General features: G+C 37.6%; 59 protein-coding genes, 2 pseudogenes and 1 riboswitch (1 of these 62 only partly in view). Of the genes and pseudogenes, 41 read left to right on the forward strand and 20 right to left on the reverse strand.

Translation table 11 applies throughout. The features are described from left to right. Positions 1 to 61 precede the first annotated feature (61 nt). From queC to queF, 4 genes are read left to right on the forward strand one after another with little or no spacing between them, the layout of a single operon-like run. Positions 62 to 727, forward strand: coding sequence for a 7-cyano-7-deazaguanine synthase QueC (gene queC, locus N0O92_RS10175; RefSeq protein ID WP_315614543.1), 666 nt, complete (start codon positions 62 to 64; stop codon positions 725 to 727). Then, positions 727 to 1,152: a 6-carboxytetrahydropterin synthase QueD gene (gene queD / locus N0O92_RS10180; RefSeq protein WP_315614626.1), complete on the forward strand. Its 426-nt coding sequence runs from the start codon at positions 727 to 729 to the stop codon at positions 1,150 to 1,152. Before queC ends, queD begins: the two co-directional genes overlap by 1 nt. Then, a complete protein-coding gene (gene queE / locus N0O92_RS10185) occupies positions 1,149 to 1,856 on the forward strand; it encodes a 7-carboxy-7-deazaguanine synthase QueE (RefSeq protein WP_315614544.1) in 708 nt (235 codons plus the stop codon). Before queD ends, queE begins: the two co-directional genes overlap by 4 nt. Before the next feature lie 15 nt (positions 1,857 to 1,871). Continuing rightward, positions 1,872 to 2,369 carry a preQ(1) synthase gene (gene queF / locus N0O92_RS10190; protein WP_315614545.1) on the forward strand — a complete coding sequence of 166 codons (498 nt, stop codon included), beginning with the start codon at positions 1,872 to 1,874 and terminating at the stop codon, positions 2,367 to 2,369. A 139-nt stretch (positions 2,370 to 2,508) separates the two neighbouring features. Here queF and N0O92_RS10195 read toward each other — a convergent pair whose 3' ends face one another. After that, complete coding sequence (locus tag N0O92_RS10195; RefSeq protein ID WP_315614546.1) at positions 2,509 to 3,330, reverse strand: UTP--glucose-1-phosphate uridylyltransferase; 822 nt, start codon at positions 3,328 to 3,330, stop codon at positions 2,509 to 2,511. A gap of 259 nt (positions 3,331 to 3,589) precedes the next feature. Between N0O92_RS10195 and N0O92_RS10200 the strand changes: the two genes are divergently transcribed. Both N0O92_RS10200 and N0O92_RS10205 read left to right on the forward strand, forming a co-directional pair. Then, on the forward strand, positions 3,590 to 4,870 hold the full coding sequence (locus N0O92_RS10200; protein WP_315614547.1) for a UDP-glucose dehydrogenase family protein: 1,281 nt from the start codon (positions 3,590 to 3,592) through the stop codon (positions 4,868 to 4,870). After that, positions 4,867 to 5,814, forward strand: coding sequence for an NAD-dependent epimerase/dehydratase family protein (locus N0O92_RS10205; RefSeq protein WP_315614548.1), 948 nt, complete (start codon positions 4,867 to 4,869; stop codon positions 5,812 to 5,814). The genes N0O92_RS10200 and N0O92_RS10205 overlap by 4 nt, the downstream gene beginning before the upstream one ends. Before the next feature lie 49 nt (positions 5,815 to 5,863). Here the strand turns inward: N0O92_RS10205 and N0O92_RS10210 are convergent, their stop codons facing one another. The 5 genes from N0O92_RS10210 to N0O92_RS10230 all read right to left on the reverse strand — a co-directional run bounded on the left by N0O92_RS10210 (position 5,864) and on the right by N0O92_RS10230 (position 11,960). Next, positions 5,864 to 7,894, reverse strand: coding sequence for a glycosyltransferase family 4 protein (locus N0O92_RS10210; RefSeq protein ID WP_315614549.1), 2,031 nt, complete (start codon positions 7,892 to 7,894; stop codon positions 5,864 to 5,866). Continuing rightward, entirely contained in the window at positions 7,891 to 8,988 is a 1,098-nt protein-coding gene (locus N0O92_RS10215) for a CotS family spore coat protein (RefSeq protein ID WP_315614550.1), read from the reverse strand. Before N0O92_RS10215 ends, N0O92_RS10210 begins: the two co-directional genes overlap by 4 nt. Before the next feature lie 251 nt (positions 8,989 to 9,239). Beyond that, positions 9,240 to 9,521, reverse strand: a complete 282-nt coding sequence (locus N0O92_RS10220) for a hypothetical protein (RefSeq protein ID WP_315614551.1) — start codon at positions 9,519 to 9,521, stop codon at positions 9,240 to 9,242. A gap of 1 nt (position 9,522) precedes the next feature. Beyond that, entirely contained in the window at positions 9,523 to 10,863 is a 1,341-nt protein-coding gene (locus tag N0O92_RS10225; protein ID WP_315614552.1) for a glycosyltransferase family 4 protein, read from the reverse strand. Further along, positions 10,860 to 11,960, reverse strand: coding sequence for a CotS family spore coat protein (locus N0O92_RS10230; protein ID WP_315614553.1), 1,101 nt, complete (start codon positions 11,958 to 11,960; stop codon positions 10,860 to 10,862). The genes N0O92_RS10225 and N0O92_RS10230 overlap by 4 nt, the downstream gene beginning before the upstream one ends. A gap of 294 nt (positions 11,961 to 12,254) precedes the next feature. On the opposite strand from N0O92_RS10230, the gene N0O92_RS10235 reads away from it, so the two are divergent. The 3 genes from N0O92_RS10235 (at position 12,255) to N0O92_RS10245 (ending at position 13,821) form a co-directional block, all read left to right on the forward strand. Continuing rightward, on the forward strand, positions 12,255 to 13,253 hold the full coding sequence (locus N0O92_RS10235; RefSeq protein ID WP_315614554.1) for an AimR family lysis-lysogeny pheromone receptor: 999 nt from the start codon (positions 12,255 to 12,257) through the stop codon (positions 13,251 to 13,253). A 4-nt stretch (positions 13,254 to 13,257) separates the two neighbouring features. Continuing rightward, positions 13,258 to 13,425, forward strand: a complete 168-nt coding sequence (locus N0O92_RS10240) for a hypothetical protein (protein ID WP_315614555.1) — start codon at positions 13,258 to 13,260, stop codon at positions 13,423 to 13,425. Between the two features lie 144 nt (positions 13,426 to 13,569). Then, the gene (locus tag N0O92_RS10245; protein ID WP_315614556.1) at positions 13,570 to 13,821 is read left to right on the forward strand and encodes a hypothetical protein; all 252 of its coding nucleotides are present in this window, start codon (positions 13,570 to 13,572) and stop codon (positions 13,819 to 13,821) included. A gap of 136 nt (positions 13,822 to 13,957) precedes the next feature. Here N0O92_RS10245 and N0O92_RS10250 read toward each other — a convergent pair whose 3' ends face one another. From N0O92_RS10250 to N0O92_RS10260, 3 genes are all read right to left on the reverse strand, one after another. After that, on the reverse strand, positions 13,958 to 15,259 hold the full coding sequence (locus N0O92_RS10250; protein WP_315614557.1) for an ATP-binding protein: 1,302 nt from the start codon (positions 15,257 to 15,259) through the stop codon (positions 13,958 to 13,960). 99 nt (positions 15,260 to 15,358) lie between these two features. Continuing rightward, a complete protein-coding gene (locus tag N0O92_RS10255; RefSeq protein ID WP_315614558.1) occupies positions 15,359 to 15,874 on the reverse strand; it encodes a manganese efflux pump in 516 nt (171 codons plus the stop codon). An 82-nt stretch (positions 15,875 to 15,956) separates the two neighbouring features. Continuing rightward, positions 15,957 to 16,187 carry a hypothetical protein gene (locus N0O92_RS10260; RefSeq protein WP_315614559.1) on the reverse strand — a complete coding sequence of 77 codons (231 nt, stop codon included), beginning with the start codon at positions 16,185 to 16,187 and terminating at the stop codon, positions 15,957 to 15,959. Positions 16,188 to 16,298: 111 nt separating this feature from the next. On the opposite strand from N0O92_RS10260, the gene N0O92_RS10265 reads away from it, so the two are divergent. Further along, positions 16,299 to 17,420, forward strand: coding sequence for a cysteine desulfurase family protein (locus N0O92_RS10265; RefSeq protein WP_315614560.1), 1,122 nt, complete (start codon positions 16,299 to 16,301; stop codon positions 17,418 to 17,420). A 34-nt stretch (positions 17,421 to 17,454) separates the two neighbouring features. Beyond that, entirely contained in the window at positions 17,455 to 17,748 is a 294-nt protein-coding gene (locus tag N0O92_RS10270; protein ID WP_315614561.1) for a hypothetical protein, read from the forward strand. A gap of 47 nt (positions 17,749 to 17,795) precedes the next feature. On the opposite strand, the gene N0O92_RS10275 is transcribed toward N0O92_RS10270, so the two are convergent. Continuing rightward, entirely contained in the window at positions 17,796 to 18,389 is a 594-nt protein-coding gene (locus tag N0O92_RS10275) for a hypothetical protein (protein WP_315614562.1), read from the reverse strand. 293 nt (positions 18,390 to 18,682) lie between these two features. Here N0O92_RS10275 and N0O92_RS10280 point away from each other — a divergent pair, with 293 nt between their 5' ends. From N0O92_RS10280 to N0O92_RS10295, 4 genes are all read left to right on the forward strand, one after another. Then, positions 18,683 to 21,526 carry a 2-oxoglutarate dehydrogenase E1 component gene (locus N0O92_RS10280; RefSeq protein WP_315614563.1) on the forward strand — a complete coding sequence of 948 codons (2,844 nt, stop codon included), beginning with the start codon at positions 18,683 to 18,685 and terminating at the stop codon, positions 21,524 to 21,526. A gap of 15 nt (positions 21,527 to 21,541) precedes the next feature. Then, positions 21,542 to 22,789: a 2-oxoglutarate dehydrogenase complex dihydrolipoyllysine-residue succinyltransferase gene (gene odhB, locus N0O92_RS10285; RefSeq protein ID WP_315614564.1), complete on the forward strand. Its 1,248-nt coding sequence runs from the start codon at positions 21,542 to 21,544 to the stop codon at positions 22,787 to 22,789. Between the two features lie 150 nt (positions 22,790 to 22,939). Continuing rightward, positions 22,940 to 23,140, forward strand: coding sequence for a DUF6501 family protein (locus tag N0O92_RS10290; RefSeq protein WP_315614565.1), 201 nt, complete (start codon positions 22,940 to 22,942; stop codon positions 23,138 to 23,140). 58 nt (positions 23,141 to 23,198) lie between these two features. After that, positions 23,199 to 23,801 carry a DedA family protein gene (locus N0O92_RS10295; protein ID WP_315614566.1) on the forward strand — a complete coding sequence of 201 codons (603 nt, stop codon included), beginning with the start codon at positions 23,199 to 23,201 and terminating at the stop codon, positions 23,799 to 23,801. A 208-nt stretch (positions 23,802 to 24,009) separates the two neighbouring features. Here the strand turns inward: N0O92_RS10295 and N0O92_RS10300 are convergent, their stop codons facing one another. Both N0O92_RS10300 and N0O92_RS10305 read right to left on the reverse strand, forming a co-directional pair. Beyond that, positions 24,010 to 25,602, reverse strand: a complete 1,593-nt coding sequence (locus N0O92_RS10300; RefSeq protein ID WP_315614567.1) for an ABC-F family ATP-binding cassette domain-containing protein — start codon at positions 25,600 to 25,602, stop codon at positions 24,010 to 24,012. A 151-nt stretch (positions 25,603 to 25,753) separates the two neighbouring features. Next, on the reverse strand, positions 25,754 to 26,011 hold the full coding sequence (locus N0O92_RS10305; RefSeq protein ID WP_315614568.1) for a hypothetical protein: 258 nt from the start codon (positions 26,009 to 26,011) through the stop codon (positions 25,754 to 25,756). A gap of 85 nt (positions 26,012 to 26,096) precedes the next feature. On the opposite strand from N0O92_RS10305, the gene recQ reads away from it, so the two are divergent. From recQ to N0O92_RS10320, 3 genes are all read left to right on the forward strand, one after another. Continuing rightward, positions 26,097 to 28,208, forward strand: coding sequence for a DNA helicase RecQ (gene recQ, locus N0O92_RS10310; protein ID WP_315614569.1), 2,112 nt, complete (start codon positions 26,097 to 26,099; stop codon positions 28,206 to 28,208). A 79-nt stretch (positions 28,209 to 28,287) separates the two neighbouring features. After that, complete coding sequence (locus tag N0O92_RS10315; protein WP_315614627.1) at positions 28,288 to 29,139, forward strand: DegV family protein; 852 nt, start codon at positions 28,288 to 28,290, stop codon at positions 29,137 to 29,139. A 292-nt stretch (positions 29,140 to 29,431) separates the two neighbouring features. Then, on the forward strand, positions 29,432 to 29,764 hold the full coding sequence (locus N0O92_RS10320) for an SCP2 sterol-binding domain-containing protein (protein ID WP_315614570.1): 333 nt from the start codon (positions 29,432 to 29,434) through the stop codon (positions 29,762 to 29,764). A 37-nt stretch (positions 29,765 to 29,801) separates the two neighbouring features. On the opposite strand, the gene N0O92_RS10325 is transcribed toward N0O92_RS10320, so the two are convergent. After that, positions 29,802 to 31,340, reverse strand: coding sequence for a hypothetical protein (locus N0O92_RS10325; RefSeq protein ID WP_315614571.1), 1,539 nt, complete (start codon positions 31,338 to 31,340; stop codon positions 29,802 to 29,804). A 165-nt stretch (positions 31,341 to 31,505) separates the two neighbouring features. On the opposite strand from N0O92_RS10325, the gene N0O92_RS10330 reads away from it, so the two are divergent. Further along, positions 31,506 to 32,402 (forward strand): DUF4349 domain-containing protein, encoded by an 897-nt coding sequence (locus tag N0O92_RS10330; protein ID WP_315614572.1) that lies wholly within the window; start codon positions 31,506 to 31,508, stop codon positions 32,400 to 32,402. A 76-nt stretch (positions 32,403 to 32,478) separates the two neighbouring features. Continuing rightward, positions 32,479 to 32,937, forward strand: a complete 459-nt coding sequence (locus tag N0O92_RS10335) for a divergent PAP2 family protein (RefSeq protein ID WP_315614573.1) — start codon at positions 32,479 to 32,481, stop codon at positions 32,935 to 32,937. 138 nt (positions 32,938 to 33,075) lie between these two features. On the opposite strand, the pseudogene N0O92_RS10340 reads toward N0O92_RS10335, so the two are convergent. The 3 genes and pseudogenes from N0O92_RS10340 to N0O92_RS10350 form a co-directional block, all read right to left on the reverse strand. Further along, a pseudogene (locus N0O92_RS10340) lies at positions 33,076 to 33,277 on the reverse strand (FAD-dependent oxidoreductase); the annotation flags it as partial. Between the two features lie 53 nt (positions 33,278 to 33,330). Next, positions 33,331 to 33,738, reverse strand: a complete 408-nt coding sequence (locus N0O92_RS10345; RefSeq protein WP_315614628.1) for a hypothetical protein — start codon at positions 33,736 to 33,738, stop codon at positions 33,331 to 33,333. 644 nt (positions 33,739 to 34,382) lie between these two features. Further along, a complete protein-coding gene (locus N0O92_RS10350; protein WP_315614629.1) occupies positions 34,383 to 35,078 on the reverse strand; it encodes a YitT family protein in 696 nt (231 codons plus the stop codon). 304 nt (positions 35,079 to 35,382) lie between these two features. Here N0O92_RS10350 and N0O92_RS10355 point away from each other — a divergent pair, with 304 nt between their 5' ends. The 4 genes and pseudogenes from N0O92_RS10355 (at position 35,383) to N0O92_RS10370 (ending at position 38,356) form a co-directional block, all read left to right on the forward strand. Further along, positions 35,383 to 35,613: a hypothetical protein gene (locus N0O92_RS10355; protein WP_315614574.1), complete on the forward strand. Its 231-nt coding sequence runs from the start codon at positions 35,383 to 35,385 to the stop codon at positions 35,611 to 35,613. A 304-nt stretch (positions 35,614 to 35,917) separates the two neighbouring features. Further along, positions 35,918 to 36,526 carry a winged helix-turn-helix domain-containing protein gene (locus N0O92_RS10360; protein WP_315614575.1) on the forward strand — a complete coding sequence of 203 codons (609 nt, stop codon included), beginning with the start codon at positions 35,918 to 35,920 and terminating at the stop codon, positions 36,524 to 36,526. Continuing rightward, on the forward strand, positions 36,523 to 36,942 hold the full coding sequence (locus tag N0O92_RS10365) for a restriction endonuclease (protein ID WP_315614576.1): 420 nt from the start codon (positions 36,523 to 36,525) through the stop codon (positions 36,940 to 36,942). The genes N0O92_RS10360 and N0O92_RS10365 overlap by 4 nt, the downstream gene beginning before the upstream one ends. 265 nt (positions 36,943 to 37,207) lie before the next feature. Beyond that, positions 37,208 to 38,356 (forward strand): annotated as a pseudogene (locus N0O92_RS10370) (glycosyltransferase family 2 protein). 48 nt (positions 38,357 to 38,404) lie between these two features. On the opposite strand, the gene N0O92_RS10375 reads toward N0O92_RS10370, so the two are convergent. From N0O92_RS10375 to N0O92_RS10385, 3 genes are all read right to left on the reverse strand, one after another. Next, a complete protein-coding gene (locus N0O92_RS10375; protein ID WP_315614577.1) occupies positions 38,405 to 38,926 on the reverse strand; it encodes a hypothetical protein in 522 nt (173 codons plus the stop codon). A gap of 533 nt (positions 38,927 to 39,459) precedes the next feature. Then, a complete protein-coding gene (gene bshB2, locus N0O92_RS10380; RefSeq protein WP_315614578.1) occupies positions 39,460 to 40,128 on the reverse strand; it encodes a bacillithiol biosynthesis deacetylase BshB2 in 669 nt (222 codons plus the stop codon). Between the two features lie 14 nt (positions 40,129 to 40,142). Further along, positions 40,143 to 40,490 carry a YojF family protein gene (locus N0O92_RS10385; RefSeq protein ID WP_315614579.1) on the reverse strand — a complete coding sequence of 116 codons (348 nt, stop codon included), beginning with the start codon at positions 40,488 to 40,490 and terminating at the stop codon, positions 40,143 to 40,145. Between the two features lie 175 nt (positions 40,491 to 40,665). On the opposite strand from N0O92_RS10385, the gene N0O92_RS10390 reads away from it, so the two are divergent. The 8 genes from N0O92_RS10390 to N0O92_RS10425 all read left to right on the forward strand — a co-directional run bounded on the left by N0O92_RS10390 (position 40,666) and on the right by N0O92_RS10425 (position 46,736). After that, positions 40,666 to 41,628: a 2-hydroxyacid dehydrogenase family protein gene (locus N0O92_RS10390; RefSeq protein ID WP_315614580.1), complete on the forward strand. Its 963-nt coding sequence runs from the start codon at positions 40,666 to 40,668 to the stop codon at positions 41,626 to 41,628. 47 nt (positions 41,629 to 41,675) lie between these two features. Further along, complete coding sequence (locus N0O92_RS10395) at positions 41,676 to 42,491, forward strand: S1C family serine protease (RefSeq protein WP_315614581.1); 816 nt, start codon at positions 41,676 to 41,678, stop codon at positions 42,489 to 42,491. Positions 42,492 to 42,601: 110 nt separating this feature from the next. Beyond that, positions 42,602 to 43,168: a hypothetical protein gene (locus N0O92_RS10400; RefSeq protein ID WP_315614582.1), complete on the forward strand. Its 567-nt coding sequence runs from the start codon at positions 42,602 to 42,604 to the stop codon at positions 43,166 to 43,168. Positions 43,169 to 43,237: 69 nt separating this feature from the next. Continuing rightward, positions 43,238 to 43,543: a metal-sensing transcriptional repressor gene (locus tag N0O92_RS10405; protein ID WP_250096358.1), complete on the forward strand. Its 306-nt coding sequence runs from the start codon at positions 43,238 to 43,240 to the stop codon at positions 43,541 to 43,543. A gap of 84 nt (positions 43,544 to 43,627) precedes the next feature. Continuing rightward, a complete protein-coding gene (gene copZ / locus N0O92_RS10410; RefSeq protein WP_315614583.1) occupies positions 43,628 to 43,834 on the forward strand; it encodes a copper chaperone CopZ in 207 nt (68 codons plus the stop codon). Positions 43,835 to 43,937: 103 nt separating this feature from the next. Next, positions 43,938 to 46,376 carry a heavy metal translocating P-type ATPase gene (locus N0O92_RS10415; protein ID WP_315614584.1) on the forward strand — a complete coding sequence of 813 codons (2,439 nt, stop codon included), beginning with the start codon at positions 43,938 to 43,940 and terminating at the stop codon, positions 46,374 to 46,376. Next, positions 46,373 to 46,528, forward strand: coding sequence for a hypothetical protein (locus N0O92_RS10420; RefSeq protein ID WP_315614585.1), 156 nt, complete (start codon positions 46,373 to 46,375; stop codon positions 46,526 to 46,528). Before N0O92_RS10415 ends, N0O92_RS10420 begins: the two co-directional genes overlap by 4 nt. A 1-nt stretch (position 46,529) precedes the next feature. Beyond that, positions 46,530 to 46,736: a YwbE family protein gene (locus tag N0O92_RS10425; RefSeq protein ID WP_315614586.1), complete on the forward strand. Its 207-nt coding sequence runs from the start codon at positions 46,530 to 46,532 to the stop codon at positions 46,734 to 46,736. Positions 46,737 to 46,763: 27 nt separating this feature from the next. Here N0O92_RS10425 and N0O92_RS10430 read toward each other — a convergent pair whose 3' ends face one another. Beyond that, positions 46,764 to 48,188: a hypothetical protein gene (locus N0O92_RS10430; RefSeq protein ID WP_315614587.1), complete on the reverse strand. Its 1,425-nt coding sequence runs from the start codon at positions 48,186 to 48,188 to the stop codon at positions 46,764 to 46,766. Positions 48,189 to 48,388: 200 nt separating this feature from the next. On the opposite strand from N0O92_RS10430, the gene N0O92_RS10435 reads away from it, so the two are divergent. From N0O92_RS10435 to N0O92_RS10475, 9 genes are all read left to right on the forward strand, one after another. Continuing rightward, positions 48,389 to 48,820, forward strand: coding sequence for a MarR family winged helix-turn-helix transcriptional regulator (locus N0O92_RS10435; protein WP_315614588.1), 432 nt, complete (start codon positions 48,389 to 48,391; stop codon positions 48,818 to 48,820). A gap of 17 nt (positions 48,821 to 48,837) precedes the next feature. Next, positions 48,838 to 50,229, forward strand: coding sequence for an MATE family efflux transporter (locus N0O92_RS10440; RefSeq protein ID WP_315614589.1), 1,392 nt, complete (start codon positions 48,838 to 48,840; stop codon positions 50,227 to 50,229). A 149-nt stretch (positions 50,230 to 50,378) separates the two neighbouring features. Beyond that, entirely contained in the window at positions 50,379 to 51,500 is a 1,122-nt protein-coding gene (locus tag N0O92_RS10445) for a DEAD/DEAH box helicase (RefSeq protein ID WP_315614590.1), read from the forward strand. A gap of 73 nt (positions 51,501 to 51,573) precedes the next feature. Further along, positions 51,574 to 51,674: riboswitch (purine riboswitch) on the forward strand. A 50-nt stretch (positions 51,675 to 51,724) separates the two neighbouring features. Beyond that, a complete protein-coding gene (locus N0O92_RS10450; RefSeq protein ID WP_315614591.1) occupies positions 51,725 to 53,062 on the forward strand; it encodes a 5'-deoxyadenosine deaminase in 1,338 nt (445 codons plus the stop codon). 28 nt (positions 53,063 to 53,090) lie between these two features. Further along, positions 53,091 to 53,483 carry a gamma-glutamylcyclotransferase family protein gene (locus tag N0O92_RS10455; RefSeq protein ID WP_315614592.1) on the forward strand — a complete coding sequence of 131 codons (393 nt, stop codon included), beginning with the start codon at positions 53,091 to 53,093 and terminating at the stop codon, positions 53,481 to 53,483. Positions 53,484 to 53,654: 171 nt separating this feature from the next. Further along, positions 53,655 to 55,154 (forward strand): spore germination protein, encoded by a 1,500-nt coding sequence (locus N0O92_RS10460; protein ID WP_315614593.1) that lies wholly within the window; start codon positions 53,655 to 53,657, stop codon positions 55,152 to 55,154. A gap of 6 nt (positions 55,155 to 55,160) precedes the next feature. Further along, positions 55,161 to 56,273 carry a GerAB/ArcD/ProY family transporter gene (locus N0O92_RS10465; RefSeq protein ID WP_315614594.1) on the forward strand — a complete coding sequence of 371 codons (1,113 nt, stop codon included), beginning with the start codon at positions 55,161 to 55,163 and terminating at the stop codon, positions 56,271 to 56,273. After that, positions 56,270 to 57,379, forward strand: coding sequence for a Ger(x)C family spore germination protein (locus N0O92_RS10470; RefSeq protein WP_315614595.1), 1,110 nt, complete (start codon positions 56,270 to 56,272; stop codon positions 57,377 to 57,379). Before N0O92_RS10465 ends, N0O92_RS10470 begins: the two co-directional genes overlap by 4 nt. Before the next feature lie 139 nt (positions 57,380 to 57,518). After that, positions 57,519 to 57,671, forward strand: the 5' portion of a protein-coding gene (locus N0O92_RS10475; protein ID WP_315614596.1) for a hypothetical protein. It continues 84 nt past the right edge of the window; the window shows 153 of its 237 coding nt (coding positions 1-153); its start codon is at positions 57,519 to 57,521; its stop codon lies beyond the right edge, outside the window.

Raw genomic sequence — 57,671 nt, forward strand, 5'->3', positions numbered from 1 at the left:
TAGAAGGTTCGTTGGATAGTTAGATATTTAATGAACGCTTTACGAAAAGGAGAAATGAGACATGAGAAATGAAAAAGCGGTCGTTGTTTTTAGTGGTGGTCAAGATAGTACAACTTGCTTGTTGTGGGCGCTTGATCAATTTAAAGAAGTAGCTACAGTAACGTTTGACTACGGACAGCGACACCGTGATGAAATTGAGTGTGCACGTGAAATTGCAGAAGAATTAGGAGTCTCCTTTCATGTGCTCGATATGACACTAATTAATCAACTATCAGCCAACGCATTAACAAGAAGTGATATTGAGGTGAAGGCTGGAGAGAACGGGGAACTTCCTTCTACATTTGTCCCTGGTCGAAATCATTTGTTCCTTTCGTTTGCTGCAGTTTATGCTCAAGCCATTGGAGCGCGTCATATTATTACCGGTGTTTGTGAAACAGATTTTAGTGGATATCCTGATTGCCGTGATAGTTTTGTAAAATCATTAAATGTTACATTAAACTTGGCAATGGATGAGCAATTTGTCATACACACACCACTTATGTGGCTGAATAAGGCTGAAACATGGAAGTTAGCTGATCAATTAGATGCTCTTGATTTTGTAAGAGAAAAAACATTAACTTGTTATCATGGGGTACGAGGAGATGGGTGTGGGGATTGTCCTGCATGTGATTTACGCAAAAAAGGATTGGATTCCTACCTAGCTGAAAAGCAAGGAGGGAGTGAATGATGATCCAACAATTTTACCCACAAGTTCAGCATTCGTATCGCTATGAATTAAATAAAGATATGCATGTAGCAGCAGCGCATTTTATTCCAGATGATGCAGCGGGTCCGTGTAAGAATATGCATGGCCATACGTATTTTATTAATATAACGATTGCTGGAGATGCTTTAGATGAATTAGGTTTCCTGATTAATTTTAAGCGAATCAAAGAAATCGTTCATAAAAGGTATGATCATTCAGTTTTAAATGATCATCCTGAATACAAAGGCGTTTTCCCGACAACGGAAAGAGTAGCTGAACAAATTTGGAAGGCTGTTCAAGCTGAATTACAAACACAGATGAACAAGCCAAATTGCTTGCAAGTTGTTGTTCGCGAAACACCTACTAGTTATGTCGTTTATCGTCCGAAACCGGAGGAGTTAGCATGAGAATTCCGGTAATGGAGGTATTTGGTCCAACGATTCAAGGTGAAGGAATGGTCATTGGACAGAAAACCATGTTTGTTAGAACAGGAGGATGTGATTACTCCTGTTCTTGGTGTGATTCAAGCTTTACGTGGGATGGGTCAGCTAGGAGTGAATTAATAGAAGCGAGTAGCATTGTGGCTCGGTTAAAAGAGATAGGGGGAGAAGCTTTTTCTCATGTGACCATTTCAGGTGGAAATCCTGCATTGCACAAAGGAATCGCTGAACTCATTGATCTTTGCCATGAAGAAGGCTGGAAAGTAGCAATCGAAACGCAAGGGTCCATTTGGCAAGAGTGGATGGAAAAAGTGGATGATGTAACGATCTCGCCTAAACCACCGAGCTCGAAGATGGAAACGGATTATGACAAACTTGATTATTATATAAACCAGTTAGAAGGTCGGAATGTAAGTTTGAAAGTAGTTGTCTTTGATGATGAGGACTTTCAATACGCTGAAATGATTCATAAGAGATATTCACATGTACCATTCTATTTACAAATTGGCAATGAAGAGGTTCATTCATCAGACGATGCGAAACTATTGTCAACCTTGTTAAGGCGGTATGAATGGTTAATTGAGAAAGCAACGAAATCCATTATTATGAATGATGCAAAAGTATTGCCGCAACTTCATACCCTTATTTGGGGGAACAAGCGCGGTGTGTAAGAAGGAGAGAAAACGATGAGTGGAAGAAAGAAAGAAGAACTAGAAGGTGTAACACTATTAGGAAACCAAGGTACAGCCTATGACTTTTCTTATAATCCTTCTGTACTAGAAGTATTCGAAAACAAGCACCAAAACCGTGATTACTTTGTAAAATTTAATTGCCCGGAGTTCACGTCGCTATGTCCAATGACAAATCAACCAGACTTCGCTACGATTTATATTAGCTATGTCCCAGACGTGAAAATGGTAGAAAGCAAGTCGTTGAAATTGTATTTGTTTAGTTTCAGAAATCATGGAGATTTCCACGAGGACTGTATGAATATTATTATGAATGACTTAATCGAACTAATGGATCCTCGTTATATTGAAGTATGGGGCAAATTCACGCCACGTGGCGGCATTAGTATCGATCCATATACGAACTACGGGAAGCCTGGCACGAAGTATGAAAAGATGGCTGAACACCGTATGATGAATCATGATATGTATCCGGAGACGGTTGATAACCGGTAATAAAGGTAGTTTGTAAAAAAGTAAAAAGAGACCCATTATTTAGGGAGGTGTCCAAAGGTGTAAAATAGCCTTTGGACACCTCCTTTTTACAACAGATAAGAAGCCGGTTCTGAGTCTACTATTAATGAAAAAATACAACTTAAGGTGAGTCGTGTCCGAATTTTTTATACATATACAGCAGCAAATTATAATAATCATCAGGGTTGCCAATATCATAACGTGTGCCAGAAAGATTTTGGGCAAAACATTTTTTGAGTTGCAGCATGTCTTTAAGTGCATCTGTTAATTGAATCTCACCACCGCTGCCTGGCTTAAGCTGCTCTAAGAAAGTGAAAATCGTAGGATCAAGCACATAACGACCCGTAACTGCCAAGTCCGATGGTGGTGCTGATTGCGGTTTTTCAATAAGATCTAACACCTCGAACAACTGGTCCTTCAAATGCATTTCTTTTATGACTCCGTAATTTTTAAGTTGGTTCTCAGGTACTTGTTGCACACCAATTACATTCGATTGAACTTCTTGATAGGCGGTAATTAATTGCCCAATAACTGGTTGTTCATCTAGAAATAGATCATCAGGAAGCATGACAGCGAACGGTTCATCATTGACAAAAGGTTTTCCAAGGCGAATGGCATCACCTAACCCTTTTGCAGTAGGTTGACGAACGAATTGAATATGGATATCTGGTACGGTAATGGACTTAATTAAATGTTGTTTATTGTTTCGCTCTAAAAATGTTTCAAGTTCGAGAGATCGATCGAAATAATCCATAATCATATTCTTATTTCTTGAAACGATAATCAATATTTCCTCAATTCCTGAAGAAATAGCTTCTTCTATTATATAGTCAATAGCTGGTCTCCCATTAATAGGAAACATTTCTTTCGGAACGACCTTTGTAATTGGGAGACTTCTTGTACCGTAACCGGCTGCTGGAATTATTGCTTTTCTCACTTTCATGAAATTCCCCCTTACGTCTACAGTTGTATCGTATTCGGTCAAGCAAATAATAGGAATTTGTCCGAATGAGAAAGCGTTAAAGAACAGCCTTTTTGGGTGTTGGACCAATCAAATGATAAATGATTCCCTACGAAAAAGACGATTCCAACTAGACAAACGTTTAATTTCTTTTAATTTACCTAACCAACTCACTAACACAGCCCTTTTTAAATAAGATATAAAAAATATATTTCATTTTTGTTAAAGAGGAGTCGACGTGATGAATGTTTGTGTTATTGGAGCAGGATATGTAGGATTGACAACCTCTACGGTACTAGCGAATTTTGGACATAAAGTAATCTGTGTAGAGCAGCTAGAAGAGAAGGTGAACATGCTCTCTCAAGGAGAAGTACCAATCTATGAACCTGGTCTAGAAGACATGCTTAAGGAAAATGTGAGGAAAGGAACATTAGAATTTACGACGAATTTATCAGAAGCTGTGAAACGAAGCTCTGTCATTTTTATTGCCGTTGGTACACCGCAAGATAAAGATGGAAAAACAGACCTCCGTTTCTTTCATGAAGTATCCAATGATTTGTCCCCCTTAATCGATACGCATAAAGTGATCATTACAAAAAGTACGGTACCGATTGGTACAAATGAAGAATTGAACCAGACGTTTCTGAAAAATGGAGTGTCTGAATCGTTATTTGATGTCGTCTCAAACCCTGAGTTTTTACGGGAAGGGACTGCCATACATGATATGTTATATCCAGATAAAATCGTTGTAGGATTGAAAAATCATCAAGCGGTAAAAGTGTTACAAAAGTTATATCACTTTATTGATGCCCCTTATGTGATCACGAACTTAAGTGGTGCAGAAATGATTAAGTATGCGTCCAATGCTTTTTTAGCAGTGAAAATTTCCTTTATAAATGAATTAGCACAATTAGCGGATGTTTGTGGTGTGGACATTACTGAAGTAGCTTTAGGGATTGGCATGGATCCTCGAATTGGTCACCACTTTTTGCAGGCGGGCTTAGGTTACGGAGGTTCCTGCTTACCAAAAGATTTGTCTTCGTTAGAACATCAGTCGATTACGAGAAACGTAACACCGCATATGTTGCAGGCGGCTCAAAGCGTAAACGATAGCATTATTGCTTATTATATGAAAAAAATCAAAAAAGAGTTTCCTGATTTCCAAAAAAAGAATATTACTATTTGGGGGGCTACGTTTAAGCCAAACACCGATGATATGCGTCATTCGCAAGCATTAAAGCTAGTCGATCAGTTTGTTAATGAAGGTTGTCACGTTCATTTATATGATCCGGTGGTTTCTCCCAAATTGAATCATGTAACCAACTATAAAGATATGTATGAGTCCATTCGTGAAGCTGATATGGTCATTATTGCAACAGAGTGGAAGCAGTTTATAGAAGCAGATTGGAAAGTAGTAAGAGAAAGAATGAGAGGAAACACCATTGTAGATTGTAGGAACGCTCTTCAACCCTATAAGATAAGAAGTCATGGTTTACGGTATGTGGGGGTGGCTAGACCATGAATATTCTAGTTACTGGTGCAGCTGGTTTTATCGGTTCACACCTATGTGAAAGACTATTAGAAGATAGTAAAAATCACGTGTTTGGAATAGATTCATATATTGGACCTACGCCACAAAAGATAAAAAAAGGAAATGTTACTTCGTTACTCAACCATCCGCGATTTACTTTTTATGAAGAAGATCTAGCTTCAATTAAGTGGGAATTTAGGTTGCAAAATATCGATTATGTGTTTCATCTAGCTGGTATGCCGGGAGTACGTTCAAGTTGGGGAACTGATTTTCGAGAGTATGTGAAAAATAATATAGAAGTAACACAAAACATGCTAGAGGCAAGCAAACATGTTCCTATTAAGAAATTTATTTATGCATCCACGTCTTCAGTTTATGGCGAGAAGAGTGGGAAGGTTTCAGAAGACGCAATTTTAGAGCCGATGTCGCCTTATGGGATAACGAAGCTTACGGGAGAGTATTTATGCCATGTCTATCGTGAAAGTTTTGGGGTTCCAACCGTCATTCTCCGATATTTTACTGTTTATGGGCCGAGACAACGGAGTGATATGGCGTTTCATCGTTTCATCAAAAGTGTTATAGAAGACAAACCAGTGACGATTTACGGAGACGGCACACAAACAAGAGATTTCACATTTGTTCGGGATTGCGCTAGAGCTACTGCCTCTGTCATGCATGCAGAACGAGTAATTGGAGAGACAATTAATATAGGTGGAAAAGAGAGGGCATCTGTCAATGAAGTGATCTCTCAGATAGAAAGGCTGCTTAATAAAAAAGCCAACATCCATTATGCGAAAGCAGCGATTGGAGAACCAAAGCATACGTGGGCTGATATAAGCAAAGCAGAGTCATTGCTAGCTTACAAACCGCAATACGAATTACAAGCCGGTTTAAAAGAAGAAATAGAGTATATAAAAAACATTTATAAGATGTAAAAAAGAAGTTGTTACTAATGATCCCACCTTAGTAACAACTCTTTTTTTGTTAACGTCTTCTCTTTTTGTTGCTCAGATTTCTTTTTGTTTGTAATTTATTGAAAAGCTTTGCGGTTGTAATATCATTAACCGTTTCAATCAATTCTTTTTTCTTGTCTGATTGAAGCTGTTGATTTTTTAATAAACTTTGTAAGTCTTTTATAACACTATTCACTGCCGTTTTTTCAGAGTCAGTACTTTGATTCCGTTTGCCCGTTTTTGTAGTTCGTTCTTGGACTTTGGAAAGAAGAATATCAAGTAAATCATCTTGAGACGAGAGTTCTGATAATAGTAATGTTCTTCGTTGTGATTGCCTCGACATTCGTTGTTTCAATCTATTCTTACTCAGACCTTTTAACCTAGAATCTTCAAGTTCTGAGGTTGGGGCACTGCGATCAGTTGATGACATCTGGTCATTTAGATCTTCAATTACCTCTTCAAGCGGCACACGTCCTTGAAGCCAATCATCTCCGCCTTCAGGCACTTGATGTTCATCTGTTTCGATTTGTTCATGTAAATCCTCTATGACATTCTCAAGAGGCACATGTTCCTCATCGGGAGTGGTTTCAGTTATAGAAGGCTTTCGAGTAAGAGACGTCTTCTTCCTTATAATGTTCTTTTTCTTTTTCTCCTGATGGAAATCTTCTGACTCGGTAGAGTGAAGTTGTTCATTAAGATCTTCTATGACGTCTTCAATAGGTTCAGAAGTAGGCTTTTGAACTTCTTCTTCTGACTCGGTAGATTGAAGTTGTTCATTGAGATCTTCAATCACATCTTCGATCGGATCTGTTTGTTTTCCTTCATTTACATTAACGGAATGTTCTTCCGACAGACTTTGATTCATTTCTTCTTCTTTCTCTACATCTAAAGAATCAAGCTGTATACCATTTTTAATTCGTTCTTCCACTTCGTTCCATACTTCGCGAATATCTTTAATAACGCGAGACCATGTGTAGTGTTCTTCGGCTAATTTCCTTCCGTAGTTTCCTAGTTTTTTACGAAGAGCGGGATCTGATAAAAGAGTGGTAAGGTGTTCTACAAAAGAAGATGGATTTTGTGGATCATCTATTACATAGCCATTTCGGTTTGGTTCAATGACTTCGGCATTTCCACCACGATTCGTTGTTATAATGGGTAACCCGGAAGCCATTGCCTCATAATGGACTCGTGCTAACGGCTCTTGCCATTGAGATGTACAAACAAACACATCGGAAGCGGCAAACCATTTTTGAATTTCTGTTGGATGAACAAACCCAGTATTGATGACAGGAATAGGTAATCTTGCAGCGAGAGCACGAACATAGGCAATATAATCCGTAACTTCGTCTACACTAAACCATTTGCTCCCAACAATAATTAAGGCGACATTTGGATGTTCTTTTGCTAACTCAGGCATGGCGCGAATCAGAACATCAACCCCTTTATTAGGGGAAAGTCTTCCTGTAAATAAGATGACTTTTTTTCCTTCAAGGTCATATTCTTTACGGATAGACTGGCGCATTTCTTTTGCTTGATCGGACTGAGGAGGTACAAAGCGTGAAATGTCTACACCAGAATAGATCGTTTTTAGCTTGGGTTTTGCTTTTGGAAATGGATCAGAGATTGTACGACCGATATAATCACTTACTGTAATAATTTTATCGAGCTCATCGATTACAGCTTCTGCTTCTTCTGGATCAATTTTTTCAGGTTTGAACATATCATTGTGCATACTTAGGATGATTCTGGCGTTAGGGGCACATTCTCTTACGGGTAAGACAAGACGTGGGCGATTAAAAATATGGATCACGTCAAACGTATTTTCTTGTAAAAATTTTTTAACCCCTTCACGGTAAACCTCAATCAGGCCACCTTGTGTTCGCACATATCGAATATGATCTTTTACTTCATCATCAGGTAAACTCGGATCACTTGTTCCTAATATGGTTAAGTCATGCTCTTTTTTTAGAGAAGCCGAGACTCCGTCAATATAGGTTTGGATGGCCCCTCCTCTTACCGCTGGAACCGGCAGCTTCTCGGTACAGATCATCAATATTTTCATGATGTTATAACTCCTTTCCATTCTTTCAGCTCTTCAAGTGCACGCCATTTCGAATGGTCAAGTTCGATGATGTCTTTTACGATTGACTCTACTTCTTCGTCTAGAAAAATGGTAGGATCATAGACCATATCCTTTACTTGTAAATAAAATTCATTTGGTAAGGACATATCAATGAGGAGAATGTCATAAAGTTCTTTATTTATTGGGTTTGCTTCATGATATGCTTCAATCATTCCTTTTATCCATGTTACATCCCATGTTCCCATATCTTCCATTTGATTTGTTATGAGCTTTCGTAAATCGCGAATAGGTAGGTCATAGGCTACTCCGTCTAAGTCAATGAGCCATACGCCCCCAGGACCTAATTGTCCATTCGCCCAACCGTAATCTTGGTGAACCAAACCCCATTCTTTATTGCCCTTTTTTACTAATTCATGGTAATTCGATGTTTCTAATTGAGATAAAGCATCTTTTGCCTGTTGTTCAAATCGATCAAGGTTGGAGAGAATGGTAGAACTAGCGGGCATTTCTGGATAAGCAGTCGTGATATCTCTAAACCATGACATTTTTTTAATCATTTTTTCGTATTTCCTGGGCCAGCGATACAGGCGAGAAGGCTTCTCAGAGCCATAAGGAGGTTCGTAACCTTGTGACAAACGATGAAATTCAGCTAGGCCAGTACAGAGTTGTTTGGCTCCATCTAAATCTTCTGAAGCTTCTTCAAGTGGTAGCCATTCTGCTACAAACCATAATTTTCCGCCCATTTCCACAAAATTTTGCCCGTCCTTTGTTTTATAAATAGGAGGAACTCTTGCTCCTTTTTCTTCTACTAAATAAGCCTGTGCTCCAAGACTGAAGAGGCTTCTTGTTGGTCTGCGATGCAGAACTTTTAAACTAAACGGACCTTTGTCTGTTTCAATTTTCCAAATAAGACCTCCTTTATCCGCTTTGGTCGCCATTACTAGAAACGAATGAACGGTAAGGTCATATTGTTCCATTACTTTTTGAGCCATATCTTCAATATAGGAAGGCACGTATGAATCGTCGTCTAACGTACCATCAAAATCCCAAGGTGTGATGAGTTCTTCGGACATCGTAATCCCTCCATTTTTCTTTGATCATTAGTAGGGTATTCATCCTTGGGAAATTCGTATAGATAAGCACCTACTTAAGACAAAAGAAGGAGGAACAAATTTTGGCACGTAGTCTTTATATCCTACTTTGTTTACTAGATCATTTAGCTTGCAACTTTGTAATCGTTTCATCATTTAGTGACTTAATGAGATTCTTGTAATCAAAATCAGAACTTTAACTTTCGGTACTAATATTGCACTTAGTTTTTGTCTCATTTTCTTGTGTAGCGTTTAGCTTTTAAATGCAAGTTACTAGGGTGAGAGGGTAAATCTATTATTTTGTTAGATAGATTTAGTGATTTTGTTTTTCTAGTTCTTTTTCTTTTTGGTTGACTTTGGGCGATCATTTCTTCATGTACAGCTGAACTATTACCTGAATCATCATGATCATATTCAGCTGGGGTATTCGCAAGTTCTTCTACTAGGTCGAGGACATTTTTAATATTGTCATTCGAATCAAGCTCTTCATCAATGTCATTTTCATGCTGTTCCATTTCAGTAGAAATCGCTTCTATTCATTTGTTCATTTCCTCTTTCTTGCAACTTATCTATTGTAAACAAATCCTCTTCACTTTTTCGATCTTGATTATTTGTAAGGTAATAAGAAACTTGCTCATTTGTATTTTCGTCGATGGTTTCCATGACTTGTACTGCTTCGGTGTTAGTAGGGAGGGGAACATGATCTTTATTGAATTCGATTTCATCCCAAACATCTAAAATATCAGAAATAACTCGATCCCAAGTGAATTTTTCTTCAACTAACTTTCTTCCATTTTGCCCTAATTTCTTAGAGAGGTTTGAATTGGAAAGGAGAGGAGCGATCAGGTCAGCGAATGCTCTTGGATCCTCAGGTTGTTCAACTACAAAACCATTTTTATTAGGAGTGATAACTTCTGGATTCCCACCACGAGCTGTGGTTATAACAGGTAGACCAGATGCCATCGCTTCATAATGGACTCTAGCTAATGGCTCTTGCCATTGAGATGGACAAACAAAAACATCCGCTGCTGCAAACCACTTTTGAATTTCAGTTGGTGCTACAAAGCCTGTATTAACCACGGGAATAGGCAATTTGGAAGCGAGAGCTCGAACATAAGCAACATAGTCACTCACTTCGTTTACACTAAACCATTTGCTTCCCACGATTATAAGGGCAATATCAGGATGTTTTTTAGCTAATTCTGGCATGGCTTGAACGAGGATGTCGGCCCCTTTATTTTTGGAAAGTCTACCGGCAAACAAGATGATCTTTTTTCCTTCAAGCCCGTATTCTTGTCTTATTTCTTGACGCATTTCTCGAGCTTTTTTTGAATGTGGGGGAGCAAAACGATTTATATCAACCCCGGAGTAGATTGTTTTTAATTTCGATGCAGCTTGAGGAAATAAGTCTGATATTGTTTTGCCGATATAATCACTAATTGTGATAATCTTATCAAGTTGGTCGATGGCCGCAGAAGCTTCTAATGGGTCGATCTTTTCACGTTTAAACATATCATTGTGCATACTTAATACGATTCGAGCGTTGGGAGCACATTCACGTACAGCTAAAACGAGTCGCGGACGATTAAAAATATGAATTAGATCAAATTCAGGTTCAGAAAGTAAAAATTGTTTGACACCATCACGGTAATCTTCGAGTAACCCCCCAGGAGTTCGGACGTAGCGAATGTTATTTATTATTTCATCAAGTGGCAAAGAGGGGTCTGTTGAACCTAATATAGTTAACTCATGTTTGGAACTTAAGGTTGGTGAGACGCCGTCAATATAGGTTTGGATGGCACCACCTCGTACAGCTGGGACTGGAAGTTTCTCTGTACAAATCATCAGTACCTTCATTTACTGCTAACTCCTTTCCACTGTCTCAACTCCTCGATAGCTGGCCATTTCGATTTGTCTGTTTCCGCAATCGTATGACAGAGCGTCTCTACTTCATGATCTAGGAAGACGGTCGGTTCATACACCATCTCTTTCACATTCTTATAGAATTCATTTGGCAATGACATATCTATTAAGAGAATCTCAAAAAGCTTGTCATCAATTGGATTGGCTTCATGGTATGCTTCAATCATTTCTTTCATCCAAGTCACATCCCAATAACCCATATCGTCCATTTGTCCTGTAATCAGCTTGCGTAAATCTCTAATTGGTAAATCATAGGCGACGCCATCTAAGTCTATAATCCACATACCGTTAGGGCCCATTTGTCCGTTCGACCATCCATAATCCTGATGAACGAGACCCCAATGTGTGTTTCCAAGCGCAGCTAATTCATGGTAAGGAGATTGAAGTAAGAGAGAATGGGCTTTACGTGCTTGTTCCTCAAACATGTCAATGTGAGTAAGAATCGCACTACTTGCCGGCATCTCTGGATAGGTAGTAGCGATATTTCGGAACCAATCCATTTTCTTTACGACTTTTTCATAGGATTTTGGCCATCTATAGAGGCGAGAAGGATTCTCAGATCCTTTTGGAGGCACATACCCTTTTGATAGTCGATGGAACTCACCTAGTGCATGACTAAGTAATTTTGCTCCTTCTAAATCGTTTCCAACTTGGTAAAGTGGCTCAATCCATTTAGCGACAAACCAAAGCTTGCCTCCCATCTCTACGTAATTTTCGCCATCCTTCGTTTGAAATAAAGGGGGGACATTAGCGTTTTTTTCCTTTACTAAAAACTCTTGAGCCCCAAGGCTGAATTTACTTCTGCCAGGTCTTCTGTGTAAGATCTTCAAACTATAGGGACCTTGATCTGTATCCATTTTCCAAATGAGTCCACCTTTATCAGCTTTCGTTGTTATCACTTCAAGGTTTTGGACCTTTAATTCATAATGTGTTAATACGACTTGAGCCATATCCCAAATATAATCGGGTACAAAAAAATCATCCTCGAGAGTCCCATCTATGTCCCAAGGTATAATGAGTTGTTCTTCCATAATAATCCCTCCATTTTCAAGTGAGCCTATAGTTACTTTATTCAGTAAAAAACAAACGGGCTACACCAAGCACCTATAAGATGAACTTTTTTTCTGATGGGGAAGAATGTATGTAATTTCGTGGGAAGAAAAACACTAGACTAGAATCAAAAATAGGGATAAAATGTAAAAAAACTCATAAAAAAGCTCTAAATTTTCTAAGAAAATAATTTTTTTTACTAGTCTAATTGACGTAACTAGTAAATGTATCATATATTTTTAGTAATAAATATGATGATAAGGGTATGATAGCTAATGACTATAAAAGAGATATCAGCAGAAACTTTTAGTGCGATTGAAAACCTAGAAGAGTTTGTGAACAACGTAGACCCCGAATCTGATTTAGCTAGAGTATCATTGGAGTACTTGGTCATTAATAGCAAATCAACATTAGTTGAAGCATTAATTACTAGATTGCTTGAATCGTCTAGTGTTGAAAGCAAAGAGTGGGCCGAGGTATATAAAATTGATCACCTTGTTTACAAACAGGAAATGGATTTAATTGATGCAATCAAAGAATTAACGTATAAAATGGTAAAAGCACCTGAACTCTCAACATTAATTAAAATCTTTCAGCTGTATAATTACTCAAGTCAAAAAGAGTTTGAAATGATTGCTTCCTTAAGTGAATTAGTGAATGTAGAAATTAACATGTTGGAAGAGGGGTTTATGAAAACCTCGTTGCAGTGTAGGTATTTAGTTACAATGCAAAGTGTTCACTTACATTTAAATGATGTGGAAAATTCTAGAATTTGTGGGACGGATATAATTAATAATGCATTGACACCTACTATGCGAGCTGTTGCGTTAACAGGAATGGGCAATTCATTTATTATTTCAGATAAAGTTAAGGCAGTAGAGTGTTTTAATAAATCATTAAATATATCTAAAGAAATTAAACATGAGATGTTAGTGAAGGAGGCTCAGAAGAGTTTAAACTTTACTTATTGTTTTTGGGGAGAACCAGAAAAGGTATGTTTGAATAAATCATCCACAACCTTAGACGATAAATATGAATATATCTTTTATCTAATAAAAAGTAATCAAAAGGAAAAAGCATTACAGTTATTAAATCAAATTGAGATAAAAATAGAGAATGACTATATTAAGGCATTCGACCAGTATTATAGGGGATTAATAATGGAGGATAGAGAATTATTTAATAAGTCATCAATTTACTTCGAAAGAGCAGGAGATCAATATTATAGACAATTACCAATAAATGAGCTAATAAAATCTTCAAAAAGGAGGTGATTTAATGAAAAAGCTAGTATTTGGAATGCTTGTATTAACGGTTTTATTATTCGGAGGTTCTCTAAGTAGTCTATCCATCCCAAGCGATAATATTAGAATAAATAGTGAACCAGTAGAGCTTTCAATTCCCAGTGATAATATTAGAATTAATTCTAATACTTCAACTTACTAATTAGCATTACATAAAGTGACATGAATCTATCTATATATTATAGATGGATTCTTTTTTGTTATTTATTCTTATAATTCAATTCTTGATTCATCCACTCCAAACCATTATGATTATAGTAAATTAGTATGGAAGAAGGTAAGGGCGATGAATATTCCTAAATATCCTATGGATTTTAATGATAGCATCAGAAGCAAAAAAACGAGCGAGGAAGATCTTAATCATAAGATAAATGTTGAGGTTGAAAATATGATTCGTTTTATGAGTGAGAATAATACGAACAACCATTCTGTTGCGTTTGAGGATGTTTTAATTATTATTGATCGAATTTATGAAGATGATGATAGTTATTTTGAAATTTCAGTTGCTAAACAGCATAGTAGGGGATTGGTAAGATAATAAAAAGGATAACTATAGAGACGTTACTATAGTTATCCTTTTTTGATTGTAAATGTAGCAGTCTGACTTTACTATTTCCTAGGCAAGCGCAAAAATTGCTAATAATTTACAGAATACTCAGTTTTTCAATATTTAACTAGATTTGTTCATTGGTCTTATGTAATGGGAGGTCCACTATAAATGTAGTTCCTGTCCCTACTTTGCTTTCGATTGATAAATAGCCATTATGAGATTCAATGATTTTTTGGCATACAAGTAAACCTAATCCTGTCCCTTTGGGTTTCGTTGTATAAAACGGTTCTCCTATTTTTTGTAATTCTTCTTTCGATATTCCTGGACCCTCATCTTTAATAGATAAAATAACACGAGACTGGACCTCTTCTGTTTTTATCGTTATCGTTCCATATTCCATGACTTCAATTGCGTTCTTAATGATATTTATCAGAACTTGTTTGATTTTCGTATCCTCACAGTAAATGAATAATGGGTCCGCATTGAATGCAGTTATAATGGAAATGTTTTTTATTATTGCTTGAGTTTCAAGTAACATTTTTACATCATTAATAAGAGTCTTGACCTCAAATGGATGCCGAACTTCAGAATGGGGCTTAGCCAACAGGAGCATTTCACTTGAAACTTGCTCAATTTTAGTTAATTCTTCTTCAATGATATTGTAATAATGCTCTTTGTCGTTTGATTCTTTTATCAGTTGAAAGAACCCTTTAATAGAAGTTAAGGGATTTCTAATTTCATGTGCAATTCCTGCAGCCAATTGTCCTGCCATAGATAATTTTTCTGAACGTATCATAAAGTCTTCTGTATCTTTTTCACGCTTAACTTGTTCAGAGATGGAAGGAAACATGACTTTCTTTTGAGAACGATAATAGAGATTGGATGGAACTAAAGAAGTGTCAGTCATGTAATATTCATGATAATGGAGCATCTCTCCTAGAAATGCCGCAGATATCTTTTGACCATCATAAGCACACACCATGAGTGAATGATGTTTTTCTATAAAACATTGACATGTTTGTTCATGAGCCTTTAAATTTTCAAGCATGGTATAAGGAGCATCGATCTGATTAAATCCCCAAATTCGAGTAGGTTTTGTTGGAGGTAAGTGTGGCTTAATCATCTGTCGGAAATTAATAACGATTTGTTGGTGACCGTTTTGAAATTGATAATATTGTTCAGAATCAACAAAAAGAACTTGTTCTGATATAGAGTTAAAGCCGTATTTAGACTCTACAATCGGTGTAATTTGTTCAAGATGATTTTTAGAATCGATAAAAACGACAAAATGGTCTTTATCCATTCCTTCACTAATGAAACTGACGGCATTTTTTACATAGGCATCTATATGGCTATAGCTATATAACACATGGCAACCAGAAGATAAACGTAAGTGTGAAGTGAAATCAAATTCTTTTGATGACATTATATAGTAGTTTCCTTTCCCTATACTCTTTATTTTAATAGTAAATGTAAGTAAGAGAATTGTCTAATAAATTCTGGTAAAGGAAACTAGTATTTTTCACTAAAATAGAAGCTTGCTGAATCCTAATAATAGAAAAAGGATACTAGGGATAACACTCATATAACGAAGAATAAAACGGCTTTTTGTTTCGTGTCCTTGTATCACTCCTATTATAAAAGCACCAAAAATGATGATTCCTGCCAAAGGGGCAAACCAAAATGATCGTTCGGCTAAGCCAGCTTGGATGCCATACCCAAAACTATCAACATTCATCAATAAAGCAATCATGACGAAATAGGAACGTCGATAAAGGGGAAGGTCATATATGAGATTAAAGATACCAATTCCTATTAAAAGGATACCAGCACCTGTTTGAATCACGTTAGTTGGCACGAAATCCCCAATAAATCGGCCGATGCCCATAGAAAAGAAAACAACAAATGCCGAGAAAAGCGCAATCATTGCAACTACAATTAACGGGATTCGTATTTTTTTTAATCCAAATAGAAAACCGATTGCAAATGCGTCGATACTAACTAGCATAGAAAGAAGAAGAAGCAAAATAAAAGCAAGCATATACTCACTCCAAACGTTGTTGTTCTATCTAGTAAGTATATGCGAGCTTGTCTGAAGTAGAAGAGGGGAAACAAGAGACCCTTTATGATTGTTTCATTTCTGTTGTAATGGCGTGTATGAGGTCTTGGTATTCTGTAGGGTTTTGGAATTGAACAGGCTCCCAATTTCTCTTTATCCACGCAAGTAACTCGTGTCCGTTTGCAAAAGATCGTTTACTAGTATCAAACGTTTGTAGTTCATATATCTCTTTTCTAGGTTCAACGGTAACGGTGCATGGGACGTGACTAATGGTGGATTCAATATTCATCTCCATATCTTTTACCTCCTATCTTGTTTTTTCTTAGGGTGGTTCGGAAACAATTTGTTATGCATGATAAGAAGTGAACTGATACACTAAGTGTATGAAATGTTGGAGGAATCAATAATGAATCAAATATATTTAGATTATAATGCAAGTACACCATTACTCCCAGAAGTGATAGAAGCCATGACCCCATTTTTAACAAAGCATTATGGAAATCCTTCCACTACTCATTTTGCGGCGACAGAAGCAAAACGAGTAGTAAACCAAGCACGAGAGCAAGTAGCTTCTCTGCTTGGTGCTCAAAAAGAAGAAATCATCTTCACAAGTGGGGGGAGTGAGTCGAATAATCATGTAATAAAAAATGTTTTTGAAAAGTATCAACATAAAGGAAAACATATCATAACTACAACGATAGAACATCCAGCTGTCCGAGAACCGTTACGGTATCTTGAAAAATTCGGGGCAGACGTCACCTATGTTGGGGTAGATTCATATGGTCTTGTATCGGTAGAAGAAATCGAACAAGCGATTCGACCAGATACTATCCTTATTACGGTTATGCATGCAAATAATGAAGTCGGAACGATACAACCTATTGAACAAATAGGGAAGATAGCACGCGATAAAGGGATTTTCTTTCATACGGATGCAGCTCAATCAATAGGAAAAGTCCCTGTTAATGTCAAAGAGCAGAATGTTGATTTTCTATCATTAGCAGGACACAAGTTATATGCTCCAAAAGGAGTCGGAGCACTATATGTCCGAAAAGGAGTGAGCCTTGATTCATATATTCATGGGGCGGGGCACGAAAACGGATTGAGAGCAGGAACGGAAAATGTTTTACTAATAGCTGGACTCGGAGCAGCTTGTGAACAGGCTAGTCAACATTTAATACAAGGGACAAATGTAGGGGAATTAAAAAGCTACTTCTTATCATTGCTCCTTCAAGCTTTTCCTAATCAAATTCGTGTTAATGGTCATCCAGAGGCTTGTTTGCCAAACACATTGAATGTAAGTTTCTTGCATCATATTGGGCAAGAGATTTTAGATAAAGTCCCGGAAGTTGCAGCGTCCACTGGATCGGCTTGCCATTCAGGTGAAGTAACATTGTCGCCTGTATTAAAAGCAATGGGAGTGCATCCAGAAGATGGAAAGGGGACCATCAGGTTTAGCTTAGGGCTACAGACAACAAAAGAAGAGCTTGAAAAAGTAGTGGAGTTCTTGGAACAACGAATAACTTAATTTAAATAGGAAAGAACAAGAAAGTGAGAGACAAATGATTGATTTAACTTTTGAGAAATATACAGAATGTACACTTGAGAATTTACAATTGGTTGATTCGTATGACGTTCAACATTGGACTCATTACGTAGTAACTTTTAAAGGGGAAATTCCTGAAGAATTGCAAGATCCTGAAGCACTCGTTATTGTGGAGGGAGATAAGACGATTTTGCAAATTGTGTTACGAGAAGAGGGGTGCGATTCTCCGCTTTTTCAATTTACTGAGAATGAGAAAATCCAAATAGCAGATTGGTTTCAATCAACAGTTGCTAACAAACTACAAAAATAAGAAATAGAAGTAAAAGGAGATTGAGCTAGGTTAGGCTCAATCTCCTTTTACTGTGTCTTTTTAAGTGATTTAAAGTAATTAATGACTGCAACAGGAGAGGTTTGTAAATCAGCATTAAGATTACGTAATTGCTGTTCATGAATGCGCTGAAAATTAGATTCTTCCTTCTTAATATAGTGAGTAAAAGCTTGAAGAGGCTGTTTTTCCCTTTCATTCAGATGATCCTCGATTGAAAGACAAACGAATGAACGACATACAGAATTCTTAAAAGAAGGATGTAACGTACAACCTTGATTATTTTTGAAAAATTGGCAAATCGAATGAGAATGACGCAAATCATCTTCTTCTAATGGTGAAAGGTCCAAGTCACTATCTGTCTTCGAGTAACTCGGATGGATGTTGGCAGGCACCGTAATGTGAAAGGGCGAAATTTGCGATTTTGGATTAGATAAAATGGCTTCTAAAAAGAATGTTTCATCTTTATGAATCATATTTGAAATTTCAAGCAAATAGAAAGTTGGACTATATGAGCAACAACCAACCTTTGGAACCTCTTTATTCGGAGGCTGAAAACATTCATCTTTGCATGTTAAGCAAGATGAAGAGAGAATTTGATTGTTGATTTTGTCGTATTGAATCATTCTTTGTCATTCCTTTTTTCACAATTGTTAAATAGCATGAAAAATATCCCTTTTTTTACGAAAAAACTAGATTTTCTGAAAAAAAAGATTTACACTTTTTAGTGTAGGGTTATTGAATTCTACACCTTTAATTGTAACGTGAATCGTCGTGTTGATGTAAGAAATAAATCTATGAATATGATGAGAAATTCTTTAACAAATGTGACAATTATGTTAAAATGGTAATGAAAGCGTTACAATTAATAAAAAAATCATAGATTTAACTTGAAGTTAAACTAGGAGGTAATCATCTTATGTCAAGCAAGGGGCACAAAGCGGAAGAACCATGGCAAGGGTTTCATGGTCCGAATCTTGGCGTAGCAATTGAGCTTTACGAAGAGTATTCCAACAATCCAGAAGCTGTAGACGAAGAATTAAGAGAATTATTTGATGTTTGGGGTCCACCACCTTCTGAAGAGGCAAGTCAAAGTCAATCAAGTGCTGACCCAAGTGTTTCTGCTGCCTCACCTAATATGGTTAGGAATTATGTCAATGCAGTTAAGTTAGCAGATATGATTCGTAGGAAGGGTCACTTAGTATCCGATATTAACCCTATTTTCAAGCAGTCAGATAATCCTCAGATTTTAGAATTGAGTCATTATCAATTAACAGAAGAGTTTCTTAAACAAGTTCCAGTTGAAATGATCTGTGAACATGCTCCAGCACACGTGAAAAATGGATTGGATGCAATCAATTACTTAAAGGATGTTTATACGAAAACGACAGCATTTGAATTCAACCATGTTCATGATATGGAAGAGAGAGAATGGTTAATAAAAATGGTTGAATCTGGTATGTATGTACCAAATTTAACGAAACAGCAACGAATTAACTTATTAACGCGTTTGACGCAAGTAGAAGGCTTTGAGAAATTTGTTCACCGGACGTTTGTTGGTGCAAAGCGTTTTTCAATTGAAGGCTTAGATATGCTAGTTCCGATGCTCGATGAAGCTGTTCGTGAAGTCGTTCATGAAGGAACTCAAAATGTATTAATTGGAATGGCGCATCGTGGTCGATTAAATGTACTAGCCCACACATTAAGTAAGCCTTATAAAATGATTTTCTCTGAATTTCTCTATGCACCGAGTAAAGATCTTGATCCAGCAGGTGTATCAGCAGGAATCAATGGATGGACGGGAGATGTAAAGTATCATTTAGGTGCGGATCGTCAAATTAGAGAAGAAAATACAGCTGAAGCTACTGTATCTCTTGCCAATAATCCAAGTCATTTAGAATTTGTTAGTCCAATTGTGGAAGGGTATGCTAGAGCAGCACAAGAAGTAAGAACGTCAAAAGGATTTCCAGAACAATCTGTAACGAAAGCCTATTCAATCTTGATCCATGGTGATGCAGCATTTCCTGGTCAAGGAATTGTTACAGAAACATTGAACCTTAGCAGATTGAAAGGTTATCAGACTGGCGGGTCTCTTCATATAATAGCTAATAACAACATTGGTTTCACAACTGAGACATATGATTCACGTTCCACTACATATGCCAGTGATCCAGCGAAAGGATTTGAAATTCCTATCATCCATGTCAATGCTGATGATCCTGAAGCTTGCTTAGCAGCTATTCATCTTGCTGTCCAATACCGCAAGCGATTTAAGAAGGATTTCCTCATTGATTTAATTGGGTACCGCCGTTTTGGCCACAATGAAATGGATGAACCAGCTGTGACACAACCGGGTACTTACAGTCTCATTCGAAAGCACCCAACTGTACGTGCCATTTATGCAGAGCAGTTAGCTCAAAAGTCTGTGACAGAACAAACTTTTGGTGAGAAATTAGATCAAGAGACTCAAGATTACCTACAGTCTCAATATGATGAAGTAATTGCGAATAAAACAAACCAGCCAAAGGAAATGTCTCCTCCTGATTATGTTGTTAACGGATTGCCAAGAGTCAAAACAAGTGTAGCGTTTGAAACTCTTAAGGAGATCAATGAAGATTTACTTACTTGGCCTGAGACGTTTTCTGCTAATGTAAAACTTGAAAAAATCTTAAAACGTCGATTACAAGCTTTTGAAGAAAATGCCAAAGTAGATTGGGCTCTAGCTGAAACATTAGCTTTTGCAACCATTTTACACGATGGAACGCCAATCCGCTTAACGGGGCAAGATTCAGAACGCGGAACGTTTGCTCACCGTCATCTTGTCTTACATGACCGTGAAACGAATGAAGTTCATACTCCATTACAAACGTTCGATAAGGCTAATGCATCTTTTGCAGTACACAATAGTCCTCTGTCAGAACAAGCTGTAGTAGGATTTGAATACGGTTATAACGTTCAAGCACCAGAAACTCTTGTACTTTGGGAAGCTCAGTTTGGAGATTTTGCGAACGGTGCTCAAGTTATGTTTGACCAATGGATTTCAGCAGGTCGTGCAAAATGGGGCCAAAAATCTGGTTTAGTTGTACTTCTTCCACATGGATATGAAGGGCAGGGTCCAGAGCATTCAAGTGGTCGTGTGGAACGTTTCTTAGTTCTTGCAGCTGAGAACAACTGGACGATTGCCAATTGTACATCAGCAGCACAATATTTCCATATTTTGAGAAGGCAGGCAAAGATCCTTGAAAAAGATTCCGTTCGTCCTCTCATTATTATGACACCTAAGAGTTTGCTTCGTAACCAGGTTGTTGCATCTGCACATGCAGAATTTACTGATGGTGAATTTAAACCTGTATTCGAACAAAAAGGTTTAGGAGAAAATCCTGATAAAGTAGAACGAATTCTCTTATGTAGTGGGAAAGTCTCTATTGATTTATCAGATCGCGTGCAAAAAGATTCTGAAAAGGATTGGGATTGGTTACACATTGCACGGGTAGAGGAATTATATCCATTCCCGAAAAAACCAATTCGCGAATTATTTGCTCGCTATAAAAATGCAAAAGAAATCGTTTGGGTTCAGGAAGAGCCGAAAAACATGGGGGCTTGGCCATATATTGAATCCCGAATTCGTGAAATTACACCTGAAGGAGTCTCTCTTAGCTATATTGGTAGAACACATCGTTCTAGTCCTGCTGAAGGAGATCCAGTTGCACATAAGAAAGAGCAAGAACGTATTGTCACAGAGTCATTGACACGTAAACAATAAGAGGAGGCCTTTTCCGTGATTGAAATTAAAGTACCAGAACTTGCAGAGTCGATTACTGAAGGAACGATTGCTCAATGGTTAAAAGGGGTAGGCGAGCAAATTAATCAAGGGGAATATATTGCAGAGCTTGAAACTGATAAAGTCAATATCGAAATCGTAGCTGAACACTCTGGTGTTATTAAGGAATTTAAAAGAGAGCCAGGTGATACGGTAGAGGTTGGCGAAGTAATTGCGATTATTGATGAAACTGGAAGTGCTGCTGGAACGGAAGTGAAAGCTGAGGCGCCGCAAGAAGAGCCGAAGAAAGAAACTGTACCTGCAGCAAAAGAAGAAGCAAGTTCATCAGCTACGTCAGAGCGTCCACTTGCTTCTCCTGCAGCTAGAAAATTAGCTCGTGAGAAAGGGATCGATTTAAGTGCAGTTTCAACAGCAGATCCATTAGGACGTGTTCGCAAGCAAGATGTTGAATCTCACGGAACACAAGCGCCAGCTCAACCGGCTCCAACACCAGCTGCACCGAAGAAGAGCCCAGCTGCACCAGTTGCTTCTGATGATCCGGCAAAGCCAGTTGAACGTGTGAAAATGACGCGTCGTCGTCAAACCATTGCTAAGCGTCTAGTTGAGTCACAACAAACAGCTGCAATGTTAACGACTTTTAATGAAGTTGATATGACGGCTGTCATGGATGTTCGTAACCGTCGTAAAGATGCATTTGTTGAGAAAAACGGAGTGAAGTTAGGATTCATGTCTTTCTTTACAAAAGCAGTAGTAGGTGCTTTGAAAGAGTTTCCGTTGTTAAATGCGGAAATCCAAGGTGACGAATTATTAATTAAGAAATACTATGACATCGGTTGTGCCGTTTCGACAGATGAAGGATTAGTTGTACCGGTATTACGTGATGCTGATCGTCTTAGCTTTGCTGGAATTGAAAAAGGCATTGGAGAGTTAGGTAAGAAAGCACGTGATAATAAACTATCCATTGCTGACTTACAAGGTGGTACCTTTACGATTACAAATGGTGGTGTATTTGGGTCTCTAATGTCAACTCCGATCCTTAACGCTCCACAAGTTGGGATTTTAGGAATGCATAAAATTCAATGGCGTCCTGTTGCATTAGACAAAGAGCGCTTTGAAAATCGCCCGATGATGTATATTGCTCTTTCCTATGATCACCGCATCGTTGATGGAAAAGAAGCTGTTGGATTCTTAGTGAAAATTAAGGAACTATTAGAGGATCCAGAGTCTTTATTGCTTGAAGGCTAAAAAGAGAAGAACGAGGCTAACCTTAGTTAGCCTCGTTCATTTTTGTTAAGGTTTCATAACAAATATTGAATAGAGTTGGCATTTTACTTTTTTGTCAGTATAATAGTTATACGTATAAGTACATATAACTAGAAAGAGAGTTGAGAAAAAATGATTCATCAAACATGGACGAACAAAGAAACGATTCGTACAATTGAATGTGTTCATACAGATGCAAAGAAATATATGGTTAACCGTGCTCTAACAGCAGGGAAATCTTATGAATTAAAAAATGAAACCGATGAGTTTTATTTTGTGATTGATAATACGGGGAAGATTGGCGGTTATTATAAAGATTACTTCAAAGGATAAGGCAGCAATGGTTGCCTTATCTTTTTCAACATTGGACAAAGAAGGAGGTGAAGATGATATGGATACGATGATACTTATTGACTTTATTAAGCAATACGGGTATATTGCCTTGTTTTTTATTGTGGCAATTGGATTGTTTTTCTTTCCTGTTCCGAATGAAGTGTTGCTAATGAGTGGGGGCTTATTGGCCACGACCAAATTGCTCGACCCGCTTCCAACTTTTCTTGTGCTTTTTAGTAGTATAGTATTACACGGTACCATTTTGTACGTAATTGGCCATGCTGTGTACCAACATTCCCATTTTGAAAAAAGAAGTCATTCGATTTGGTATTCTCGTGCAGAAAAAGGTAGAGAGTTACTTGAGCAATATGGTTTGAAAGCGGCGAGTTTTAGTTACTTTTTCCCTTTTATTCGTCATGCTGTTCCATTTAGTATTGGGATGTCAGGAATAACCTATCGCTTGTTTGCTCTAATTGGTTTTAGTTCAGCGTTAGTCTGGTTAACTATTTATTTTTTAATAGGTTTTTATTATGGAAGCTCGATTAAAGATTGGAGCTCGTTCGTTCAACAATTAATTTATACTTTAGTTGCTATTGCGGCTGTCGTTATAGCGGTACAAGTATTGAAGCGCCGAAAACAGCGTCAGCGACGTTTGCTTTAATCTATGAAGCGTTGTTATGCTGTTTTCGTGCACTTGATTTCAATATATAGGCTACATTACCCGAAAAATCATTTATTTACCTCTCAATTACTATGAAACATTCCCCACACTTCTGTAAACTTCCTTTGATGACAAAATTATAATTCAATAGTAATGTCCTTTTCTCTTCAAATAGAAAAAAGGATGACTCAAGAGCCATCCTTTTTCATTATTTTTTTGTTGTTTCTAAATATTCATTAAAAGTCATTTGTTTATCAACCACACCATCAGATGTTAATTCAATTACTCGATTGGCAATGGTCTCATTAAATTGGTGGTCATGAGACGTGAAGATCATGGCACCTTTGTAATTAATTAATCCATTGTTGACAGCTGTAATCGATTCTAAATCTAGGTGGTTCGTCGGCTCATCAAGTAGAAGTACGTTAGCACCACTTAGCATCATTTTAGATAACATACAGCGCACTTTCTCTCCACCGGAAAGGACATTCGCCTTTTTCTTTACTTCTTCTCCAGAGAAGAGCATACGTCCTAAAAATCCACGTAAGAATGTATCACTATCATCCTCTGGTGAATATTGGCGTAACCAATCAACTAGGTTTAAGTCGCTTCCTTCAAAGAATACGGAATTGTCCTTAGGAAAATAAGCTTGAGAGGTGGTGATTCCCCATTTGTACGTTCCACTATCTGGTTCCATTTCACCCGTTAAGATTTTGAAAAGAGCCGTCTTGGCTATCTCATTGTCACCAACAAGCGTAATTTTGTCTTCTTTGTCCATTGTAAAGCTTACATTGTTTAGTACTTTTTCGCCATCAATTGTTTTTGTGATGCCTTCGACACGTAATACATCATTTCCAATTTCACGACTAAGACCGAAATGGACATATGGATATTTACGCGACGATGGTCTAATATCATCTAGTTCAATCTTATCTAACAATTTTTTCCGAGATGTCGCTTGTTTTGACTTAGATGCATTGGCACTAAATCGGGCAATAAAACCTTGAAGTTCTTTGATTTTTTCTTCTTTTTTCTTGTTCTGGTCTTGAGCCATTTTTTGGGCCAATTGACTAGACTCATACCAGAAATCATAGTTACCAACGTAAATTTGAATTTTGCCAAAGTCTAAATCGGCAATGTGAGTACAAACTTTGTTAAGGAAGTGACGGTCATGTGAGACAACAATCACGGTATTCTCAAAGTTAATTAGAAATTCTTCAAGCCATTCGATAGCTTTAATATCTAAATGGTTCGTCGGCTCATCAAGAAGAAGTACGTCTGGTTCACCGAATAATGCTTGTGCAAGAAGGACTTTTACTTTGTCAGAACCTGATAAATCAGCCATCTTTTTCGAATGAAGGTCTTCTGAGACACCTAGTCCTTTAAGAAGAATGGCTGCATCAGATTCAGCTTCCCATCCATTCATTTCAGCAAATTCCCCTTCAAGCTCTGCTGCTTTAATACCATCTTCGTCAGAGAATTCTTCTTTCATATAGATGGCGTCTTTTTCTTGCATCACTTGATACAGGCGGGCATGCCCCATGATAACGGTCGTAATCACTTCAACCTCTTCGTATTCAAAGTGGTTTTGTTTTAGAACAGCTAGCCTTTGGCCAGGCTTCATATGAACGTCACCTTGCTGAGGTTCAATTTCACCTGAAAGAATTTTAATAAACGTTGATTTACCAGCTCCATTTGCCCCAATTAACCCGTAGCAATTTCCTGGTGTAAACTTAATATTGACTTCATCAAATAATTTTCTATCGCCATACTGCAATCCAACATTTGTAACGGTAATCATAAATATGTATGCCTCCAATGTCCATAATCGAATGAATTATACCATTCATTGTGGACAAGGGGCTAGTATTCTAACGTTATTTCTAAAATAAAATCAACTTTTTGTCTACACTCGACCGTTTTTTACGTTCATGGTACGATGAATAGATGGATTACAAATACCCAAAAAAGTAAAAAGCTAACCCGCCAACCGTAGCTAACATGGTGATCGTTAGCAATTTAGTTGAACGCATAGAATAATTAACGATGATCGCTCCCAAAAGGACGGCAAAATATAGGGAGAAGTCTAATGGAAACAGTCGGATGGCTGTTACAAATCGTTCACCAGTAACTAACATGATGAAGATAGGTGCCAACATTATTAAAGAGACAATGACTAGACAGAATGTATTTTTTTGTTTTAATGTCATGTTCATGTAATCACCTCAGAAATCGTCTTATGTTTAAAGTGTCCAACGATCACGTTCTCATTCAAAATAGAAAAGAGGTACCGTTGTGAAAGAGAATATGCTGCTACTAGCAAAAGAAAAGTTAAAATCAATATACGGATACGATGAGTTTAGAGAAGGTCAACGTCACATTATTGAGCAAGTTCTTAACGGAGTTGATACAATCGGGATCATGCCTACTGGAGGAGGAAAGTCCCTTTGTTATCAAATTCCAGCATTAGTCTTACCGGGTGTAACGTTGGTAATCTCTCCGCTAATTTCATTAATGAAAGATCAGGTTGATGCGCTTACGGAATTAAATGTTGAAGCTACATTCTTAAATAGTACGTTAAGTGCAGCTGAAGAGAACATGAGGCATGAGCAGATCAAGCAAGGCGAATATAAGCTTGTCTATGTTGCTCCAGAAAGACTGAATCATCCAACATTTCAGCATCTTTTAAGTCAAATATCCATTTCTCTAGTAGCCATTGATGAAGCACATTGTATGTCTCAATGGGGTCATGATTTTCGCCCAAGTTACTTATCGATATCGTCTTGGCTTGAAGAATTTCCACAAAAAGTAACCATACTCGCCTTAACAGCAACGGCAACTAAGCAAGTTTGCTTTGATTTGCAACAGTTTCTACATATCCCAGAACATAGTGTCATTACCACTGGGTTTGAGAGAACCAATTTAACCTTTCAGGTGAAAAAAGGGGTAAACAAAAAAAAGTTTATGGCTTCTTTTCTAGCTTCTAGAAAAAAGGAATCGGGCATTATTTATGCGTCCACAAGGAAAGAAGTAGAACAAATTTATGAAGACTTACGGTCTCAAGATTTTGATGTCGCTTGTTACCACGGAGGCATGTCTGAAACGGAGCGCTCTAGAGGACAAGAAGCTTTTATTCATGATGAAGCCAAAATCATTGTGGCGACAAATGCATTTGGAATGGGAATAGATAAATCCAATGTTCGTTACATTTTACACTATAACTTACCAAGAACAATTGAGGCTTATTATCAAGAAGCAGGGAGAGCAGGGCGTGACGGGGAACCAAGTGATTGTGTGTTGCTTTTTAGCCCGCAAGATGTTCGAACACAAACGTTTTTAATAGAGCAGTCAGACCGAGCTGAAGATAGACAGGAAATGGAATACAAGAAATTACAACAAATGACTGGATTTTGTCATACCGAACGATGTTTGCAACAATATATTTTACACTATTTTGGTGAAGATACTACTAAGATGTGTGGCAAGTGCTCCAATTGTCTTCAAACTGGAGAGAAAATTGATCGGACAAAAGAAGCACAAATGATTTTTTCCACGATTAAGCGGGTAAGGGAACGTTTCGGAAAAACGATCGTAGCTCAAATTTTAATCGGATCTACAAATCAAAAGATAAAACAACTGCAATTAAACGATGTATCGACTTATGGGCTTTTAAAGGATTGGACACAAAAAGATGTAGCTGAATTTATTGATATATTAACGGCCGAGGAATATTTACGACCAACAGGTACTTCTTATCCAACAATCCAACTAACGGAAAAGACTCTTCCAGTTCTTAAGGGAGAAGAACAAGTTTTCGTAACAGAGACATTAGCCCCGGCAGAGCCAGAGGAACAAGACGATGTGTTCGAAGCACTTCGCCAATTAAGAAAACAGCTTTCAACGGAAAGTAACATTCCACCTTATATGATTTTTTCAGATAAGACACTGAAAGAAATGAGCAAGTATGTACCAACTACATTAGATGCGTTTGCTGAAATTTCAGGTGTAGGGGAACAGAAAAAGGAAAAGTATGGTCAAGCATTTTTAGACGTACTTACACATTTCGAGGGTAAACAGATTCCTATTCCAGAAACAGGAAAATCAAAACCTGGTAAGTCTACTAAAAAAGGTCAATACATGGAAACAGCTGAACGTTTTAAAAATGGTGAAACAGTTGAACAATTGGCAGATCTTCTTTCTTTAACGGAACAAACCATTATCAAGCATTTAATTCGAGCTGAACAAGAAGGATTAGAATTACATTTGTCTCAATATGTAGAAGAAGAAAGCCGAATGCTTATTGATGAGATCGCAAAAGAGATAGGAAGTGAATTTTTAAAACCGATAAAAGAACGACTTCCGGAGCATATTTCCTATCGAGATATTCGATTTACGTTAGGAAAATGATGACAAAATACGACATAACTAAACTGTGGTATGGTAAAGTAAAGAGAGATACGTGAAGAAGAAATAAAGGGGAATGTAGATAATGACCATTAAAATTGTGACAGATTCAACTAGTGACTTAACTGAAGATCTTGTAAAGACATATGGAATTGAAGTTGTACCGCTTTCTATTTCAGTTAATGGAAAGACGTACTTAGATGGAATTGATATCTCAAAAAAAGAATTTATTGGGCTACTAACTTCATCAGAAGAATTACCAAAAAGTTCGCAACCGTCTGTTGGTTACTTTGAGGAAACCTATCGTCGTTTATTGGACGAGCCTGAAACGTCACATATTATTTCCATACATTTAACGGAAGGTATGAGTGGCACATATAATTCTGCTAGAACAGCAGCCGATATGGTTGGAGACAAGGTAACCGTTATCAATTCACATTTTATTTCACATGCGTTAAGTTTTCAAGTGCTTGAAGCAGCTCAAATGGCACAAGGTGGAAGCAGTGTGGAAGAAATTGTCGCAAGAATGGAAGAAGTTCGCGCGAATACCTCTCTCTATCTTATGGTTGATACGTTAGAGTATCTTGCTAAAGGGGGACGTATTGGTCGTGGAAAGGCGTTATTAGGCTCACTACTGAAAATTAAGCCGATCGCTTCATTGGCTGATGGAGTCTATACACCGGTTACAAAAGTAAGAACACATATGCAAATGATTGAATATTTTACAAAGCAATTTAAAGAAGAGACAGAGGCGTTTAAAGTAAAAGCAATTGGAATTGCTCACATAGAAGCAGAGTCATTAGCACATAAGCTAAGAGAAGCGCTTCAACAGGTTAAGAACATTCCTGTTACGATTACAGAAACATCGCCCATTATTAGTACACATACAGGTCCAGGTGCTATAGCACTTATGTATTATACAGAAAAAAAATAACAAGGTTTCCTTTCAAATAAAAAACTCCAAAAGAGAGGGATTCATAGTTCAAACTATGAGTCACTCTCTTTTTTTCGGCTGGTTTTGGCCATTTGAACATAAGTGAAAATAAGACAGCCTGTACCGAGAAATGTACATGCATATTGCAAGATTCTCATTGTATCGATCGGAATCCCCTCCTTATCTGATTATACTTTTCGTAAAATATTGTTTTCCTATTCATGAAAATAAAAAGGAATCGCTTACATACAGGGTGAATAAATTGTAGAGAGAAAAGAAAGGGGGGAGAAAAATGTCGGCAGTAGGGGAAGTAAGAACATTTGTTGAAAAAGTGAACCGTTGTCCAGAACATATAAAGGAAGAGAAAAACCGTGTCTTTCAATTTGACATAAAAGAAAGTGGGAGTATTCAAATCATACTTAAAGAAGGGCAAGCATATTTGCTTGAAGAAAACCTTGAAAATCCAGATGTTGCGATGCAATTAGCAGAACGAGATCTGTTAAAGTTGCTACATGGTGATTTAAATCCAACGATGGCTTTTATGACTGGGAAGTTGAAAGTTGATGGAAAAATAGGTCTAGCTTTAAAATTACAAGAGCTCGTCCGGTTATATCAAGAAGTGTAAAAAAACAGCAGACGATTGAATCGTCTGCTGCTTATTATTACGCAAACAACAATGCGTAAATAACCCCAACAACACCAATAAGAGCTAGTATATATACAGGCTTGATTGGCATTTCTCCATCTTTCTCCATTGCTTTTCCAAACATATAAAACACGAGTGGATGAACTAAGAACGGCATAGAGAAAATGAATGGAATCAGTAACGCAGCATCCGTTCCAAACATCTCGCCTTGAATGGCGGCAAATAAACCGAAGTGCGAAATGGCTGATGTTTGTGCCATTGCTGTATATTCAAATGACATCGTACTAAAACTTAATAGCGCTAAACCACCAAATACTGCACAAATTTGCCATCCGAATGAAAATTGCATTAATGCACTTACTTCTTTTCGATCGTCTCCATTTGCTTTTCGTAAATTCAATAGTGAGAATAAAGTTAACCCAACCCCTATTGCAACAATGATGGCTGAAGGGCCAATCCAAAGAGCTCCTCGCTCTGCACTAATTGCTAGAATAGAAAAAACAAATACATGACCAAAAAATGGAATATTAATCATAATCGGTGCCCGTTGTGCAGCGACTTTTCCAAAATCCCCAGCGGTACAAGCTCCGGTAAGACCAGAGTGAGAAAGGGAGCCGGCCATTCCAGGTGCTAAGTTACGTGCATTTGCTGTTTTCGCAATCAGCATAATTAAGGCAATTCCACCGAACATCCAAAAGAGTTGTCCGAAAAACCCATATGCTAATACGGAGTTCATCCCTTGGATAGCAAAAGCGTCACCAACTCGCGATCCGCCGACCATAAAGTTTGCGGCTAACACGACTGGGATCCCTGCAAAAAGCAAGGCACGCACGGTAGGACCGAATGTCCAATTGTGAAAAATAGCACCTAGAGCAGCAGAAATCATCATGGCGAAGAATATTTGTGGCAACGCAATGATTGCTGCAAAAGATTGAGCAACGTAAAACGAGACAAGAAGAACAACAATGATCAAGCCGATTTCAAGTAAGCCTTTTCGAATGTATTGATGTTTGTTCTTGATGGTAGCTTTATTATCAATAAGGATAACAGCAATAACAAGGCCGATGTATCCAATTAATGGGTTATATATAGCTAACCCTTCAGCAGCTTGTCCTTGTAAGATCATTCTTGTAAAACCTTCAATACCTAGTAATAAGAAAAACGCACGTAAAATGTAAAAGAACTGAGTGCGTGTAGTCCCAAGAATCGTTTCTTCATCAGATGGAACAACAATATCATCCACTTCTAGTTGCTTTTTACTTAAGATTTTACGTAACTCTTGTCCGCCAACAAAGAAAGAAACCGTTAAGGCAATAATGGTCGTACGAGCCATTAAATCAACAAACGGAAATTCAACTAGTCCTGGTGTAGCAATTCCCACCGAAACTAATAGAAAACCTAGTAATAAACCGAAAATAACAATAATAAGTACCGGTGAAAAACGCGTTCCCGCCACTACGGTTCTAGAAATCAAAACCATTGGAACGAGGAAAAATAGCAAGATCCAAAATTGGTTTAAAACCTGTAAATGAGTAATTTGTTCAACAATTTCCATATCGTAACCCCTTCATTCAATTTTGCTAATAAAGCTTACCTTAAAACCCAAAAAGAGTAAATGTTTGTAAGCCTATTCATGAAGTAAACAGAATTATAAATTTAATCTAATTGTAACTATTAAGCATGTTCATTCGTCACATGAAGTAAAACCTGGAGGTGGAGTATGAGAAAAACAGCAAGATTGCTCGCAATCATTTTTGTAGTATTTGTCGTAAGTGCTTGTCGTAGTCAACAAGATGTAAATGAATTAGCGGTAATGGATCAAGAAATCATGTCTGTAGAAGAAGCAGCATCAACTGAGGAAGCTGAGCTATTATATGACAACGTCTTAAATCAGAACCGTTCAACAGAGACAGAGAGAATGGTGATTTATCACGGTTATTTGACCATGGAAGTCAAGGATTATCTTGTAACAAGAGAAGTGATCCAAGCAAAAGCTGAGCAGCTCGGTGGATATGTAGTTGAGTCTCATTATAACGAAGATGCAGAAGGGGGATTGTTTGGTACGGTTGTTCTTCGTATTCCCAAACAAGACTTTCAACCTTTTATTGAAGAAATAGGAACAACTGAAAATGTGAAAGTTACGGAACAAAGTACCCACGGAAATGACATTACAGAAGAGTATGTTGATCTAGAATCTAGATTGAAAGCAAAACGGGTCGTAGAAGAACGCCTATTAGGCTTCTTAGAGGAAGCTGACAGCACGGAGAGTTTGTTAAAAATATCAACTGAATTAGCAAATGTTCAAGAAGAAATTGAACAGATGGTAGGAAGACAGCGTTTTTTAGAAAACCAAGTAGAGCTTTCGACACTTACCATTACCATTCATGAGGTGTCGATCGGAACGTCAACGATTCAAGGAGATCAATTAAATACGTGGGAACGATCGAAAAAAATGTTTATTGACACGATCAATGTCCTCTTAAGAACAGGTGCAGCGATTGTCGTTTGGCTGATCGGCTTAAGTCCGATTTTCCTTTCACTTGGTTTGATTCTTTTTATCATACTAATGTTTTATAAAAGAAAGAAAAATAAGCGAAAACAACCTTTAGATTCGTAAGTATAAAGGTTAAAATCAGGCAATTTTGTGTATACTTCACCTCTTAACTTCAAACGATATAGAAGAGGTGAAGATAATGAATCGACCAATGATGACGGCATTAACTACGATCGGGATTGCTCAGTCTTTAAAAATTCCAATTCATAAAGCGAAAACGGGAAAATGGGATACTGGCTTGCTATTTGAAACAGGAGGAATGCCGAGCTCTCACTCTGCAGGGGTAACGGCTTTAGCTACTTTTATAGCTCTAGAGAGAGGACTCCCGTCGATTGATTTTGCTTTAGCTACAGTATTTGGATTAATTGTTATGTACGATGCACAAGGAATTCGTAGACAAACAGGTGAATTAACGATAAAAGTAAATGATATGGATGAAGAACTAAATCGATTAACTGGCTTGCACAGTCCTCAGAAAAACGAGGATCAAAGTGTGAAATTACGAGAGCGACTAGGTCATATGCCAGAAGAAGTACTTGGTGGAGCCCTTTTAGGCTTCGTAACGGGGACATTAGGCTATTTACTAACTGGAAAGTAAAAAACGTATGATATGTAAGATTGATGGGGTATGAGTGAAATCAACTATGGAAATGACTGCTACGTATGATTATAGGAAAAAACAAAAAATGGGGGAACTTATCCCCATTTTTTGTTTTTTGTTTAATAAAGGTCGTTAGTAATATTCTGGCTCGACTTTAAAGTGGGAAACAGTTTATTAAATTCTTCAATGAGTTTATTTTTTTGTTAATGAGTGTACTATCACGATCTTTAGGGGATGTTGTACTATCATCAAGTCCACCTATAATAATTCGGTTATCTCTAGTTGTCCGCATAAAAAGATAGGGGCGAGCGGTTTCCCAAATAAGTGTCCTACCGTATATGTACTGACAAATGTGTATTGACAAAAAAGCCGTAGTTGAATATTGATGAGTTACGTTTTGGGCTGTTTGAACACTTCGTCCTGCCATAGTTGATAAAGGTAGATGATCAAAGCAAAACCGACCATCATAGCAACGATAGCAATTGTAGGTAAAGTCGATTCACTCGAAACAAGCCCCATCCGTTGCCATATCGGGTAAACAATGTACATAAATACCCCGTCTAGAATTATATTAACAGCCAAATAGATCCAAAATTTTCCGAAAGTAAAGTGGAATACCCAGATAACTATTACGAAATATGCTCCATACACCCAAGGAACCGGGACAATTTTATCCCACCCGAACAGACTTGAACCTGCTTCTTCCCACCAACCGTAATGGTAAGCCGCTTGATATGCCAAAGTATGAATAACGGTCATAAATAGAGCGACCGGCATGTATCTGCGTATAGTGTCCATATTCAAAAAAAACAAGGACGCCCAAGGCACTATCAAGAGTAACCAGAGAAAAATCTGTTTCATGATCTTAATACCTCACATTAGTTTTATGTGTAGTGTTACTCTTGGTTCCTATATTTATACGATTTACTTCTAAAAGAAACTGAAACACCTAGCAACTATTATATATTGGTTGCTAGGTTTCTCATAAAATGGGTATATGGAACATGTACATCTTTCTATATTTTTCTCTTAATGATAACCTTCATGATGTTGTTCGTTGCTTTGTTTAGGTAAAGTGTCAATATCTTCATCTGTACTTGTACCAACGATAAATTGTATAGTTGGGAAAACACTAGATTTAGTTGTATTTGCTTCAACTCTTATGAAATATAGACCTTCAACTTGAATCATTGTGTTTATTTTATAGACTCCATTTCCAGCGTATTCAGGCGAGTAGCGCTCCTTCTGATCTTCTTCACCATTTTTCCAAATGAAATTTTGAATTATTCTCTACAGTCGGACAGGGAACATGTGCAAAAATTAGGCTTAAGACACTGAAGTAAATGTTGATTCGATTAAAGAGATTTGTTTGAAAAAGCAATAAAGTAATGAAGCACCAGCCTTTACTTATGAAAAAGGCGGTGCTGTTCAGTTAGCTCTATTTAACCATTCATATATTCTTGCTGTTCATTGCGATCGGTTAAACGATGATCTCGTGATACAATAAGTTTCTTTTTAATCATAAACTGGTGAATTTTCCCCACAAGAATAATGCCTAATGCACTAGAGGCTGCTAATAGAAGGGAAAAAAAGGTTTCCTTGGCACCAATTAAGAAAAAGCTTAAAGGGAAAACAGAACTATCGACTAAAAAAGTGGCTAAGCCAAAAGAAAAACCGTATTTTACGTTAATCATTTTCCCCAGCATGGAGCCGCCACCTAAACTTGAATTGGCCATTCCCATCAACCCTAACCCAATTCCCATCCATAACCCGCCAATTAGAGCACCGACAACAATATTCTCAACACCAAAGCGCATCAATGGCTCTTGAAGAATTCCAACAAGGATAGACGCCGAAATCATACTGATAACGGATTTGTAAAATAAATCTCGATACCATATATAAGCAGCTAAGAATAAAGGAAAATTAAACAAAAACATCCCTAATCCAATATTTAAATTAAATATGTAATAACTCATTGTAGCCATTCCTGTCATTCCACCTGCCATAATGGTGTTGGGAACGGCAAAAAGGATTGTTGCGAGGGCGAAATTAATAATTCCTATAGAAATAAGAAAAAATCGCTTGATGATAGATTCCCTCCTTGAAAAAAATTGGATATTTATACTATAATCTATTTTTCATTTTTACGCATCGTATTTTATATTTAAGGGGTTTTGAAATAAAAAGGTGGTTAGTAATAATGGACTTTCATGAACAAATAAAAAATAAATCATAAGAGTTTAGAAATGTATTATCTAGCTATAGACATCATGGATTGTAGATACAGGAAGTGTAGGGAATTGTAGCTTTATAAAAACTATTAATAAAGTTACTTATAAACCTAGGGGAGAGGAGAAATTAAGGATCTGTAAAATTCATGATGAATTGGATAAAAAGCATTTAATTATTAGGCTTGACCTACCGAAAAATGAATTTCTAATGAAATCAACTGGATTTAAGGAAGTAATTCCAAGAAAACAAAGAACTAATTTTACTTGCCTTAAAGTACATAGAGCGGGTTGGGATAATAGTGTTTTTGACACAATAGATATTAAATTATGTAAAGAAGATATAGCAACATACAATTTTCCTTCAAGTGCTTTCTTAGAGTTTATAAATTTATTGATTTTTAGAGCTACGGGTGAAATTATCGAAATCCCTCATAATTAATCCTACTAAGGTTTGTTAGGTGTGTTTTGACTTATCTATTAAGATAAGTCTTTTAGTCTTTAATGTAAACTCAAATGAACCATTATAATAATCTATTTGTAATATTATGTTAAAATTAACTAGTACAAATATAATAGGTAGTATGTAAGGGGCTTAGGAGAAAGGAATGTTTCAGATGGAAAATATTAAATTACTAACTAAAACAAAAATGTCCAAGTTAGTTGGTTGGTCAGAAACTAACGGAAGACGTTGAGTTAAGAATTTTAAAGAATACATACCTACTGTCAATAGTGGGAATAGAGTTATGTATAATTTGGAATCATTACGCGTAATGAAGTTTCTTAAAAACTTGAATGAAGTAGGTCTAACGATTCCAGAGATCAAACAAATTCTAAGTAACGAGGGACTACCTAAAGATGAAATAGAGGAGAAGAAAATAATCGAAAAATACAAGGCAGCCAGAAAAATTAAAAGTTACAATGAGGAAATTAAAGATACAATCCCTTCAACTGGGGAAATGATGATTCCCTATTTAGAATTAATAAAAGATGGGAAAGCATATACAGCTAGCGAAATTACTGAAAAGTTAGTATCCTACTTCAAACTAAGTGAAGAGCAAAGATTAATGAAATATGATGAAAATAAATCAGATATTATATTTCTTTCTAAAGTTAGAAGCGTTAGATATAGCTTGAAAAAAGAGAACTATATTGATGAAGTAAATAAACTCACTTATCAAATAACAAATGAAGGTCTAGAGTTATTAAAAGAAAGTAAGGGTGAGATTAAAGAAGAGATTGAAGAATTAGAAAAGGTAATAGATCCTTTAACAATAGTAAATGAAAAATTGGACGAACTAAAAAATGAATTAGCTGATAATTTGTTGAAGCAATTACAAAGTATCACTGGATGAAATTTGAAGATATAGTCGTTGAGTTGTTAACAGTCATGGGATATGGGGATGGAAAAGTTACTCAGCGGACTAATGATGAGGGTTTAGATGGTGTAATTAAAGAAGATAAATTAGGTCTGGATAACATTTATGTTCAAGCTAAGCGATATGCTGCCAATAATTCTGTTGGTCGAGATGTTGTTCAAAGTTTTTCAGGTGCATTAGATGGTAAAGGTGCTAGGAAGGGTGTGTTTATTACAACCTCTTACTTTACAGACAATGCAAGAAAATATGCTGAAAGATTAGAGGCAAAGAAAATTATATTAATAGATGGAACAGAATTGGCAAAATTGATGATTGATCATAATGTTGGGGTAGATATTAGTAATAAGTTTGTGGTTAAGACAATTGATTACGATTACTTTAAAGATGAATAATAAGAAATGTATTTAATTTCATGTACCATATTACAGAAAATAAGAGGATGTAAGGCTAGGTAAGTATTAAGCCTTGTATTGATATTAAAAAAGAATTATCGTTCAATGAAACTATGAAATTAACATAGTTTCATTGAAATGGGATTTTCAATAAATTTTCAAATGATAGAAGAGGCATCAAAAACAGCAAAAGGAGTGGTTACTAATTATTATAGCAGCACTATCTATTCTTTCTTTTTTGGTCGTCACAACGTTTTTGTTCAAAATGACAAAAGGTCTTAGAACTATTCCTAATTTAACTGAAGCTGCAGGTGTCTTAAAAAAGGGCCCCGCTGTTTCGGTTATTATTGCAGCAAAAGAAGAGGGCGAGCATATAGAAAAAACCATTCGTTACCTATTGGAACAAACCTATAAAAATTTGGAGATTATTATCGTTAATGATCGTTCGACCGACGATACGGGAGAAAAAATAGAACACATAAAAGTAAATTTAGTGAATGTGAATATAGAAGGAATTATCTTTTGAACCCTTCATATTCAAAGTTTACCTGATGGTTGGTTAGGTAAAAATCATGCCTTGTATCAAGGTTATCTCCATTCTTCTGGGGAGTACCTATTGTTCTCAGATGCAGATATTACCTTCAAGAAAGACACTATCTCGAAAGTTATGAATTATGTCGTTGAAAATAATGTGGATCATATGGCTATGTTACCTCGTATCATTTGTCGTCGTTTTGAATTGAGGGTATTTATTCATGTTTTCTTACTTGTTTTTAGCATGTTTATTGAACCTTGGAAAGTATATGTCAAAGGGAAAAAAAGCAAGGGAGTTGGTGTAGGTGCCTTTAACTTAATCAGAAGAAATGTTTATGAAAAATTAGGAACACATGACTCATTTCCTCTACAGCCAATTGATGATATCGAACTTGGAAGAAGAGCGAATGACGTTCAGTGTAATCAACATTTCGTCGTAGGAAAAGAGTTAATCGAAGTGGAATGGTATCCAAGCTTAAAGCATGCAATAAAAGGTTTCAAGAAAAATTTTTTTGGTTCAGTCGGATATAAAATTGGTCATGTTATCGGTCTAGCTACCTTGCTTTTTTTACTAGGTGTTTACCCATTTATCGGCATACTTTTATTTAATGGATGGGCGTTTGTTTTACACGCTTTATCAATAATACTTTTTTTTATCCTCTATCGAATATGTATCAAAAAACTTTCGTATAGTTCGTGGGAAGAGTTTTTTGCATTGCCTTTTATGCTATTGTGTTACATTTATACATTATTTTTATCTACCTTTTCTGTTTTGAAAGACGGTGGTGTCTATTGGAGAGGTACATTTTACTCGTTAAAAGATTTGAAAAAAACTAACTTGGTACAAAAAGATTATTTACCAAAGAACAATTTGAAGTGAATTAAAGTCAATTAAAAATACGTACAAACACAATATAAAAACCCCATTTTACCAATGGGGTTGGCAAACAATTGATCCACTTTGATTCTCGTGGTCAACCTCCACATCAAATTGATGCTTTTCATAAAAATGGATGAGTCTGTCAAGATGGTCAAAGTCACGCTCGGCGAGATCGCCTTTGATGTATTGGACGTTTTGATCTATGGCATGTTCCTTGAGATAATCCATGCAAATTGAACCGTAGCCTTTGTTTTCTTCGCCTTTTATGTCACCTATGAAAATCGTTGATTGATCTTCATATTTTGCTTGAATGGAGAAGTCCCAGCTTCCACGGAAGGCTGATTCACAGTCATTAATCATGATTTTGCATGCATGCCCATCATCTACTATAGACACAATCACCCATTTTTCCTCTTTTGTTTGTTCAATACCTAATATTTGTCTCTTCTTAGCAATTTCCTTAACGTTTGCTTGCATTCGAAACATTTGAAACTCTAGATCTTCTAAATTTTGTTCTAGTTCATCAGGGTCTTTTTTCTCTGCTACGGCCCCTAACTTTGTTAAAAGCACCGAATCACCTCTTCTATATATCTGTTATACAAGTTATATATTATAATAGATCGAAGGAAAACGTGCAAGTCCTATGAATCAATTATGCTTAACAGAGGGGCCGTGATTACTTATATTTTGCTGAAGCGGGAAACATAGACGGCTTTGATTCCCGAAAAAGGAAGAGCGCCGCCAAACGGGAACCAAAGAGAGAGTATGATTCCCGAAAAAAGAAGAGCGCCGCACAAACGGGAACCAAAGAGCTCTTATGATTCCCGAAAAAGGAAGAGCGCCGCCAAACGGGAACCAAAGAGCTCCTATGATTCTCGAAAAAGGAAGAGCCAGCACAAACGGGAACCAAAGAACGCCTATGATTCCCGAAAAAGGAAGAGCGACGCCAAACGGGAACCAAAGAACGCCTATGATTCCCGAAAAAGGAAGAGCGTAGCACAAACGGGAACCAAAAAGCTCCTATGATTCTCGAACCCTGACCCCCAAACCGCCACAAAAAAACCGAACTACAGCATCAAAAACCCGTAGTTCGGTACATCGTATTATTTAAATGAGTACGTATAAAAGCGTTCGGTTGTTAGCCATTCAAGGGCAACTTTGTCTCCGCTGGCCCATTTTGGTTCTAATTCTTTTAACATCCATTCGGTTTGGGATGCATGAGCTCGCATTGCTGCCTTTTTTTGTTCGGCAAAGGGGGTGATATTATTTATGATATCAGGCTGACCGATTTCTTGTTCATGGTTGTTTGAAAAAGCAATGCAATGTACGGTTGGGCGAGCGCTCTCGTCTAATCGTCGAACTGCTTCAATGACGGCACGTGCTGTTGCTTCGTGATCGGGATGTACAGAATAACCAGGGTAGAACGTGATGATGAGTGATGGATCAAGTTCCTTGATAAGGTTATCCATGATGAGCACCATTTCTTCGTCATCTTCAAATTCAATGGTTTTGTCTCGGAACCCTAGCATACGTAAATCGTCAATGCCCATAGCTTGGGCCGCTTTTTCTAATTCTTTTTTTCGAATTTTTGGTAGTGATTCTCTTGTGGCAAATGGGGGATTTCCAAGGTTTCTGCCCATTTCTCCTAGAGTTAAGCAAGCGTAGGTAATAGGGGTTCCGTTCGCTACATGCATCGCTATTGTTCCTGCGACACCGAATGTTTCATCATCTGGGTGCGGGAAGATGACAAGGACTTGTCGTTCTTTATTCATTAGATCATTCCTCTCTATTCAAAAGGTGTTTTGCTTATTTGTAAGGCAACAGCAAGCTTACCATCATGACCATGTCCAGCAAGGAGCAGCCTTCCAAGATCGTCTAGTTCAAAGTGAGTTAATCCCTCTGCGTAGACCCAACCAATATCTAGTTTTAACCCGACTCGATAAGGTCCATCTCCTAGTATTTTTCCGTGATCGTATTGAATTTTGGCATTTCTTATGTACGCACTTGCTGAGAAAAAAGATGCGTCGTTATGAGAAGCATACGCTCCATTGGTTGTTTCTAAATGTAGATACACATCTTGATTGGCAAATGAATCAATTAATCTTTGGACGTCGTGTAACGTAATAGCCTCCATTTGTTCCTCCTACTTATTCTTCTTTTATAGTAGTATAATGCATATTTCATTTTACAACCAATAAATCCGCTTATCGATTGGAAATGAAGGGACAGATATAAATTGTTGTTGTGTGCTTGCCTATTTTTTTTGGTAAAATAAAGAGAAGCCTATTTTTTGGAGAGGGAGTGTCAATGTGAAAGAGGTTGCCGTTTTAGGGAAGATTCCCGATATTGCTTATGAAAAGTTAAGTAAACATTTTCAAGTGACAATGAATCATGAAGTGACACCGTTGACGAAAGCTGAAATCTTAGAGATGGTTAAAGGAAAAGAGGCGATATTGTCCATTCTTTCGGATACCATTGATCAGGACATTATCGAAGCTGCTCCGGACTTGAAGATTATTGCCAATTATGGAGCGGGTTTTAACAACATTGATGTTCAAACAGCGACTGAAAAAAATATACACGTTACGAATACACCTGTTGTATCCACTTATGCAACAGCAGAGTTAACTCTCGGTCTTTTAATTTCGTTATCAAGACGGTTAGTTGAAGGAGATAAATTAACAAGAGCTGGGAAATTTGAAGGATGGGCACCACTATTTCATTTAGGAACTGAGCTTCGTGGGAAAACTCTTGGAATCTTTGGAATGGGGAACATTGGTAAAAAAGTTGTTCAAATGGCTAAAGCATTTGAAATGAAGATTTTATATTATAATCGCACGAAACTATCATTAGAGGAAGAGCAAGAACTTGATATTACATATTGTGAGAAAGATGCTTTGCTTCAGGAAGCAGATGTTGTAAGTTTACATATGAGTTATCACCCGTCATTAAAACATTTTATTGGTATGGATCAATTAAAGATGATGAAATCGAATGCACTTTTGCTTAATTTAGCTAGAGGGCCAATGGTTCATGAAGAGGCGTTAGTAGAAGCGTTGAATAATGGAGAAATAGCAGGAGCCGGGTTAGATGTGTTTGAATTTGAACCTGCTGTTACAGAGGGGTTAAAGACATTAGATAATGTCATTATCACTCCTCATATTGGAAATGCAACCGTGGAAGCAAGACGAGATATGGCCGAGATGGCAGCGGAAAATATCATCTCTGTATTAAATGGGGGAGAGCCGAAAACTCCTGTTAATTCACTTTAATTAACAATCTAAGACTCACATCACGTTTAAAGTAAGTAGGTGATCTTATGAAAGATGATGAGCAGCACCGTCCTGAAGAGGAAGAAGAGGATTACGTTCCTAAACCCGAAGACTTTTTGTTTGATGAAGAAGAAACAGAAGAAGAATTAAAAAAGAAACAATCAAAAAAGACGTTTGCTCGCTTAATAGGTGCAGGAATTGCTCTCCTTCTCATAATGCAAGTAGCCAATATTTGGTTTGATTTATTTTCGTTAGATAACCGTGAATTAGCTAGAACTTCAGAGGAACTTCGTCAACAGGAACACATTGCTGAGTTTATGGAAGCGGTTGTGACGATTCAGGGAAACGGGGGAAGGGGAACAGGATTTGCCATTTCTGAAGATGGCTATATAATCACCAATCATCATGTCGTTCACAATCGTGAACCGCTTGCGGTCGTTTTTCCGAATAACGACATCTATCAGGCTGATATTATCCAGTCTGAGGAAGAACTGGATGTTGCCTTGCTAAAAATTGATGGTGACGAGCTTCCATACCTCCCTTTGAGACTGGAGGATGCAAAAGAACAAGAAAAGATTTATGTTATAGGTAGTCCTTTATCCCAAACACAAATTGTCAATGAGGGAGAAATCTTAAACGATGAAACTCCATTTCAAGTTTTAAAAATATCGAATGCGATCTTCCCTGGACATAGTGGAAGTCCGGTATTATCAGAACATGGAGAAGTGGTTGGAGTTGTTTATGCTAGGTCTCGTCCTTCTATTGGTAGTGAAGAAGAGGGACATGGTCTTGCAATTCCAATTGAACAAATCCTAGCAACGATAACTGATATTGAATCAGTAGCAACAAATGCTAGCAGGTAAGCCCAGTTACTCGGGTGAACCTGCTTTTTTAATGGAAGTTCGTACTTTAACACTTGTACTATTCTCTCCCTCTTTGAAATAGGATGATAGAAAGGGAGAGGGGGGTATGTATGTCTACTGGTTTGTTGTTGCTGTTTCTTGCTTCGACATTATTGTTTATTTGCTATTATTTGGTCATTGTCCAAAATCGTCATGAGTCACAAATGAACGTGATGATGACAGCGATGGCTGGAGGTATGACAGCTGGAGTATTATTTGGGACGATTATGGGACTGTTGTTAAGGGGAGATTTTGTTCAATCGACGATTCTTGGAATTGTGATTGGGATGACAATTGGAGCCTTTATTGGGTTACCGCATCATCTTATTACGACCATTGAAGGGATGCTTGCTGGTTTGATGGGCGGAATGATGGGGGCCATGCTTGGAGAGATGTCACCGATTGGTCAAGAGGATACCCTTTTAAAGTTTTTATTTATGATGAGTTTTATTGTGTTAGTAATTACGATACGATTATTTCATGCATCATCTAATTCGTTCATTGTCACGTTCCTACGAAATCCACTTGTTGTGTTTCTCATCGTTTTATTTGTGTTTCTTGCTTTAGAGCAAGTTGATACCTTTTTTCCAAACGATCCAATCAATCCAGGTGAACATAATCATTCGGTGTGGGGCTAATCATTGACAAAGAGCGTTTTTTGTATGATAGTAGAACCACGAGAAAGTTTAAGTGAGAGGAGATTGGCGATGTCAAAGAAAATTGAGTTGAAACAAATTGATCATCGACATTCTCGTGAAAAAGAACAGTTGGTGAATCGATTAAAACGAATTGAAGGTCAAGTGAGAGGCATTCAAAACATGGTAGAAAACGACCGTTACTGTGTGGATATTCTTATTCAAATTTCTGCTATTAATGCAGCGATGAAAAAGGTAAGCCTGCAATTAATGGAAAATCATACGAAACACTGTGTAGCTGATGCGATAAAAAGCGGAAGTGGTGATGAGTCAATTGCAGAATTGATGGATGTCATCGAAAGGCTCACGAAAACGTAACTTTAGGAATATTTGTTTTGTTGATTACCCTAGGTAGGTATGGTACTATATATGTATAATATTCTTACAAAGGTGATGAACAACATGGAAAAAGCAACGATTCAAGTAAAAGGTATGTCTTGTAACCACTGTGTTTCAGCTGTTGAAGGAAGCGTTGGAAAGTTAAATGGTGTCCACGCTGTCCAAGTAAACTTAGCGGATGGTATCGTCGTTATTGATTTTGAGAAAGAAACGGTCACGCTAGATGCGATTAAAGAGGAAATTGAAGATCAAGGGTATGATGTCGTTTAGATGAGATTGGAACGTGCCTAGCAGGCACGTTTTCTTATATTGGAAATATACCCTATAGGGGTAAGGTGTAAATGGCTTCTTCATCATAAGGGGGGAGAGAGTGTTGGAAAAAATAGAGAATGTAACGCTTTCGGTTGTTGGTATGACGTGTGCGGCTTGCTCGCAACGAGTTGAAAAAGGTCTTAAAAGAATGAATGGGGTTCACGAAGCGAACGTGAACGTCACAACAGAAAAAGCAACCGTTACGTTTAATACGGAAGAAACAACGATAAAGCAGCTAACAGAAAAAATAGAAACTCTCGGGTACGATGTGAGAATGGTAAAAGCTGATTTTCAAGTAACGGGAATGACATGTGCAGCTTGCTCCAATCGTGTCGAGAAAAAATTGAATCGATTAGAAGGAGTACAGAAAGCGGCGGTTAACCTTGCACTAGAAACGGCAACAGTTGAATATGTAGAGGGCGTAATTTCACCTTCGGATATGAAAGATGCTGTTCATAAGCTTGGTTTCGGATTAAAAGAAAAAGATGATTCGTCTAATCAAGTTGATTCAAAGCAAAAAGAGATGGAAGTACAATTGGGGAAATTTCTTTTTGCTGCGATTTTGACATTTCCATTGTTTTGGTCAATGGTTACTCACTTTGAGTTTACGTCCTTTATTTGGATGCCAGACATGTTTATGAATCCGTGGGTACAATTAGCACTTGCTACACCTGTTCAATTTATAGTGGGTGCCCAGTTTTATGTAGGAGCTTATAAGGCGTTACGAAACAAAAGTGCGAATATGGATGTACTAGTTGCTCTTGGTACATCTGCGGCTTATTTTTATAGTATTTATCTTGGCATAGAAGCAATGGAGCAAGGTATTGTCATGCCTGATTTGTATTTTGAAACATCGGCTGTGATTATTACGTTAATTGTTTTAGGGAAATGGTTTGAAGCACGTGCAAAGGGAAAAACAAGTCAAGCAATTCAGAAGTTACTTGGTTTGCAAGTGAAAACAGCTACCGTGATTCGAAATAATGAAGCTGTTACGATTGCATTAGAAGAAGTAAAAGTAGGCGATCGGTTGCTTGTTAAACCAGGCGAAAAAATACCAGTTGATGGTGTCATTTTAGATGGACATTCAGCTGTCGATGAATCGATGATTACAGGAGAAAGCATTCCTGTTGATAAAAAGTCTGGAGATATTGTTATAGGATCAACGATGAATAAGCACGGTTCTATCACAATGGAAGCAACGAAAGTAGGGAAAGATACGGCGTTAGCGCAAATCATTTCCATTGTAGAAAATGCCCAAGGCTCAAAAGCGAACATCCAACGAATGACAGATAAAGTTTCAGGAATTTTTGTTCCTGTAGTTGTCGTAATCGCAATAATGTCGTTCTTTGTCTGGTATCTCTTTGTTACACCAGGAGATCTAGGGGCAGCGCTCATTCCTACCATATCCATTCTTGTAATTGCTTGTCCTTGTGCACTAGGCCTAGCAACCCCGACTTCCATTATGGCAGGTTCTGGACGTGCAGCTGAGGTTGGATTGCTGTTTAAAGGTGGAGAGCATTTAGAAAATACGCAATCTATTCAAACGGTTGTTCTAGATAAAACGGGTACCGTGACAAAAGGGGAACCGATGGTAACAGATTTTGTTTATGAAGCTCCTTTTGAAAAAGAGTTGCTATTGCAGATGGTATCCTCAGCAGAGTTCAAATCTGAACATCCACTGGCACACGCCATTGTTAATTATGCTAAGGAAGAGCCTGTTCAGTTAATGGAGACCGAACAATTTGAAGCGGTACCAGGTCATGGTATTCGTGCTAAGGTTAATGGATACGATCTACTAATTGGTACGAGAAAACTACTCGATGATGAGAAGGTTGAGTATAATAAGGCCCAAGTAAAGATGACAGAGTTTGAGAAAGAAGGAAAAACGGCGATGTTAATTGCCGTAAATGGTCAATATGCAGGGCTTGTCGCAGTTGCAGACACCGTAAAAGAAACATCGAAGCAGGCGATAACAAGACTGAAGAAGTTAGGGCTTGAAGTCATAATGTTAACAGGAGATAATAAGCGAACAGCAGAAGCAATTGCCAAACAAGTTGGGATTGATCAAGTTGTTGCTGAAGTTCTACCAGAAGAGAAAAGTGCCGTAGTTGAAAATTTACAAAAAGAAGGAAAAAAAGTGGCAATGGTCGGAGATGGGTTAAATGATGCACCTGCTCTTGCTGTTGCTGATATCGGAATGGCGATAGGAACAGGTACGGACGTAGCGATTGAAGCAGCAGATATTACCCTCATGCGCGGGGATTTAAATAGCGTTGCGGATGCCATCATTATGAGCCGAAAAACGATGATTAATATTAAACAAAACTTATTCTTCGCCTTTGTTTATAATTCGTTAGGAATCCCAATCGCAGCTGTTGGCTTGCTTGCTCCGTGGGTAGCTGGTGCTGCTATGGCATTTAGTTCTGTTTCGGTTGTTTTGAACGCGTTACGCCTACAAAAAACAAAGCTTTCACCAAATGAAATGGAGAGATCAAAATGACTAAGACTGTTTGGAAATGGGTTGTCTCTGCCATCGCCATTTTACTTGCAATCATGGTGATCTACTCTTATGTAGGGCCAGAGGAAGTCGATCATCATTCAGATCATGCGCTAGATGAATATGAAAAAGCCAGAGAAGAAAGAAGTGGATAACTTGACAAAATCAGGACAAGAACGAAAACATATTGTGCCAGGGATAGAAGTAGATATTGTTCTTAAACAAGATCAACGGACAGGAAAGTTGACAAGAGGCATTGTGAAAGATTTGTTAACAAAATCACCACATCACCCTCATGGAATCAAAGTGAGATTGCAAGACGGTCACGTTGGTAGAGTGAAGGCCATCATAGAAAACAGCTAAGCATTTCGCTTAGCTGTTTTTTCCTTTTTAAAATAATAACAAAGCAGCGATCGTTGAGATAATGAGCCCTAACATAACGGGAATAAACGATTTTCGGACAATTTCCATTACAGGCACTTTCGCAAAACCAGCTACTGCTACTAGTGAAGACCAAGCGATCAGAGTTCCGCCACCAACCCAGATGGATCCCATTTGACCGATAGCAGCGAGGGTAGCAACATCAACACCGACGCTTTGACCTAATGCTCCTGATAGCGAACCAACTAGTGGAAGGCCAGAAAATCCCGAACCGTCTAATCCGGTAATCATTCCAATAATGAGAATCCCAAAAGCAGCTAGGAAAGAACTTTCTGGGATTACTTGTTGACCAGCTTGAACGAGGTCAAACAAGAAGGAAGGTGCCTGACTGGATTCTGTTCCAAAAATTTTTGAAGAAAACTCGCCACTTCCGATAAAGAAAAACCCCGCAATTGGGATCACTGGTCCCATAGCCTTAAAGGCAAAAACGAATCCTTTTACTAGAAAATCACTAACATTGGCAAGAGTCTTCTTGAAGTTATAGAAACTAGATGCGACTACTAATAAGATAACAGCTGTTCCACCAATTAATGATGCTCCTGCACCGCCTTCCATGTCAGGGATCGCATCTGTAAACATAGAAAGAACCATGTATATGACAATCAAGAGAAAGGTGATCGGAATTAATAAGGCAAAAAAGATTCGGTGTTTTTTAGAATGAGTGGGTGGAAGGTGGTCGTCTTCTTGCTCAACATTACGGCTTTCTTTCTCCCAAGACAGAAGGTGTTGACGAGAAGGTGGTTTGATCGATTTTTTAATAGAGAAATAGGCATAGCTTAAGGCAACCGCACCAGTAATAAGTGATAAGACTAAGGCTCTGTCGGCAACAGGACCGACATCGATACCAGCTGAGGTGGCATTTAACATTGGTGCTATTTTAATCATATAATCAGCTGATAAAGCCATACCTTGACCTGCTAACGAAATTGCAATGGCAGCTCCAATGGGTGGTAAGCCAGCTCGAATGGCAACAGGGATGAGCAAGGCACCAATTAAAGGAACGGCAGGTGTTGGCCAAAAAAAGATCGAGATCGTATAAGTGACTAAAACGATAACCCAAAATGAAATATGACCATTTTTCATTACTCGTTGAAAGGGGGTAATCATTTGCTCATCTGCACCAATAGCTTTTAACGAGTGTAGCAAAGCCGTCATGATCGCAATGATGAGGAAGATATTAAAGAGCTCCCCAGCTGCAGTTAAACTAGCTTGGAAAATGGTTTGTAAACCACTAGAAAAGGATCCAGTGAAAATCCACCCGACAAAAAAGGTCATCAGGACAGCTGGCACAACGACATTTTGTCTAAATAGCATTGTAATAATAATAATGAACGTACCAATAAGATAAATCCAATGAGGCGCAGTTAATTCCATCGTGTTCATCACTCCTTTCTTGAGCCGTAAAACAAGGCATACGATACTATATGATAGTTATTAGGCATTGGTGTAAACGTGAGTGTTTGTGTGCTTTCTTATTCAGAAAAAGTAAACTATTTAGCTATTCGAAATAAAATGGTTGAATATTGGGTGTGAACATTGTAAAATTTACTTATAATAGTTAGGGGGCTAAGTAATTGGAACGAGATTTAGAAAACAGAGTTGGTTATCAAATTGGGGTTGTTGCCCATCTGATGCACAACCAGCTCAATCAAAAATTAGCCGACTACGGAGTGACGCATGCTCAATTCAAAGTACTTTACCAACTGAAAGAGCATCAGGAGTTAGTTCAATCTAATCTACAAAATCGCCTATATATTAAAGCGTCCACAATGAACGGAATCATTGAATCTATGTTAAAAAATGAATTAATAATAAAGAAAGATAGTGAGAAAGACAGGCGTTCCAAGGTTATTACGTTAACGACAAAAGGGGAACAGCTTGAAGAAAAGTTATGGAATGAGATCGGAAAAATGGATACGGAGCTTACGCAGATCTTTTCAGATGAAGAGAAACGTTCGTTTGTCTCTTACTTACGAAGAATAGTTCAATCCTATGGAAAACAATAGAAAGTTGGTTAATACCTATGAAACAAAAATTACAAAGCGAGCGACTCGGAACCGAACCGATTCCGAAATTGCTTAAAAACTTATCCATCCCAGCCATGATTGGGATGTTTGTTATGGCGTTATACAATGTCGTTGATACGATCTTCATTTCGTATGGTGTCGGAATTGATGCGGTTGCTGGTGTGACGATTGCCTTTCCGATTATGATGATTATGATGGCGGTATCGGCTGCGATGGGGATTGGTGGAGCGTCTGTTATTTCGAGAAGGTTAGGGGAACGACGAGAAGGAGAGGCGAACCAAGTATTTGGCAACATAATCTCTGTTATTATCATTATAAGTGTTTTAGGAATGGTAAGTGCATTCACGATTCTTGAACCGACATTGCGTTTATTCGGGGCGACACCTGAAGTATTAGCATATGCTATTGATTATATGTTTCCTATTTTACTTGGTACGTTTTTCTTTTCTTTTGCGTTTGCAACAAATAATATTGTCCGATCAGAAGGAAATGCAAAATTTGCGATGATGACGATGATTATCCCTGCAGTGATCAATATTATTTTAGACCCCATTTTTATTTTCGGTTTAAATATGGGAGTAAGAGGAGCGGCAATTGCTACTGTAATCTCTCAAGCTTCCGTAACAATTGTCATTTTGCAATACTTCTTAACGGGGAAAAGTTCTCTTCAGCTTCGATTGGCTGATTTGAAAATAAAACTAGCTATTATTAAAGAAGTCATCGCTGTAGGGTTACCTGCATTTGCGCAACAAGCTGCTGGAAGCATTATGATGATTGCAATTAATACGATGCTCATTCGTTTTGGTGGCGATCTTCATGTTGGCGTATTTGGAATTATTCAACGAATCATTATGTTTACGGTTATGCCTATGATGGGCGTTATGCAAGGAATGCAGCCGATTGTCGGGTATAACTATGGAGCTAAAAATTATGAACGCCTACGGGAGACGGTTATTCTAGGGTTAAAAGTAACCATTTTTATTTCGTTTCTTATTTTTGCCCTCGTTATGGCAGTTCCACATTGGCTCATGATGATCTTTACATCTGATCCTGAAGTCATTGCAGCTGGGTCAACATATTTACGCATCATGTTTAGTGCTGTTTTCTTAATTGGTATTCAAGTGATTGGAAGTGGATTATATCAGGCTTTAGGGAAGCCAAAACAAGCACTAATTTTATCAATGTCTAGACAACTTATTTTTCTTATTCCACTAGTTTTAATTTTGCCTCATTTTATTGGGGTGTATGGAGTATTTTTAGCGTTTCCTATTTCTGATTTCTTTGCATGTCTGCTTGCTAGTATCTTAATGTACCGTGATCGAGCTATCTTTTTTGGGAAAGGAAAAAACAAGACTGTTAAAGAACCCGCTGCTGCATCCTCTACCTAAGGCACGTAACTTATGTATGCTGTAGAACGCAGAGGGAAAAAATGAACATCAAAGGTAACTCACATTTGAGTTGCCTTTTTGATTACAGCTAAAAACATGTCATTTTCTTGAGATAAAGGTATGCTATGTATATAGAAAGAAGGGGTAAAATGAGAGATTTTCAAGCACTAGGGATTAGTCAGAAAACTATAGCGTTGTTAGATGAATATAGGATTACGTGCCCAACACCGATACAAGAGAAAGCCATACCTATCGTCTTACAAGGACGAGATGTGATCGCACAAGCACAAACCGGTACAGGGAAAACATTTGCTTTTCTTCTCCCGATCCTAGAGCGCATCGATCCAGAGAAGTCACACGTACAAGCATTAATCGTTGCACCTACAAGAGAGCTCGCGCTTCAAATTACAACCGAAGCGAAAAGACTGACAGATTCATTATCATCGATTGATGTATTAGCGGTATACGGTGGCCAAGATGTTGAGCAACAATTACGTAAATTACAAGGTGCCATCCAAATCATTGTGGCTACTCCTGGAAGATTACTTGATCATATACGCAGAAAAACAGTCAAACTGAATGAAGTATCTATGCTTGTTTTAGATGAAGCGGATCAAATGTTACATATGGGTTTTTTACAAGAAGTAGAAGAGGTCATTCTTCAAACACCACGTGCGAGGCAAACCCTCTTGTTTTCGGCTACAATGCCTAAGGAAATACGAGAATTAGCGAACACTTTCATGAAGACGCCTGAAAACATCTCTGTTGAACAAAAAAATGTGACGATCGATCGCATTAAGCAAGTATTAATTGAGACAACGGACCGTGGAAAGCAAGAAGCTCTAAAAAAGGTGATGAAACAAGAACAACCGTTTCTTGCGATCATTTTTTGTCGAACGAAACGCAGAGTTAGCAAGCTAACAGCTGCCCTGCTTGAAAATCGTTACCTTGTAAATGAACTTCATGGAGATTTGTCTCAATCAAAGCGAGAAGAAGTGATGAAGTCATTTCGTGAATGCCAAATTCAGTATTTAGTAGCGACAGATGTGGCAGCTCGTGGATTAGATGTAGAAGGAGTGACTCATGTGTTTAATTATGATATTCCTCAAGATGCAGAAAGCTACATTCACCGAATAGGACGAACCGGAAGAGCTGGAGAAGAAGGGCGTGCGTTTACGTTTGTTGCGGGGAAAGATCGCAGGCAGGTCGAAATCATCGAAAAAGGAATAGGAAAAAAACTTGAAAGGCAAACGATTCAAAAAAGAACGTAAACGTTATAAATCTTTTGATAGATAATCTGACTCAAATATAGAAAAAGAACGAAAAATTCCGTAAAGTTAGCACTATAATCTTATAGTTCTTTTTCGTATAACCTCGAGTAATATGGACCGAGGGTTTCTACTTGGAACCGTAAATTCCTAGCTACGAAAAATATGCTTTCCTGCATATTTTTTGTAGCTTTTTTGTAGTTGACTATATTTTGAGGTGATAACATTTGAGTAGAATCTTAATCAAACAGGCAGAAATTGTAACGATGAATGACAAGGAAGACATTATAAAAGGAGATATTCTAATTGAGGATGAGAAGATAAAGGAAATTGGCTCCACGCTTAATCCGAGTCATGTAGATAAAGTCATAAATGCAACGAAACTGACCGTTATTCCTGGCTTTGTTCAAACCCACATTCATTTATGTCAAACCGTTTTTCGCGGTAGAGCAGATGACTTAGAGCTTCTTGATTGGCTAAAAAAACGAATCTGGCCGTTAGAGGCAGCGCATGATGAAGAATCGCTTTATTATTCAGCTTTGCTAGGCATTGGTGAATTAATTCAAAGTGGTACCACTTCGATTGTTGATATGGAAACCGTTCATCATACAGACTTTGCCTTTCAGGCAATTGCTTCAAGTGGAATTCGTGCATTATCGGGGAAAGTGATGATGGATAAAGGCGATGAAGTACCTAAGAGATTACAAGAAAATACAACTCAATCGATTCAAGAAAGTGTTGATTTACTTGAAAAATGGCACAATTATGATAATGGACGAATTCAATACGCCTTTTCTCCAAGATTCGTTGTTTCTTGTACCGAACGTCTTTTGAGAGAAGTCGCTGAGTTATCATCCCGTTATAACGTACGTGTCCATACCCACGCTTCAGAGAATCGCAGGGAAATTGACATTGTGGAGCAAGAAACAGGAATGCGAAATATTGAATATTTAGATCATATAGGGTTGGCTAATAATCGGCTTCTTTTGGCTCATTGTGTCTGGTTAAATGACATAGAAAAGAGGATCATTAAAGAAAAAGGAATTCATGTTAGTCATTGTCCTGGTTCAAATTTAAAACTAGCTTCAGGTATTGCTGAAATCCCTCATTTATTAAAAGAAGGGATTTCCGTTAGTCTTGGGGCAGATGGAGCGCCGTGCAACAATAATCTAGATATGTTTCAAGAAATGAGAATGGCAGCTCTTATCCAAAAGCCGCTTCACGGTCCAACAGCGATGGATGCAAAGACGGTGTTTAAGATGGCAACAATTGGAGGCGCAAAAGCCATTGGTCTTGCTGATCAGATTGGGAGCATTGAAGTAGGGAAAAAAGCAGATCTTGTTCTGCTAGATTTACATGATTTTCATACGTATCCTTCATTTGGTGTCGATCCTATTTCGAGAATTGTTTATTCGGCAACTAGAGCTGATGTGCTCACATCGATTATTAATGGAAAGATTGTGATGGAAAATCGGATTATGAAGACAATGGATAAGCAAATGGTATTGGCAGAAGCAAATACATCTATAAAACGAATGACAGACAGAATGGCAACCATCATATAAATCGTTTGATGGAGGGTGAAAATAGTATATGGATAAAAAGAAACATCGTGTGTTTGTATATGGAACGTTACGAAAAGGAGGGGCTAATGATCATTATTTGAATGGAGCAACATGTATTTGTGAGCGTTGTTGGGTGTACGGTGCGCTACATGATACATCGTTTGGCTATCCAGTCTTAAAAGAAACTGAACAAAGACGTATTATTGGTGAATTATACGAAGTCAGCAATGAACAATTGGCTCAACTCGATGTACTAGAAGATTTCATAGCAACTAGAGAGTCTAACGAATATGAGAGAGTAGTAAGAACCGTTTTTACAGAAAAAAGCGAATCGGAAGCTTTTTTCTACATCGCTGGTAAACGACTCGAGCAAGTCGATCGTCTTATTAAAGAGAATGATTGGTTGGCCTATTTGAAGTAAGAAATACTTTCATTTTAGCAGTAAATAGAAAAAATCGTCTTTTTTGTTGAGAAGGTATTCACACCATGTGATGCCTTCTCTTTTTCCTGTTCTCTATCCTTTTTATGGTACATAAATCCTCATCTTACAGGGAACGTTTTACATATGAACAGTTTGTAAGGAGGTTAGTTAATGAGTCGGAAAAAGAAGGGATTTAAGTTTAAAAAGTTATTCCAGCCACAACCACATGATGATAACAAAGCAAATCCGGACATTAAAGAACCAATTACAAAAGAAGCGATTCAAAAGAGTTTAGCCGATGTCGATGATTTTGTTATGAAAGAAGTGAAAGTCGGCCAAAAAACGGTAACGATTCTGTATTTAAATACCATTGTGGAAACATCGATAATAGATGAATTAGTATTTAATCCACTCAATCAATCGTCGTCTACAAAAGCTGATGAGATTTTCAAAAATTATTCGGTCTTAAAAAAAGACGAGCTTCCTAAACTCATACACGATATATGTAGTGGATATACGATATTGCTTTTTGAAGACGAGATTATTGAAATTGATACGTTTAGTGCACCTGACCGCTCGATTACGATTCCAGAAAATGAAACGACTGTAATGGGCCCGCAAGATTCTTTTGTCGAGAGTGTAGCAACCAATATTTCTTTAATAAAAAAACGAATCAGATCTCCTCAATTAAAGTCCAAGTCATTTCTACTCGGGACAGAAACGAAGAACGATGTGACCATGCTTTACATGGGAAATATCGCGAATGATGAAAATGTTCAGCGTGTCAAACGAAGACTTGAAAATGTTGAATTTCACGGGTTTATCGGGATGCCAGTTTTAAAGCAAATGCTAGAAGATAAACCATTCTCACCTTTTCCGCAATTCGGAATTACGGTAAGGACCGATAATGCAACAGATGCCTTATTGAACGGAAAGATTGTTGTTATGATGAACGGCAGTCCTGAAGCGGCGATCTTACCTGCATCGTTTTGGGAAATGTTTATTACCCCAGAAGATTATTACAACCGTTGGACAACAGCAAGTCTTCTAAGAACATTACGATTGGCTGGTTTTTTTATTTCTATTTTCTTAACATCAACGTATGTATCTGTGCTAACCTTTCATCCGGAAATGCTGCCTCCTCAATTACTTAGGTTGTTAGCTGAATCAAGAGCGCAAGTACCGTTTCCACCGATGCTAGAAGCGCTAATAATAGAACTCGTTATTGAGGTACTTCGGGAAGCAGGGGCTCGAATGCCAACAAAAATTGGCCAAACAATCGGGATCGTTGGCGGGATTGTGATCGGGACAGCAGCTGTTGAAGCTGGTCTTGCTAGTAATATTTTGATTGTATTAGTCGCTGTAACGGCATTGTTATCTTTCATTCCTCCTAATTATTTAATGAGTAACGCGATTCGATTTATTCGCTACATTTATATCATTTTCGCTGGGGTATTAGGTATGTTTGGACAAATGATTGTGCTTGCTTGGATGTTTAATCATTTATCTAATATGACATCTTTAGGAAGTCCATATATTACTCCCGTCATCCCTAGAAAATGGCCTGATCTATTAAATTCTATTATTCGAGCTCCCGGAAACTTTATGGTAGAAAGAATAGGCATTGCTCGAGCAAAGAAAGATTTAATTCGACCTTTGGATGAGGAGTAATGAATTATGGATACTGGAAATCTAAAAAAATTAAATAAGTATCATGTTATCTTTTTAATCCAAAATACAATGATCGGAATTGGGTTATTCTCCTTGCCTAATGACATTAGCGCTGTCGGCTATAATCAGTGGCTTGTGCCCTTAATCTTAGGTGTAATTACGAATATAACACTCATTCCGATTATTATGCTTTGTAAAAAGTTTCCGAATGACTCGCTTTTTAAAATTAACGAAATCTTGTTAGGTAACATACTAGGAAAAGCTGTAAATGTAACATTATTACTTTATGGAATTGTTGCTGGATCAGCAGTGATCCAGCAATTTGTTAGGCTTGTCCAATCGATTGTTTTGCCTACATTTACAATAAATTCATTCACGATAAGTCTCTTTTTCGTAACAATTTGTATTGTGTTAGGCGGAATCAAATCGGTTGCGCGCTTTTGTATGTTTTCTTTTTTTATTACTGGTTGGATGATTGCCTTTTTGCAATGGCCACTTCAAGCAGGAAATTGGCTCCATGTTGTGCCTACATTCGAAGTTGGTTTGAATGCTTGGATGGACTCTTTGTATGAAGGATCGATTTCTATGTTTGGATATGGATTAATTCTATTTTATTTTCCCTATATTCAAAATCAAAAAAACGTGTTGATTCATGCTTCCATCGGGATTTGGATTGCCGTTTTTTATTATTTTTTAGTGTCCATAGCTGCAGTGATCTATTTTTCACCTTGGCAAATTGATAATTTGATTTTTCCAGTACTAAATCTTTTTCAGTCCATTCAATTGCCATTTGTAGAGCGAATTGAAAACTTCGGTACCACTTTGTGGGTTTTTCTTGTTCTTTCAACATCTGGAACCTATTTGTGGGTCGCTAAAAAAGGGATGGATGCTCTTTTTAGTCAACATAAAAACCGGACATGGCACACGTATGTAGTGGCTGCAATAGGAACTCTTTTAATTATAGGTCCCATTCCGATTGATCTACAACAGCGAATTTTTGGTGAGTGGAGTGTTTATTTTGGCTATCTCCTGAACACATCACCGATATTGCTCCTTTTCATTTATTGGATTAGATCTAATAAAAAGAAGAATCGGTTAGATAAGGGGGTCTCTTCGTGAGGAACCTAGCAATAATAGGAGCGTTTGTTCTACTAGTACTCATTGGTTGTTCAGATCCGAACCTTGAACATCCTGTAATAGAGGATTTAGGAATGGTTGGGGTAATGGGTTTTGATTATGTCGATCAAGAAAGTGTAAAAATCTCGTTAACACTCCCACAACCTTCTCAAGATGCAGCTGAGCAAGTTCAACAATTCTCTTCAACGGTCAATTTGCCACACGAAGCGATGATGGATATTTCTACGTTAACAGAAAAAACGTTAACTCCAGCACAGTTACGAGTATTGCTTTTTAGTGAAGAATTTGCAAGGAAAAGAGGTTTGATGAAAATTATTGAAAATCTTTACCGAGACCCACAAGTAGGATCCAATATTTTTGTGGCAGTGACCAAGGGAAATGCTGAAGATATTCTGACAGGTGAGTACAAAGATAAGCCGGAAATTAATATTTACTTAACTGAACTATTAACCCCTCGAACGATGACGGCGTTTAGCCCATTTACGACGATACATGATTTTATAAATAGAAATACGGATGAAGTATCAGACCCGGCTACTCCGTATATTGAACAGGTGAATGGATCAATAAAAATTACGCAAGTTGCTCTCTTCAATGACGATAAAATGGTGGATACCATTTCACCAGAAGAGGCAAAGCTCTTTGAAGCTATGAAGGGGAAAAAGGATTTGCCACCTATTACATTTACAATTCCATCAGCAGATGGAAACTCACAAGAGCAATTTATTATGAAATTTACGACAACAAGAGTGGACCCACAAGTAAACGGCGATCTTTCAAACCCAGAGATTTTCATTTACTTATATGTTAGGGGGATTGTCGTTGACTATGATGGTAGTCGCTATTTATCCGAACCGGCTAATCGGACGGATGTTGAGGGAGAAGCTGATAAATTTCTCGAACAACATGTATTAAGAACGGTCGCTTTATTTCAAGAACAAGGAATTGATCCGATAGGATTCGGAGATTACTTTAGGTTGCAAAACGCTAAAGGGTGGTCGAAAGAAAAGTGGATTGAAGCTTTTAAGCAAGCGGAAATTACGACACATGTAGAAACAAGAATTGTCTCAACAGGAACGATTAAATAAAAACATAACCCAGTACTCCTAAGATACCGGTGTACTGGTTTCTATTTTCGAAAGAGATTATTGGAGGTATTACATAAATTTTCTATGCTAGGTAAACCTAGAAAAAGAAGAAAACGACAAACTGAGGTGATTTAAACAAATGGTTACCTTAATTTTTATCACTATTTTAAGTTTAATGCTACTTCTAATGGGAATGTTTGATTCAATCATTTACGATAGAACTTATTTTCAAAGTATCGTTCACATTTATCCGTTTGAACTTGGGACGAGACGAACGATTGTCACTTCTTTT

It is taken from the genome of Alkalihalobacillus sp. MEB130 (assembly GCF_032335535.1).
Lineage (GTDB): Bacteria > Bacillota > Bacilli > Bacillales > Bacillaceae_D > Halalkalibacter.

Bases quoted from the DNA above. Each gene is read 5' to 3' on its own strand.
- N0O92_RS10320 (WP_315614570.1), top strand. From the start codon at position 29,432: ATGTCGGCAGTAGGGGAAGTAAGAACATTTGTTGAAAAAGTGAACCGT.
- queE (WP_315614544.1), top strand. From the start codon at position 1,149: ATGAGAATTCCGGTAATGGAGGTATTTGGTCCAACGATTCAAGGTGAA.
- N0O92_RS10250 (WP_315614557.1), bottom strand. From the start codon at position 15,259: ATGTCATCAAAAGAATTTGATTTCACTTCACACTTACGTTTATCTTCT.
- N0O92_RS10405 (WP_250096358.1), top strand. From the start codon at position 43,238: ATGTCAAAGAAAATTGAGTTGAAACAAATTGATCATCGACATTCTCGT.
- N0O92_RS10330 (WP_315614572.1), top strand. From the start codon at position 31,506: ATGAGAAAAACAGCAAGATTGCTCGCAATCATTTTTGTAGTATTTGTC.
- N0O92_RS10255 (WP_315614558.1), bottom strand. From the start codon at position 15,874: ATGCTTGCTTTTATTTTGCTTCTTCTTCTTTCTATGCTAGTTAGTATC.
- N0O92_RS10265 (WP_315614560.1), top strand. From the start codon at position 16,299: ATGAATCAAATATATTTAGATTATAATGCAAGTACACCATTACTCCCA.
- N0O92_RS10205 (WP_315614548.1), top strand. From the start codon at position 4,867: ATGAATATTCTAGTTACTGGTGCAGCTGGTTTTATCGGTTCACACCTA.
- N0O92_RS10395 (WP_315614581.1), top strand. From the start codon at position 41,676: ATGAAAGATGATGAGCAGCACCGTCCTGAAGAGGAAGAAGAGGATTAC.
- N0O92_RS10360 (WP_315614575.1), top strand. From the start codon at position 35,918: ATGTATAATTTGGAATCATTACGCGTAATGAAGTTTCTTAAAAACTTG.
- N0O92_RS10300 (WP_315614567.1), bottom strand. From the start codon at position 25,602: ATGATTACCGTTACAAATGTTGGATTGCAGTATGGCGATAGAAAATTA.
- queC (WP_315614543.1), top strand. From the start codon at position 62: ATGAGAAATGAAAAAGCGGTCGTTGTTTTTAGTGGTGGTCAAGATAGT.
- N0O92_RS10200 (WP_315614547.1), top strand. From the start codon at position 3,590: ATGAATGTTTGTGTTATTGGAGCAGGATATGTAGGATTGACAACCTCT.
- N0O92_RS10345 (WP_315614628.1), bottom strand. From the start codon at position 33,738: ATGGACACTATACGCAGATACATGCCGGTCGCTCTATTTATGACCGTT.
- queF (WP_315614545.1), top strand. From the start codon at position 1,872: ATGAGTGGAAGAAAGAAAGAAGAACTAGAAGGTGTAACACTATTAGGA.
- N0O92_RS10220 (WP_315614551.1), bottom strand. From the start codon at position 9,521: ATGGAACAGCATGAAAATGACATTGATGAAGAGCTTGATTCGAATGAC.
- N0O92_RS10235 (WP_315614554.1), top strand. From the start codon at position 12,255: ATGACTATAAAAGAGATATCAGCAGAAACTTTTAGTGCGATTGAAAAC.
- N0O92_RS10440 (WP_315614589.1), top strand. From the start codon at position 48,838: ATGAAACAAAAATTACAAAGCGAGCGACTCGGAACCGAACCGATTCCG.
- N0O92_RS10275 (WP_315614562.1), bottom strand. From the start codon at position 18,389: ATGATTCAATACGACAAAATCAACAATCAAATTCTCTCTTCATCTTGC.
- N0O92_RS10270 (WP_315614561.1), top strand. From the start codon at position 17,455: ATGATTGATTTAACTTTTGAGAAATATACAGAATGTACACTTGAGAAT.
- N0O92_RS10260 (WP_315614559.1), bottom strand. From the start codon at position 16,187: ATGGAGATGAATATTGAATCCACCATTAGTCACGTCCCATGCACCGTT.
- N0O92_RS10280 (WP_315614563.1), top strand. From the start codon at position 18,683: ATGTCAAGCAAGGGGCACAAAGCGGAAGAACCATGGCAAGGGTTTCAT.
- queD (WP_315614626.1), top strand. From the start codon at position 727: ATGATCCAACAATTTTACCCACAAGTTCAGCATTCGTATCGCTATGAA.
- N0O92_RS10240 (WP_315614555.1), top strand. From the start codon at position 13,258: ATGAAAAAGCTAGTATTTGGAATGCTTGTATTAACGGTTTTATTATTC.
- N0O92_RS10295 (WP_315614566.1), top strand. From the start codon at position 23,199: ATGGATACGATGATACTTATTGACTTTATTAAGCAATACGGGTATATT.
- N0O92_RS10225 (WP_315614552.1), bottom strand. From the start codon at position 10,863: ATGAAGGTACTGATGATTTGTACAGAGAAACTTCCAGTCCCAGCTGTA.
- N0O92_RS10430 (WP_315614587.1), bottom strand. From the start codon at position 48,188: ATGGAATTAACTGCGCCTCATTGGATTTATCTTATTGGTACGTTCATT.
- N0O92_RS10445 (WP_315614590.1), top strand. From the start codon at position 50,379: ATGAGAGATTTTCAAGCACTAGGGATTAGTCAGAAAACTATAGCGTTG.
- N0O92_RS10455 (WP_315614592.1), top strand. From the start codon at position 53,091: ATGGATAAAAAGAAACATCGTGTGTTTGTATATGGAACGTTACGAAAA.
- N0O92_RS10195 (WP_315614546.1), bottom strand. From the start codon at position 3,330: ATGAAAGTGAGAAAAGCAATAATTCCAGCAGCCGGTTACGGTACAAGA.
- N0O92_RS10365 (WP_315614576.1), top strand. From the start codon at position 36,523: ATGAAATTTGAAGATATAGTCGTTGAGTTGTTAACAGTCATGGGATAT.
- N0O92_RS10215 (WP_315614550.1), bottom strand. From the start codon at position 8,988: ATGTCCGAAGAACTCATCACACCTTGGGATTTTGATGGTACGTTAGAC.
- N0O92_RS10355 (WP_315614574.1), top strand. From the start codon at position 35,383: ATGAAATCAACTGGATTTAAGGAAGTAATTCCAAGAAAACAAAGAACT.
- copZ (WP_315614583.1), top strand. From the start codon at position 43,628: ATGGAAAAAGCAACGATTCAAGTAAAAGGTATGTCTTGTAACCACTGT.
- N0O92_RS10465 (WP_315614594.1), top strand. From the start codon at position 55,161: ATGGATACTGGAAATCTAAAAAAATTAAATAAGTATCATGTTATCTTT.
- N0O92_RS10335 (WP_315614573.1), top strand. From the start codon at position 32,479: ATGAATCGACCAATGATGACGGCATTAACTACGATCGGGATTGCTCAG.
- N0O92_RS10385 (WP_315614579.1), bottom strand. From the start codon at position 40,490: ATGGAGGCTATTACGTTACACGACGTCCAAAGATTAATTGATTCATTT.
- N0O92_RS10325 (WP_315614571.1), bottom strand. From the start codon at position 31,340: ATGGAAATTGTTGAACAAATTACTCATTTACAGGTTTTAAACCAATTT.
- N0O92_RS10210 (WP_315614549.1), bottom strand. From the start codon at position 7,894: ATGAAAATATTGATGATCTGTACCGAGAAGCTGCCGGTTCCAGCGGTA.
- N0O92_RS10290 (WP_315614565.1), top strand. From the start codon at position 22,940: ATGATTCATCAAACATGGACGAACAAAGAAACGATTCGTACAATTGAA.
- bshB2 (WP_315614578.1), bottom strand. From the start codon at position 40,128: ATGAATAAAGAACGACAAGTCCTTGTCATCTTCCCGCACCCAGATGAT.
- N0O92_RS10460 (WP_315614593.1), top strand. From the start codon at position 53,655: ATGAGTCGGAAAAAGAAGGGATTTAAGTTTAAAAAGTTATTCCAGCCA.
- N0O92_RS10305 (WP_315614568.1), bottom strand. From the start codon at position 26,011: ATGACATTAAAACAAAAAAATACATTCTGTCTAGTCATTGTCTCTTTA.
- N0O92_RS10230 (WP_315614553.1), bottom strand. From the start codon at position 11,960: ATGGAAGAACAACTCATTATACCTTGGGACATAGATGGGACTCTCGAG.
- N0O92_RS10400 (WP_315614582.1), top strand. From the start codon at position 42,602: ATGTCTACTGGTTTGTTGTTGCTGTTTCTTGCTTCGACATTATTGTTT.
- N0O92_RS10245 (WP_315614556.1), top strand. From the start codon at position 13,570: ATGAATATTCCTAAATATCCTATGGATTTTAATGATAGCATCAGAAGC.
- N0O92_RS10420 (WP_315614585.1), top strand. From the start codon at position 46,373: ATGACTAAGACTGTTTGGAAATGGGTTGTCTCTGCCATCGCCATTTTA.